This window comes from Acinetobacter sp. GG2 (assembly GCF_000292385.1).
Taxonomy (GTDB): Bacteria; Pseudomonadota; Gammaproteobacteria; order Pseudomonadales; family Moraxellaceae; genus Acinetobacter; species Acinetobacter seifertii.
Map to the genome: position 1 here is coordinate 403,701 of NZ_ALOW01000040.1, position 57,671 is coordinate 461,371.

Annotated in this window: 47 protein-coding genes (2 of these 47 cut by a window edge); 31 read left to right on the plus strand and 16 right to left on the minus strand. The window is 38.6% G+C overall.

Translation table 11 applies throughout. The features are described 5' to 3' along the window. Positions 1-50: the end of an S-(hydroxymethyl)glutathione dehydrogenase/class III alcohol dehydrogenase gene (locus B554_RS0117970; protein ID WP_019459156.1), read on the plus strand. The gene continues 1,060 nt to the left of window position 1, outside the view; 50 of the gene's 1,110 nt are visible here — the last part of the coding sequence; its start codon lies off the left edge, out of view; the stop codon is at positions 48-50. Positions 51-104: 54 nt separating this feature from the next. Here B554_RS0117970 and B554_RS0117975 read toward each other — a convergent pair whose 3' ends face one another. The 6 genes from B554_RS0117975 to B554_RS0118000 form a co-directional block, all read right to left on the minus strand. After that, on the minus strand, positions 105-1,058 hold the full coding sequence (locus B554_RS0117975; RefSeq protein WP_019459157.1) for a DUF4882 family protein: 954 nt from the start codon (positions 1,056-1,058) through the stop codon (positions 105-107). Between the two features lie 110 nt (positions 1,059-1,168). Next, positions 1,169-2,179, minus strand: a complete 1,011-nt coding sequence (locus B554_RS0117980; protein ID WP_019459158.1) for a fimbrial protein — start codon at positions 2,177-2,179, stop codon at positions 1,169-1,171. Further along, the gene (locus B554_RS0117985) at positions 2,176-4,737 is read right to left on the minus strand and encodes a fimbria/pilus outer membrane usher protein (protein WP_019459159.1); all 2,562 of its coding nucleotides are present in this window, start codon (positions 4,735-4,737) and stop codon (positions 2,176-2,178) included. Before B554_RS0117985 ends, B554_RS0117980 begins: the two co-directional genes overlap by 4 nt. Before the next feature lie 59 nt (positions 4,738-4,796). Beyond that, complete coding sequence (locus B554_RS0117990) at positions 4,797-5,531, minus strand: molecular chaperone (RefSeq protein WP_019459160.1); 735 nt, start codon at positions 5,529-5,531, stop codon at positions 4,797-4,799. An 85-nt stretch (positions 5,532-5,616) separates the two neighbouring features. Then, the gene (locus B554_RS0117995) at positions 5,617-6,150 is read right to left on the minus strand and encodes a fimbrial protein (RefSeq protein WP_000731817.1); all 534 of its coding nucleotides are present in this window, start codon (positions 6,148-6,150) and stop codon (positions 5,617-5,619) included. Between the two features lie 449 nt (positions 6,151-6,599). Then, complete coding sequence (locus B554_RS0118000) at positions 6,600-6,890, minus strand: hypothetical protein (RefSeq protein WP_019459161.1); 291 nt, start codon at positions 6,888-6,890, stop codon at positions 6,600-6,602. Between the two features lie 1,141 nt (positions 6,891-8,031). On the opposite strand from B554_RS0118000, the gene B554_RS0118005 reads away from it, so the two are divergent. Genes B554_RS0118005 through B554_RS0118040 form a run of 8 tightly spaced genes read left to right on the plus strand, consistent with a single transcriptional unit; the run spans position 8,032 to position 17,743 of the window. Next, on the plus strand, positions 8,032-9,090 hold the full coding sequence (locus tag B554_RS0118005; RefSeq protein ID WP_019459162.1) for an ABC transporter substrate-binding protein: 1,059 nt from the start codon (positions 8,032-8,034) through the stop codon (positions 9,088-9,090). A 13-nt stretch (positions 9,091-9,103) separates the two neighbouring features. Further along, positions 9,104-9,814, plus strand: a complete 711-nt coding sequence (locus B554_RS0118010) for a class II aldolase/adducin family protein (RefSeq protein ID WP_019459163.1) — start codon at positions 9,104-9,106, stop codon at positions 9,812-9,814. Positions 9,815-9,846: 32 nt separating this feature from the next. Further along, complete coding sequence (locus tag B554_RS0118015) at positions 9,847-11,040, plus strand: LLM class flavin-dependent oxidoreductase (RefSeq protein WP_019459164.1); 1,194 nt, start codon at positions 9,847-9,849, stop codon at positions 11,038-11,040. Between the two features lie 10 nt (positions 11,041-11,050). Further along, complete coding sequence (locus B554_RS0118020) at positions 11,051-12,625, plus strand: ABC transporter substrate-binding protein (RefSeq protein ID WP_019459165.1); 1,575 nt, start codon at positions 11,051-11,053, stop codon at positions 12,623-12,625. A 5-nt stretch (positions 12,626-12,630) separates the two neighbouring features. Further along, positions 12,631-13,782 (plus strand): ABC transporter permease, encoded by a 1,152-nt coding sequence (locus B554_RS0118025; RefSeq protein ID WP_019459166.1) that lies wholly within the window; start codon positions 12,631-12,633, stop codon positions 13,780-13,782. Continuing rightward, a complete protein-coding gene (locus B554_RS0118030) occupies positions 13,779-14,627 on the plus strand; it encodes an ABC transporter permease (protein ID WP_019459167.1) in 849 nt (282 codons plus the stop codon). Before B554_RS0118025 ends, B554_RS0118030 begins: the two co-directional genes overlap by 4 nt. Positions 14,628-14,629: 2 nt before the next feature. Then, positions 14,630-16,447: a dipeptide ABC transporter ATP-binding protein gene (locus tag B554_RS0118035; RefSeq protein ID WP_019459168.1), complete on the plus strand. Its 1,818-nt coding sequence runs from the start codon at positions 14,630-14,632 to the stop codon at positions 16,445-16,447. A gap of 27 nt (positions 16,448-16,474) precedes the next feature. After that, a complete protein-coding gene (locus B554_RS0118040) occupies positions 16,475-17,743 on the plus strand; it encodes an acyl-CoA dehydrogenase family protein (RefSeq protein WP_019459169.1) in 1,269 nt (422 codons plus the stop codon). Between the two features lie 337 nt (positions 17,744-18,080). Here the strand turns inward: B554_RS0118040 and B554_RS0118045 are convergent, their stop codons facing one another. After that, the gene (locus B554_RS0118045; protein ID WP_019459170.1) at positions 18,081-19,133 is read right to left on the minus strand and encodes an ABC transporter substrate-binding protein; all 1,053 of its coding nucleotides are present in this window, start codon (positions 19,131-19,133) and stop codon (positions 18,081-18,083) included. Positions 19,134-19,416: 283 nt separating this feature from the next. On the opposite strand from B554_RS0118045, the gene B554_RS0118050 reads away from it, so the two are divergent. The 4 genes from B554_RS0118050 (at position 19,417) to B554_RS0118065 (ending at position 27,016) form a co-directional block, all read left to right on the plus strand. Continuing rightward, positions 19,417-21,228, plus strand: a complete 1,812-nt coding sequence (locus B554_RS0118050) for an ABC transporter ATP-binding protein (RefSeq protein ID WP_019459171.1) — start codon at positions 19,417-19,419, stop codon at positions 21,226-21,228. After that, positions 21,225-23,057, plus strand: a complete 1,833-nt coding sequence (locus B554_RS0118055; protein ID WP_019459172.1) for an ABC transporter ATP-binding protein — start codon at positions 21,225-21,227, stop codon at positions 23,055-23,057. The genes B554_RS0118050 and B554_RS0118055 overlap by 4 nt, the downstream gene beginning before the upstream one ends. A gap of 166 nt (positions 23,058-23,223) precedes the next feature. Continuing rightward, positions 23,224-25,716, plus strand: coding sequence for a TonB-dependent receptor plug domain-containing protein (locus B554_RS0118060; protein WP_019459173.1), 2,493 nt, complete (start codon positions 23,224-23,226; stop codon positions 25,714-25,716). A gap of 37 nt (positions 25,717-25,753) precedes the next feature. Then, entirely contained in the window at positions 25,754-27,016 is a 1,263-nt protein-coding gene (locus B554_RS0118065) for an alpha/beta hydrolase (RefSeq protein WP_019459174.1), read from the plus strand. Positions 27,017-27,110: 94 nt separating this feature from the next. Here B554_RS0118065 and B554_RS0118070 read toward each other — a convergent pair whose 3' ends face one another. Beyond that, entirely contained in the window at positions 27,111-28,199 is a 1,089-nt protein-coding gene (locus tag B554_RS0118070; protein ID WP_019459175.1) for an LLM class flavin-dependent oxidoreductase, read from the minus strand. 316 nt (positions 28,200-28,515) lie between these two features. Here B554_RS0118070 and B554_RS0118075 point away from each other — a divergent pair, with 316 nt between their 5' ends. Then, positions 28,516-29,592 (plus strand): sigma-54 interaction domain-containing protein, encoded by a 1,077-nt coding sequence (locus B554_RS0118075; RefSeq protein ID WP_000846949.1) that lies wholly within the window; start codon positions 28,516-28,518, stop codon positions 29,590-29,592. Positions 29,593-29,621: 29 nt separating this feature from the next. Here the strand turns inward: B554_RS0118075 and tatC are convergent, their stop codons facing one another. The 7 genes from tatC to B554_RS0118110 form a co-directional block, all read right to left on the minus strand. Then, positions 29,622-30,368 (minus strand): twin-arginine translocase subunit TatC, encoded by a 747-nt coding sequence (gene tatC, locus B554_RS0118080; protein WP_019459176.1) that lies wholly within the window; start codon positions 30,366-30,368, stop codon positions 29,622-29,624. Continuing rightward, entirely contained in the window at positions 30,365-30,781 is a 417-nt protein-coding gene (gene tatB / locus B554_RS0118085; protein WP_019459177.1) for a Sec-independent protein translocase protein TatB, read from the minus strand. Before tatB ends, tatC begins: the two co-directional genes overlap by 4 nt. Before the next feature lie 13 nt (positions 30,782-30,794). Beyond that, complete coding sequence (locus B554_RS0118090; protein ID WP_005040670.1) at positions 30,795-31,010, minus strand: Sec-independent protein translocase subunit TatA; 216 nt, start codon at positions 31,008-31,010, stop codon at positions 30,795-30,797. A gap of 96 nt (positions 31,011-31,106) precedes the next feature. Beyond that, positions 31,107-31,877, minus strand: a complete 771-nt coding sequence (locus B554_RS0118095) for an ABC transporter ATP-binding protein (RefSeq protein ID WP_081400444.1) — start codon at positions 31,875-31,877, stop codon at positions 31,107-31,109. A 19-nt stretch (positions 31,878-31,896) separates the two neighbouring features. Beyond that, positions 31,897-32,685 (minus strand): ABC transporter permease, encoded by a 789-nt coding sequence (locus B554_RS0118100; protein WP_000083104.1) that lies wholly within the window; start codon positions 32,683-32,685, stop codon positions 31,897-31,899. Continuing rightward, complete coding sequence (locus tag B554_RS0118105) at positions 32,685-33,524, minus strand: ABC transporter permease (protein WP_019459179.1); 840 nt, start codon at positions 33,522-33,524, stop codon at positions 32,685-32,687. The genes B554_RS0118100 and B554_RS0118105 overlap by 1 nt, the downstream gene beginning before the upstream one ends. A 3-nt stretch (positions 33,525-33,527) precedes the next feature. Beyond that, positions 33,528-34,601 carry an ABC transporter substrate-binding protein gene (locus B554_RS0118110; RefSeq protein ID WP_019459180.1) on the minus strand — a complete coding sequence of 358 codons (1,074 nt, stop codon included), beginning with the start codon at positions 34,599-34,601 and terminating at the stop codon, positions 33,528-33,530. A 314-nt stretch (positions 34,602-34,915) separates the two neighbouring features. Between B554_RS0118110 and B554_RS0118115 the strand changes: the two genes are divergently transcribed. From B554_RS0118115 to B554_RS0118130, 4 genes are all read left to right on the plus strand, one after another. Then, on the plus strand, positions 34,916-36,049 hold the full coding sequence (locus tag B554_RS0118115; RefSeq protein ID WP_019459181.1) for an LLM class flavin-dependent oxidoreductase: 1,134 nt from the start codon (positions 34,916-34,918) through the stop codon (positions 36,047-36,049). Positions 36,050-36,239: 190 nt separating this feature from the next. Continuing rightward, positions 36,240-37,067 carry an energy transducer TonB gene (locus B554_RS0118120; protein WP_019459182.1) on the plus strand — a complete coding sequence of 276 codons (828 nt, stop codon included), beginning with the start codon at positions 36,240-36,242 and terminating at the stop codon, positions 37,065-37,067. A 24-nt stretch (positions 37,068-37,091) separates the two neighbouring features. Beyond that, positions 37,092-37,826, plus strand: a complete 735-nt coding sequence (locus tag B554_RS0118125) for a MotA/TolQ/ExbB proton channel family protein (RefSeq protein ID WP_004701581.1) — start codon at positions 37,092-37,094, stop codon at positions 37,824-37,826. After that, a complete protein-coding gene (locus tag B554_RS0118130; protein ID WP_001018517.1) occupies positions 37,826-38,230 on the plus strand; it encodes an ExbD/TolR family protein in 405 nt (134 codons plus the stop codon). Before B554_RS0118125 ends, B554_RS0118130 begins: the two co-directional genes overlap by 1 nt. Positions 38,231-38,279: 49 nt before the next feature. On the opposite strand, the gene B554_RS0118135 is transcribed toward B554_RS0118130, so the two are convergent. Further along, the gene (locus B554_RS0118135) at positions 38,280-39,863 is read right to left on the minus strand and encodes an ABC transporter substrate-binding protein (protein ID WP_019459183.1); all 1,584 of its coding nucleotides are present in this window, start codon (positions 39,861-39,863) and stop codon (positions 38,280-38,282) included. Positions 39,864-40,149: 286 nt separating this feature from the next. Here B554_RS0118135 and B554_RS0118140 point away from each other — a divergent pair, with 286 nt between their 5' ends. The 13 genes from B554_RS0118140 to B554_RS0118200 all read left to right on the plus strand — a co-directional run. Further along, entirely contained in the window at positions 40,150-42,762 is a 2,613-nt protein-coding gene (locus B554_RS0118140) for a TonB-dependent receptor (protein ID WP_019459184.1), read from the plus strand. Positions 42,763-43,014: 252 nt separating this feature from the next. Continuing rightward, positions 43,015-45,345 carry a TonB-dependent receptor gene (locus B554_RS0118145; protein ID WP_019459185.1) on the plus strand — a complete coding sequence of 777 codons (2,331 nt, stop codon included), beginning with the start codon at positions 43,015-43,017 and terminating at the stop codon, positions 45,343-45,345. 22 nt (positions 45,346-45,367) lie between these two features. Continuing rightward, positions 45,368-46,564 (plus strand): LLM class flavin-dependent oxidoreductase, encoded by a 1,197-nt coding sequence (locus tag B554_RS0118150; RefSeq protein WP_019459186.1) that lies wholly within the window; start codon positions 45,368-45,370, stop codon positions 46,562-46,564. A gap of 319 nt (positions 46,565-46,883) precedes the next feature. After that, complete coding sequence (locus tag B554_RS0118155; protein WP_029768032.1) at positions 46,884-48,509, plus strand: ABC transporter permease; 1,626 nt, start codon at positions 46,884-46,886, stop codon at positions 48,507-48,509. Positions 48,510-48,518: 9 nt separating this feature from the next. Continuing rightward, positions 48,519-49,334 (plus strand): ABC transporter ATP-binding protein, encoded by an 816-nt coding sequence (locus B554_RS0118160; RefSeq protein ID WP_019459188.1) that lies wholly within the window; start codon positions 48,519-48,521, stop codon positions 49,332-49,334. Between the two features lie 12 nt (positions 49,335-49,346). Next, positions 49,347-50,189 carry an energy transducer TonB gene (locus B554_RS0118165; protein ID WP_019459189.1) on the plus strand — a complete coding sequence of 281 codons (843 nt, stop codon included), beginning with the start codon at positions 49,347-49,349 and terminating at the stop codon, positions 50,187-50,189. A gap of 36 nt (positions 50,190-50,225) precedes the next feature. Beyond that, positions 50,226-50,960: a MotA/TolQ/ExbB proton channel family protein gene (locus B554_RS0118170; protein ID WP_019459190.1), complete on the plus strand. Its 735-nt coding sequence runs from the start codon at positions 50,226-50,228 to the stop codon at positions 50,958-50,960. After that, entirely contained in the window at positions 50,960-51,367 is a 408-nt protein-coding gene (locus B554_RS0118175; RefSeq protein ID WP_019459191.1) for an ExbD/TolR family protein, read from the plus strand. Before B554_RS0118170 ends, B554_RS0118175 begins: the two co-directional genes overlap by 1 nt. Positions 51,368-51,523: 156 nt before the next feature. Continuing rightward, on the plus strand, positions 51,524-52,321 hold the full coding sequence (locus tag B554_RS0118180) for a Crp/Fnr family transcriptional regulator (protein WP_019459192.1): 798 nt from the start codon (positions 51,524-51,526) through the stop codon (positions 52,319-52,321). Positions 52,322-52,440: 119 nt separating this feature from the next. Further along, on the plus strand, positions 52,441-53,349 hold the full coding sequence (locus tag B554_RS0118185) for a TauD/TfdA dioxygenase family protein (RefSeq protein WP_019459193.1): 909 nt from the start codon (positions 52,441-52,443) through the stop codon (positions 53,347-53,349). A 50-nt stretch (positions 53,350-53,399) separates the two neighbouring features. Then, positions 53,400-54,467, plus strand: coding sequence for an ABC transporter substrate-binding protein (locus tag B554_RS0118190; RefSeq protein WP_019459194.1), 1,068 nt, complete (start codon positions 53,400-53,402; stop codon positions 54,465-54,467). A 128-nt stretch (positions 54,468-54,595) separates the two neighbouring features. Next, positions 54,596-56,791: a TonB-dependent receptor gene (locus B554_RS0118195; RefSeq protein ID WP_081400460.1), complete on the plus strand. Its 2,196-nt coding sequence runs from the start codon at positions 54,596-54,598 to the stop codon at positions 56,789-56,791. Positions 56,792-56,852: 61 nt separating this feature from the next. Next, positions 56,853-57,671: the 5' portion of an LLM class flavin-dependent oxidoreductase gene (locus B554_RS0118200; protein ID WP_019459196.1), read on the plus strand. The gene runs 510 nt beyond the window's last position; 819 of the gene's 1,329 nt are visible here — the first part of the coding sequence; the start codon lies at positions 56,853-56,855; its stop codon lies off the right edge, out of view.

The following is a 57,671-nucleotide window of genomic DNA, read 5'->3' on the forward strand; positions in this document are numbered from 1 at the left end:
TTGATTTAATGCATGAAGGTAAATCAATTCGTACTGTCATTCATTTTTAAAAAAAGAAAAAGGGCTGTAATTCAGCCCTTTTTTATGACTTATAGTTTTATATCTTAGAGGGCATTACCACACATGTCAGTTGTGCCTTGAGGATAGCTAAACTGTAGTGCATTACGGTCAGTAATGAGTTCGTTGGAAAATTCGTATCCAAATAAATTTGTAGAAAGAATATTTATATTTCCATTCATTGAGAAAGCTATTTTCTGTAATGTACCAGGTAATTTAAATTGATATCCTTCATCAACACCATTAGAAATAAATCCGACTTGCTTAGTATCCTGATTAATGTAAACACCTAAGCGTTGATATTCATTTGTGTTATCTGCCATTTTTTTGCTTTTAAAGTAATTATCTATAAGTTTATAATTTCCAACTTCCGATGATACACTATGATACAAACGTGGTGGGTTCTCACCAAACTCAAAATCATGAACACCAATATCAAAATGATAAAATGATCTAATTGTATAGTTATTATCTGTAATACCATTAAAACTAATATCGGTTGAATAAGATGAGCTACTGGAAGAAAGTAGGGGTACTTTAAGCTCCATCTCAAAAGCAACAATACCTTTATTAGGTAATGAAAAATCACCTTCATAACTTGTTGAATTCGTTTTTGTCTTACTTTTTGCATTATAATCAAGATAACCGTAATTATCCTCAGTGACTGGCTCTACTTTAAAACCAAATTTTTGACCATTTATTAATGGATATATTTTCATAGGATAATATTCTGGATATTCTGTATTCCAAAGATCATAATCTTCTTGAGTCGCATCAAAATTATATTTGCAGACTGGGGCTGAAGAATTAAGGGAGGTAGTTTGAGCTAAGAGGGTTTGAGACGCTAATTTTTCATTCTTTGTAGTTGATGAAATGCTTTTAGATGATACTTTTTGGCTAGCCTGATTAGGCGTTACTGTATTGGTATTAACAGAAGATACCTCATACATTGCCCAACATAATGTAATTGCACTAATGGCAACTATGCCGATTTTTTTCATAGATATTCCTATTGAGTTGAGTATTAAGTTCTTAGAAAGTATTGAGAAAAAAGTTATTATTAATATTTAAATACTTGATATTTTTTTAATTTATAAACTATTGAATATGATTAATCATATTCAATAGTTACAGTTGCCATAGCACGAACTTTACCAGCAGTCACATTGGTTGCTGTTTGGTAGTAGCGGGCAGTCATCGGTACGTTATATTGAAGTGTCTGGTTAGAAGACAAAGTACCTAAGGCTAATTTATCGCCTTTTTTGATGACCTGATTTTTATTTTGATAGTTCCAGAGTAACTGCACACCCACACCATTCGCTTTTTCAGAAGCAGCAGCTGTATTTGCCAATACCTGATTGTTTGTACCGTCTTGTGTAAAGTCGTAACTTAAACTAATGACGTTTTTCTCTTCATAACCAGTAGGGTTGATGCCACCATTACATAGAATGTTCATATCAAAGGTTTGCTCGCCTTGAGTTGAACCAACACCTTTGAAACCAGCCTTCATAACAGTAGGAAGCTGCACAACCTTGTTAATATTACCTTGGATTTCACATGAAGATGAAGCAATTGTAATTGCATTGGCATTTACAGTACTTGTTAAAAAAGGTTTATCTGGATAACCACGGATATAGTAACTACTATATCTGCCTGGTACTAAGGTTCCTGAACCTGTTTGTGAAGCAATTTTAATAATTTCCACCACAAAATACCCAGATGCTAAATAACGATTACCTGAGATTCCACCACGTTGATAAGGATAATAGCCTGAGAAATTCGTATTATTTTCAGCTTCACGGTACAAACGAATACCAATGCCAGGAATATTAGTGGTATAGATGCTATTGCCTAAAGAGCTTAAAGGATAAGCTTGGGTTAATTCCGCAACTGCTACATCTCGACTATCACAGTTATTCGCTTGTGTATCAGTACGACTAATAGGAAAAGTCGCTTTTCTTAATATTGCACCAATTGGATCACTAGGGCGAACTACAACACGTCCTACAGCCATAAGTACATCATTTGGTTGATAACCAGTTATGTAGCATGAAGCATTAGCCTCACCATAAATCCCAAGACCAGCAGTAAATAAAGCACCAGTTAATAATATTTTTTTCATTTGCAGACAGCCTCAGTCATTACTACACTTTGTTGCTTGTTTTGCAACTGATTACTAATGTTGTACTCAACAGAACAACGCTCATTACTTTCATCACCCCATTTTACATAGAGGTGATCTTGAGCTTGTGGGGTACGCAAGTAAATCATACTACCTTGTGCAACAATACCTACAGCTTCGTCTTTTTGGTTAAAGACTTGTGCAGCAAACGGTAGACTGTTGCCATCTACAGTTTTACTAGTAATATAAACTGCATAGCCTGTTTTGGTTGCAAAGTCGACTTTAGCAATTGCACCAGCAAAAGGAGCAATACGTTGACTTGTTTCTTCAAGTTCTACTTCACTCGACATTTCTTGTGGGTCAAGGGTAATGTCATTAAGGCGATAAGGCGTAACATAAGGAACTACAGCATAACCCTGTTTATTTACGCTTAAACCAACAGCATTGTTGACTTTTGCTCCAGCAGCTTCTGGTGCATGCACAAGTACCATCGTTTGACCTTGTTCAGGTCCAAATAAAATACCTTCTGAGTGTGCAACCACACTACCAGTTAAGCTAACCATTGCTTGTTGGTAAGAATCAGCCACACTATAAGATCCACCAACAGTTGTATAGTTAGTACGATAACGTCCATTTACGTTAAATGATGGATTTGAATAGTCCTGATGTGACATTGAAGCGCCGTAACTAAAGCGATCTCCAACCATGCCACTTGCACCAACAGTACGACTGTCTTCAGAAGCAGTAACGTTGACGTTAACCGAGTTCTTCTTGAAATCAATCGGGAATGACAACGTCATTAAGTATTCAGTATCGTGTGTCTGGCTAGTTGAGCCATATTCAATCTTACGGTTAATTGCAGATAAGCCATAAGTTAAGCCATGGAAGTTATTACTGTAACCAACCTGATATTGTTTAGTACTTTCACTGCGATTCCAATAGTCAACCCACGAACCCACTACATAAAAATTACCCCAACCTTCAGGTAAGCCTTGGTTTAAGGTAATTTGGAACTCACTACGTTGACGACCAGCAGAATAGGTATTAATACCTTTTTCTTCAAAATCACGAATCAGCAAGGCATCACGTAATTTATAGAAGTTTTCTGTTGAGTAACGATAAGCTGCTAGTGTTAAGTTTGTGTTAGTTGGAGTGATTAATTTACTATAGCTTAAACGGAAACTTTGACCAGATTGAGATGACTGTTTCTCAAAGTCAGCTTCAGAGTGGGTAACGTCAAATGCAATCGCACCAATTGGTGTAGCAAAAGCAGCACCTAATAAAACAGCCGCATAATTTTCTGTTGCTTGTATACCCGTATAGCCAGTTAGGTAATTATTAATACCTTGTTGATATTTACCCTGAACCACCCAAGGATCCAAATCAATATCAGAGTCGCGGAACTGACCTATAGTCAAAGAATAACGATTCATACCAGGACGTAACATCTGTACAACAGATGCATAAGGCACGGCAAATTTTTGTATTTCACCATTTGCTTCAATAACAGTGACTTCGATTTCACCACCAAAACCAGTAGGGTAAAGGTCATTAATTTCAAAGTTACCCGGTGCTACCGTTGTTTGATAAATCAGTTGACCTTGCTGACGAACTTCAACTTTCGCATTGGTTTTCGCATTACCACGAATACGTGGAGCATAACCCAACATACTATTTGGCAACATTCGATCATCACTTGAAAAATCGATACCACGGTAGCCATAAGAGTCAAAAATTTCGCCGTTGGTAAAGCTATCACCGAGTGTCAAAACGCCGCGATATTTTGGGAACGCACGTTGTAAATAAGTACTAGTTTCGTCGTAACTCGATTTAGACTGATTTTCGGCAGGAGTATCTTGCCATTGCCATTGTCCATTATGACGTAATTGCCAGCCACCTAAATTTAGTCCAGCTGTAATCCCCATAAAGGCGTTCGACGTTTCACTTGTATCATTAGAATTAGTAAACGTTTTATAAGCACTACCGTTATAAGATAAAAAGCCAGCATTAATACCACGATCCCATACACTTGGGTCAACATAACCTTGAGCATTTTTTTGTAATGCAACTTGAGGAATTGAGATATCTACACGTAATCGTGAGTTATCAAACTCATAAAATGCATTTTCTACCCAATCTTCTATTTTATAACAAGCATTATTTTCTTTTTGAAGTGGGGCATGTTTAGACAAAATTTCTTGTTTTACACCATATTCAAGAAGATTCATTCCTGTAAAGCAGGTCACAGCATTTTTTTGCGTCGAATCTATTGCTTTAAATACCATGCGACGTTTACCAAACCATTGACCATTTACATATACGTCAACGTTATATTCGCCTGGTAAAACAGGATTACCGTATTTAAAACGAGAAATATCAACTTTTTTTGCATCGCCAATTAAAAAAGCAGAATCAAACTCAGCTTCGACAGGAGCATTCGCAGCTGTTTCTTCAGCATGTACGAATACAGGCATTGTCATTGTAACAACACCAGAAGCCAAGTAATAACAAATATGGCGTTTTAATAATTTATAAGATTCTTGCCGTTTTTTTGGCATAGCTAAGTCCGCCTACTCACATAATAGGTGCTTAAAATTTATTAAAAATATAAATCTGATTATTGAAGCTTTATTGTGTGTTCGACTCGACCACCGTAGTCATTCACATTAATAAAACTCATATCCTGAACATTGCCATTCTTAAGCTGAACGGATGCATCAGAAAAAGGCTTTACCATTAGCCCTTCAGGTAATAAATCAACTTTTTTATCACCGACTTTCTGAAAAACTGAAGTCATTGTGATATGAAAAGGAGTTGGATTTTTTACCGTTAAGTTTTGACCAGATTTAACCCATTGAAGTTTATCTGCTGCTAAGTTCGCGTCATCTTTAATCGAAGCTGGACGATAAAAGAATTTAATGCGTGAGCGAATGGCTAATTGCAGAAAATTATCAGGTGTCGTATCTGCACCTTTTGAAGTTGGTCTTGGAGGAATATCCAAAACGTTTAACCATAAAACAGTTTCTTGCTTTTGATTCAATTGAGAAGCTGTAGGGAGGGCAGTAATACGAAAAGTCTGACTTTTAGTTGCTTCAACACGAGAAATTGGAGGAGCAATCATAAAAGGAACTTTTGATTGGTCTGGAGTACTTTTTGCATCACCTTCATCAATCCAAGCTTGAACAAGAGCTGGTTTTGAACCGTTATTGCTAACTTGTAGCGTCACTTCACGAGCATCTGATGGATAAATTACACGAGTACCATGAATTACAATTTCTGCATGAGTGGCAGGTACAACTACCGCCGAAGCAAATGCCAAACCTAACAAAAAATTATAACTGTTCAATTTCATTTCAGATTCTCAGCCAACGAAGTTTGGGAAAGTGCTACACAAAATAGGGTTTCTATACGAATATAGAAACCCTATGATCCATCAATTATTGATAGATAATTGTGTATTGAACAGAAGTGTTCACTTTACCAGCAGTAGAAGCGCCAGTTGCATAGTATTCAGCATAGTAGTTAAGGTCTGCGCTACCAGCTGCAGCTACGTCAACCCATTGTGAGTTAGCTTGAGCACCGTTTGCACCAGCAGCAAGAACTGGGATGAAGTTGTTGTTGCTACCTAAAAGTTGAACGTTAACGTTTTTAGCACCAGTAGCGTCTTTGTTAAGTAAACGACCAGTATTAAAGTCAACATTTGCACCTGGTTCAAAGTAAGTAGCTACTTTACCTTCAGAACAGTTAGCTAATTTAATTTGGAAAGGAGTACGACCAGCAACATCCCCAGCAACAGCTAAAGTTTGTTTAGAAACAGTTGGAAGAGTAACTGTGAAATCTTTACCAGCAGGTGTAACGATGTCACAAGTTTTGTCTGTTACTAAACCATTAATTGTAATTGTACCATCAGCAGCTTGAGCGTTCGCAATTCCTACAACTGAAAGAGCAGCGATTAGAGCAAGTTTTTTCATAGTGTTTTCTCAAAAAGTCTGGATAAAAGTTTAATCTCTTACTTTTCCAGAGTTTGGCATCTTGAAAAGTAATGCGGCGATACTAACACTTTTAAAACAAAATGCAAACTAGATCACAATATTTTTAAATAAAAAGAAATAAAACACTGATTTTGACTAAAACCCAAGGATATAAAAAACTAAGTCTATGTTTTAAAAAGAATTTCTATTTGTTGTAAGTATGAGAAAAGTACTAAAAAAGTATTTCAAGAAAAAAATAAATACTTATAAAAAATTTGGTAAAACAATTATATACGATAGTTTATCTTTTTGCTCAACAAAGTGTGATCAATTAATCTTTTTTTAAGATAAAAGGTGAATTGCTTATTTTTTTGATTAAATAATAAGCAATTCACCTTAATCTTTACATAGAGTACTTCATCCAGAGCAACAAATCTGGACTAATATTTTTAGTGATAATTTAGAACTACTACTTTTTTATTAGCAGTTATTGTTTCAATACTTGTATCCATTTTTTCAGTATGTCGTGCCAAGTTGAATACATTGTCTTTATTTAAATATTGAGTGTCGATAGTCGTATTCAGCATATTGATTTGAGCACAGTCTTTTTCAACATTTACTGTAGAACAAGTATCTTCAACAATATTTCCTTTAATCATTATTGTGTTATTTGCATAACAAAATAGTGGTGAAGTGGAAATTACCGCTAAAACCATAAGTTTAAATATATTATTTTTCATTTTATATATACCTATTTATTAAATAGTTAATATAAGAGATACAGTAATTTTTATTTAAAAACAATATAAAAATCCATTTTAATAAAAAATAAATAAATAACATGTGATCTATATCTCACTAATTATTTTATTTATATAAATAGTTAATACTTTATAATTAAGTTAATAAAAATGATAATAAAATCACACTTTTACAATAATAATGAATCGCAGTCCATATAAATTTAAATTACTGATAATAAATACTTTTAATAAAAACATGACCTTTCAGCGATAGATTAAACTTATTCTTGTATATTTCTTATTAATAATGAAATTTATATAATATGTTATTTTCAATAATCACAAAAATAATTGATAATATAAAATACAAACCTTTAAAGCTCTTTCAAATTTTCAATTAATAAAAATAGCCAAATTTTAAAATATAGTTAAATAATTGCAAAAATTTATTTAGAATAAATTAATAGTTTTAAAATTGAACTGTGAAGCCACTTAAGGCTAAAAAGGCTAATTCTTGTACTATGACAACTGCTAGCTACTTGTATGAGTTTATTTTAATCCTTAACTTTGAACAAAAAGAATTAGCTAATGATTCATAAGAGTAAACACAAAAAAGTGCCTAGAGAATGTTGTAGTGACTCTTAGGGCTTTATAAGTCTCTTAAATTTAAATTTGTATTAGTGGATAACTCAATACATAGTCAGCAAATAAGAAGCCAGAGTGGGGAACGTATGTTTAACTCAACTTGTTACCTTAATGAGCAGTAATATAAGGATATTTTTAATGAAGCCTATGTAGAATTGCTTTCAGTCCATAATATTAGTGAGATGAGATAACTGATGTGTTTATATATATACACATTGAATCCTTAGCTTTCTGATACTTATATCTAGAAGATAGTGTTCTGGCATCCTTAAAAAATCATTGAATTAAAAAGTGGTTATAACAAATATATAGAAAGTTATATTTGTCTAAATTAATTGTTGATAAAACAACACTAGCCTTGAAAAATGATGAAATATAAACATTTCCAATCCTACTATATTTTTTTAAATAATTGAAAATTAATGATAAATTAAATTGGCATAAAAGCTGCTCAATGTAAGTGATGAAAGTGGAATTGTCCTAAGGAATCCGTATGTCACTTGTAGTAGATAAAAAAGAAAATTCTAAAGAATTTGTAAAAAACATCCTGTCTGAAATTTGGGTCACTCGATGTCCAGTACCCACAGCAACAGGTATTTCATTAAAACGCGGCACTTTAGTTAAAAAGTTTGAAAAACACGGCATTGATGTTGCCGTCTTGCAAGATGCGCGTAAAGGTTTATCGGTCCATCATTTTGATCATCAATTGCCAGCTCTGTTCCGAGAGGGTGGAAATGTACCTGCGTTAGCTGCACGCTCTGAAGGCGCGCCAAGCCGACTCATTGGATTGACTTGGATTGATGAGTGGCAAGTCATTATTGTGCGACCTGATTCAGATATTACCCAGCCAGAGCATTTAAAAAATGCGAAAGTAGCTTTACCAGAATATGCTGACAAACGTGCTGGCAGTATTTTTAGAGCCATGTCATTGCAAGGTATTCGTGGCGCTTTACAACTTGCCAATCTCACTTTTCGTGATGTGAATTTTATTGAAGTACCTGAACGTGCTGGATCTAAAGAGAATCGTGATTCGAGTACGTATTGGTCAGGTCTTGATGCGTTAATTACAGGTGAAGTTGATGCCGTGTATGTAAAAGGAGCTTCTGCTGTTGAAGCTGCAACTAAACGTGGCCTAAAAGTTGGGATTGATTTAGATAAATTTGAAGATGTGACTTCTCGTGTTAATAACGGTACACCTCGTCCAATTACAGTCCATGAAGACCTATTAGAAGATCATTTTGATGTGGTCGTCGATTTTCTTGAAGAGTTGTTTGATACCGCAGATTGGGCACAAGATCATTTAGATGAAGTCTTGGTCATTTTAGAAGATGAAACGATTGCAGGAGCAGAAAGTGTTGCAACAGCCTATCGAAATAATTTTCATAAGTCTTTACATCCGTCATTAAGTGAAGACCGTTTAGAGCTATTAAAACAACAAAAAGATTTTCTTTGGTTGCATGGCTTCTTAGAGCGCGATGTCGATATTGAAACATGGGTTGATCATCGTCCTTTACTCGAAGTTTTAAAACGTCGTCAAAATAAGAATTTTTAAAGAGGATTTGACCATGACAACACTTATTCAAACGCCATTGTCTCGTGAACTTAATGACTTTATCGAATTGAACCGTGAAAAAGCTGAATTTGCTTTTGAAGTCTTCCGTGAAACAAGAACAATTACTGCAAACGGAACAGTTAATTTTGTTGAACGTGGACCTGAAAATACCTTAGTCACTTTTAACTATGCAGGGCCGTGGTCTAAAGATAAAAAAAGCAAAGTATTGGTGGAGACAATTGATGGTGAAGTTTTATTGGGAAGAAAAAGTGCAGGTGGCCGCTATAACAAGCTTTTTAAAGAGCATGCAGATGTCACCACAATATCTCATGTACACGCGCCGAATTTAGGCGCTTGGGCTCAAACCCATCGCACTTTACCCATTCGTTATGTGCCTGTTCAACGCTTTCATTTGTTTAAAGAGTTGCCGATTTACATTGATCGCCGTCAAGCTGAAGTGGATTTTATTTTAGATCAACTCAAAGTTGATATTGAACATCGGGCCATCTTGGAAGCCAATGGCGGAGCGACTGTATGGGGACGCCAAGGACTACAGGAAACTGCTGAATTTATTTTATTGCTTGAAGAAGGTGCTCAAATTCAGCTGCTCGCTGAATTAGTCGGTGGCAGCAGAGAATACGGGCAAGGGGTTTTACATCAGCAATGGAAAATGAGTGGATTGACTGAAAAAGCAAAATATCTGGGCTTACTTCCCCTGAATTAGATAAAGATTTAAAAATAAAGATCGAGAATACTATGGCTGTAAAACTTTTATGGTATCTCACTTCTCCAGATGGACCATATCCTTGGTTGGAATCTGGGCGGTGGGATACTGATTATGAACACTTGCAACAGATTGCGATTACCGCAGATCGACTTGGTTTTTACGGTTCACTCATGGGTACTAGTGAGTATGAAACACTTGCTGTTGCTGCGAGTTTAATTCCATTTACTGAACGTTTAAAGTTTCTGGTTGCTCAACATCCTGGAGAAGTCCAGCCAGCAGTTTTGGCAAAATATGCGCAAACTTTTGATGCATTTTCTAAAGGGCGTTTGTTATTTAATGTCGTTAATGGAAATGATAAGGGTTTGGCAGCTTTAGGCATTCACTATACTCATGATGAACGTTATGACTTTAGTAAAGAATACTGGAATGCATTTCAACAAAACTACTTAGGTGATACCTCGGGATTTGAGGGCGAATTTATTCAAATTTCTCCGCGCTTAGAGGGCGGATCTCCAATGTCCAGATGGCGTGGTCCAACTCAAAAACAAGGTGTTCCTTTGTGGGGAGCAGGAACTTCTGCCAAAGGCGTTCAGCATTCTGTTGAATTGTTAGATGTGTATTTAAGTTTTGCGAATACACCGCCATTACTTGGAGAAAAGTTTAGCAAGGTTGCGGCTGAGGCAGCAAAAATTGGCCGAACTTTAGAATTTGGGACTCGATTACAAATTATTGTTCGGGAAACAGAAGAAGAGGCTTGGCAATATGCTCAGTCGTTACTTGACAAGATTGATGTAAATTATGCAATCGAAGCTGTTAAACGACAGCTTCCTCCAACTGAAAGTTTTGAGAGTTATCAAAGTAACAACCCATCTATTCAAAAGAACTTAGAACAATTACGTCAAGGGGTTTTGCCCCAAGCTAAAGATTTTGAAATTTATCCTAATGTTTGGACTGGCCCATCTTTATTTGGTTTCGATATTTTAAACCCAGCCGCAGGAACTGCCTTAGTGGGTAGTGCTGAAAATATTGCCAAACGGATTAAAGAATACGAAAGCTATGGTGTATCAGCCTTTATCTTATCGGGTTTTCCTTTAATTGGAGAAGCCTATCGGGTAGCAGACTTATTGTTTCCATTATTAGAGCTAGATCATGGTTTTGAGTTACCTAAGCTAAATAAAAATTCATCCATTGATTCCCTCTTGAATCAAGAAGTCGTGGTTTAAGGGAGAAGGCATGAATAAAATTACACGTAGAGAACTCATTAAACAGACTGGATTGGGTGTTGGTGCTTTTGCTGCAATAAGCCTTATAGGATGTTCTAAGCCCGATTCTTCATCTTCTCAAAGCGCCACTGCCGCTTCACCCCAAAATGATACGCCGAAAAAAGGTGGTGTTATCAAAATTGGAGTGATTAATGGTAACCAAGCAGGCAACTTAGATGCACATAAACCTATTGGTATGTCCAGTGCGTTTAGAGGCTGGCCTTTATATGCAAAGTTATGGGAATGGGGCCGAGATATTCAGCCAAAACTTGCCCTTGCTGAATTTGCTGAGCCCAATAATGACGGAACCAAATGGACTATTCGCTTAAAAAAAGGACTCGAATTTCACCATGGTAAAACCATTACAGCCGATGATGTTATTTTCTCTTTACGGCGCTTAACTGACCCCAAACTTGCCTCACCATTTGCAGCTTATCTTTATTCTTTGCAAAGAGATGCAATTAAAAAGCGCGATGAATACACCGTTGAAATTCCTTTTTCTCAAGGAAAGGGATTGGTTGCTTTACCAGAAGCATGGATGAGCTGGGGTGGTATTGTTCCTACAGATTACGACCCAGTTAAAAATGTAGTCGGGGCTGGCCCCTTTAAGCTTGAAAGTTTTACACCCGGCCAGCGTTCACGTTTTGTACGTTTTGAAAATTACTGGAAAGAAAATCAACCTTATGCCGATGCAATAGAAATTATTGATTTTAAGGATCAAACAGGGCGTCTTGCTGCTTTGCAATCAGACCAAATTGATATTGCATCTGGAGTAAGTGCTGAGCATATTGCTTTAATTCAATCTAATAAACGGCTAAATCTAGTTTCATCGGAAACCGATGCTTGGCAATCATTTGATATGAATACGTCTAAAGCGCCGTTCAATGATCCTCGGGTAAGACAAGCTTTTAGATTGATTGCCGATAGAGACGATTTGGTTAAACGTGCTTTAGCGGGGCAAGGACGAGTTGCAAATGACCTTTATTCGTTTAGTGATCCTGTATATGACCACAGTATTGCTCAGCGCAAGCAAGATTTAAATAAAGCAAAAGCGTTACTCAAAGAAGCTGGTTTTAATAATAGTTTAACGGTCGATTTATATACAGGCCCAGATAGCAATGCCGCATTAGTTTTTGCTCAACATGCTGCTCAGGCTGGTGTCATTGTTAATGTAAAACAGGTTGAAGCTGCTACTTTTGCGGATGCAGTAAAACAAGATTGGGCCTTTAGTACAGGCTCGAATGTTTCACGTCCTTTCTTATTAACAGTTTTGCAAATTGATGGGCCGGGTGCGGCAAATAATAAAACTCGTTTTAAGAATGAGCGTTTTACGGAATTAGTGCATGCGGCATTGCAACAACCCGATTTGGAAAAACGAAAAGTTCTTGTTCATGAAGCACAGCATATTCAACATGAGCAAGGTGGTTTACTCATTTGGGGCTTTAATAATGTCCTTGATGCACATTCGAACCAAATTGGTGGTGTAACTCCTGATCGCACAGGCTTTGCTGCGTGGCGTACAGATGAATTCTGGCGTAGAGGGTAACCGATATGGCAATTCAATCCAGCAAAATAGAAGCATCCATTCAACAACCAACAATTGCCAAGTCATTTGAATTTCCTGCATGGTTACCTTGGTTTTTGACACGTTTGGTGTCAGGGGTATTGGTTGTATTTGTTATTAGTCTCATTGTTTTTATTGCGACACAAGCACTTCCATCTGACCCAGCTCGCGTCATCTTAGGACCAGAAGCGCCTGAAGCGACGGTACAAATACTTCGTGAACAATTGGGATTAAATGATCCAATATTGCTTCAATACTGGCATTGGTTGAGTCAATTATTACAAGGTAATTTTGGACGCTCGATTGATTCCAATGTGCCTGTTTTACAAATTATTCAGAATTATTTTGGTAACACAGTTGCACTCACAAGCCTCGTGATTGTTGTTACTGTACCACTTTCAGTCGTGTTAGGTGTGTGGCTCTCGCTTCATCGCGATAGCAAACTCGACCGTATTATTGTCTCTAGCTCTATTGTGTTTAAAGCGGTGCCAGGGTTCGTTATTGCGATTTGGTTAATGATGTTTTTTTCAACATCGGTTTTGCACATATTGCCAGCCGCATCGTTGCTGATTCCTAACGAGTCGCCTTATAGCCAACTAGAATTTTTAATTTTACCAATTTTAACTTTAGCTTTATCACTCATTCCATATCTGATGCGTTTAGTGCGTGGTTCCATGATTGATGCGTTAGAGTCGGAATATGTGACCTCTGCACGACTGCGAGGTATTCCTGAGCGCCGGATTATTTGGAAACATGTTTTACCTAATGCATTGGTTCCTGTGGTGCAGGGTACAGCATTGACCATACGAGTTTTGCTGAGTGGTGCTCTCATTATTGAGGTGGTTTTCAGTTACCCCGGTATTGGTAATGCGCTCAATGCAGCAATCGAAATGAGGGATATCCCGACCATTCAAGCAATCGTTTTATTGCTCACCATTTGTGTGGTGGTTGTTAATTTAATTGCAGATTTAATCACGACTTTACTCACACCAAAAATACGAACTGCAAAAAGACATAAAGCACGTTCGCCAGGGCGACGTCAGGCATTACGTTTATGGAAGTCTGGCCGACCAATTACGGTAAAACCTGTCGATCGTCGCAATGCTTTAAAGAATATTCAGCAAGGAGGTGGAAAATGAGCTCACTTCATTGGTACCAAAGAAACTTTTTTCAAACATTAATTCGTGAAAGACAAGTACGTTTTGGATTTGTAGTCACAGCTCTAGTTTTGATTTTCGCACTGGTTGGCCCGATATTTGTTGCATTTGAGCCCACTGCATTGGTTGGCATGACTTATGGACCACCCGAGGGAAAATCATTTTTAGGTTATGACTATATTGGTCATGATGTTTGGTCACGTGTACTTGCTGGCGGTGCTTCAATTATCTGGATGACGCTGGCTGCTAGTTTGGTCGCATTAGTTATTGGTTCTAGTTTAGGCATATTAGCTGCTTTTGCCAGAAATAAGATTGATCAGTTCGTGACTTGGCTGACTGATGTTTTTATGGCATTTCCTGATCTTATTTTGGTCTTACTTATTGTTTCGATGTTAGGTCGACAGCGTTGGCTCATTGTTTTAACGGTTTCAATTGCTTTTATTCCTGGAGTCGTACGTCTTGCACGAAGCGTTGCACTTAATTTAGTTGAACAGGAATATATCGAAGCTGCCCGAATCCTTGGTTATTCAAAAACCTATATTTTATTTCGTGAAATTTTACCCAACATGTTGACGCCTTTACTCATCCATCTTGGGGTGATGCTGACATGGGCAGTGGGTATGTTATCTGGTTTGGCCTTTCTTGGTTATGGTGTGGCGCCTCCAGCAGCAGATTGGGGGCTCATGATTAATGAAAATCGCGCTGGTTTATTAGTTCAACCATGGGCCGTGTTTGCTCCTGTCATTTTAATTGCTTTGTTTGCACTCGGAACGAATCTATTGGCAGAGGGCGTTGGACGTGCAGCAGCTCGGATTGAGGAAAAATAAACATGGCAAATACATTTAAAAATACAGTATTGACCGTAACAGACTTAACCGTGGCATTGGTAAACACCGGCAATCATATCGTTTCTAATATTTCATTTAGCTTGAGAGAAGGTGAGGTTCTAGGGCTGGTCGGAGAAAGTGGTTCTGGTAAAACGACATTATCGAGTGCCTTACTGGGCTATGCACGACATGGTGCCAAGATTATTCAAGGGACTATTGAACTGGATGATGAAGATATTCTCAGTTTAGATGATCATGCTTTACGTCAGGTTCGTGGCTATAAAATTAGTCATGTCGCTCAAGATCCTGGAACGGCACTCAACCCAGCATTAAGTATTGGTCAACATTTATTTGAACTATTAGAAGTCCATCAGGCACAGTTATCGAACGCTGAAAAACACCAAAAAGTAGCCAAAATATTAGATGAAGTGGGGTTACCTCATGATGAGCTATTTCTTAAGCGTTATCCCCATCAACTTTCAGGTGGACAACAACAACGAATTTTATTGGCATTGGCATTCTTGCTACAGCCACGTTTGATTGTTTTAGATGAGCCAACCACCGCCTTAGATGTGACGACGCAGACCTTGGTATTGAACATCATTCGTAAATTATGCCGTGAATATAATGTTGCTGCTATTTATGTATCGCATGACTTAACGGTTGTAAAAGACATTGCAGATCGGGTGATTGTTTTATATTCAGGACGAATTGCTGAAGATGCGGTATTAACCCAACTATTTGAAACTCCTAAACACCCTTATACGCAAGGTTTACTTAACGCCATTCCCGATGTGGCCATTCGTAAATATTTATCTCCAATTGAAGGGCACGCACCGTCACCAAATGAGCGTCCAGCGGGATGTGCTTTTGCAGTACGTTGTACTTTCGCCACCGACATATGCCGTCAAAAACAACCTGAATTAACTCAATTAAAAGATGAGTTTGATCCGCATTTTGTTGCTTGTCACCATTTGGATCATGTTGGTGTGATTAATTTTAAAGAGATTGAACATCAGGTTATTGAACGAGAAACTGATCGAGAAGCACTGCTAAAAGTTGAACATATTAATGCATGGTATGGGCAGCAACAGGCTCTTTTTGATATCTCATTTCAACTCAAAAAAGGCGAATGTTTAGCATTAGTTGGTGAATCGGGTTCAGGTAAGACGACTTTATCACGTGTGATTGCTGGCCTGAATGAAAATGCAGATGGACAAATTACCTTAGCAGATGAAGTCTTGTCATTGCGTGGGCAACAGCGTCATTTGCAGCAGCGACATAAACTGCAATATATCTTTCAAAACCCTTATAAAGCCTTAAATCCAGCACATACGATTGGTCAGACCTTAATTAAAGTCGTGCAGCATTTCTTTGGAGCATCTCGACAAGAAGCCATAGAAAAAGTCACACAGGTACTTAAACAAGTCTCTCTGCCTATACAAGTTCAAGAACTCTATCCTAGAGATTTATCGGGTGGGGAGAGACAACGCGTGGCGATCGCGCGAGCTTTGCTGTGCCAACCTGATGTTTTGATTTGTGATGAGATTACCTCTGCTTTGGATGTTTCAGTTCAGGCATCTATTTTAAAACTGTTACAAGACCTTCAGCAGCAAGGTGTGACCTTACTATTTGTGACCCATAACCTAGGGGTTGTTCGTGCAATCGCAGATCGAGTCGCCGTATTAAAAAATGGACATATTGTTGAATACGGTGAAACAGATCAAGTGCTGAGTCATCCTCAACATATATATACCAAAACTTTGCTTACCCATGCGCCAAGCTTGTTTAAAAACAACGTACTTGAAGTTAGCGCATAAAAAAGAAAAGATTTTTCGGAGTTAAAAATGAACGATATTAACCAACACAGTTTTTTAGAATTAGGTAGCGTAAGACATATTCAAAGCGAGCAAGAAGCACTTGATATTGCAAAAGAGGTGGCAGATCAACTGAATCAATTTGCTCGAGATCCAAGTTATAACAAGACAGTACCGTATGATCAGGCGCGTTTAATTTCAGAAGCTGGTTTAACCGCGATTATTGTGCCCAAGCAATTTGGAGGCTTAGGTGCCAGTATTTCAACATTGGTCAATGTGGTGAAAATTATTTCATCTGCCGATGGTGGTGTAGGGCAGTTATTACAAATTCACTTCACTATGTTCCGAGGAATTTTAACTGGCTATGACGATGAAATTCGTGATCAATTACTTGCCGATGTATTAAGTGGAAAACGTTTGGGCAATGCACTTGCAGAAGTGGGAGGCAAAGATAAATTTCAGCATAAAACACGCGTAGAACGAAATGCGGAAGGACTATTAATTCTAAACGGCAGTAAGTTTTATTCTACGGGCTCTTTACTCGCAGAATGGATTTCTTTATTTGCTGGTAGTGATGATGGACCAGTCTCAATTTTAATTCATCGAGATACACAGGGAGTAGAGTTGCTCGATGACTGGGATGCGATGGGACAAAATAATAGTGTCAGTGGCACTGTTAATTTTAAAGATGTAATTGTTGATGAACGTTATGTTGCTAAGCGAAATACGGGTGGTTTAGGCACTGTTTTACGTACGGGACTGACTTGGCCTCAGATTTTACACGCTGCAATGGACACAGGAATTGCGAAGGGCGCATTACAAGGCGGGATTGATTATTTACAACATCATGCTCGTCCTTGGGTGGAAAGTGGCGTCGATTCACCTACACATGAACCTCATATCATTAAACAAATTGGTGAGTTTGCTGTTTTGGTCCGTTCGGCTGAGGCATTGTTAGATCGTTCAGCACAGATTTTTGAACAGCATTTGGCCAATGTAGAAGATGAAGACTTACAAACTGAACTGATTTTATCGGTTGCTGCTACACGAAGTCAGTCTGATCATGCATCTTTAAAAATTTCGAGTGAAATTTTTGGATTACTCGGGGCAAGTTCAACCTTATCGAAATGGAATCTAGATCGCTTCTGGCGTAATGCTCGAACTCACACCACGCATGATCCAATTCGCTGGAGGCTATATCATGTTGGAAATTATTATTTAAATAATATTCCACCAGGAGAATACAACTCAGTGCTTCTGAAGAAACAGGCGGAAAATGTGACTAAATTTAGTAAATAACCCGAGTTCGAAAGTAAATATGATACTCGGAAACGTCATCTGCAACCTGCATGGTTTAAACAAGAGACTGTTTCTACGAGAGGTTTTAATAAATCCAAGAAAAGAACAGGTTTTGCAGATGACAATGCCTTTGGTTACTTTGGGCGAAACCAAAGTAACTCCAGCTGAAAGCTAATCCTAAAATTGGATGAAACTCGATAAGACTCCGTTAAAATAATTTTTATTAAAGAGATTAACATTACCGATGCCAACTACTACGATAGTTTGCGGTTACTTGAATTTGGATGTTAAAATAAAAAAGGTTGTCATCAAGACAACCTTTTTGCTTTTTGTATTGTTACGCTACTTGAGCTTGAATAGAAATATCCTGCGCCAGCCATTCACGAACATTAATTTGTGCAGGAATAAAGTTCCAGCGATAGAGAAACTCACTCAAGTCTTGTAAAGCAACAATAGAAGTCTCATCAAAGTTAGTGTTCAGTTTTAGATGTGCATCTGCACCATATGCTGCATGAACCCATTGCTCACTACTATTACATTCTTTTGCCAAATAACGATGGGTTTCATCGGCATGTGCATGGGCCCATTGTTCTGCTTGTAAAACAGCATCGACAATTGATTGGGCTTGCTCTGGATATTGTGTTAGAAAATCTTCATCGACAGTCAGCGTTCTTGGTGTTCCATTATTGGAGCGTAGAATAGGGTCAGGATGTGAGCCAATATCAATAATGGTATGCAGGGCGAAATCATGGGCAATTTGCGCAGCATGTGCACCTTTTAGGAAAATAGCATCAACATCACCTTTAATTAATGCCACGATCTCTGCACTTGCATTAATTTTGTTGCGGTTACCATAAAAGCTAGAATCATTTTCTTCAGGCTGTTGTTGTTGGGCGGCTAAAATGTCTGCTCGTAAACAATCAACCAACTCAAGATCACTTACCTTCAAATTTACGGTTTTTAATGAATTTTCTAAACCACGAATCGCCTGTGCACGTGAGAAATCAATAATTGCATCTTGATTCAGTGGAATACCAAAACGTTTGCCTTTTAAGTCTGCAACAGTTTTGATGTTTGAATCGTAGCGCGTTAATAACAATTGAACTTCATCCGCCCAAGATAAGCCAATTACTTTCGTTTTTTGACCAGATGCATATGCCCAGATTGCAGGGATACTGCCGCCATGTCGAACTGAGTTGGCAAGGGTATGATTAAAATGAGAGTTACGAATATCTTTGGAGTTTGATTCTCGAATTGATTTTATTTCAATCTGTTGCTCATTAAACTTTTCTTTGAGCCAACCTTTTTGAATTGAAATGCCTAGACCAGTTGGTACAGGGCAGCGTGTATACCAAAGTGTATTTAATGGTTGAGTTTGAAGTGTTGTCATCGTGACATCCTTTTGTGGTTTTCATGCTTTAAAGCAAAATTGATGCCATTCATTAATTTATTGATATTTATAAATTATTTTTAATATCTTTTTTTGTGATGTTGATATATCAAATTTTGTTGCGATTACAACACAAGAATTGCGTCGGTGTTTTAAAAACAACACCCCCATAAATAGCGCTGGATAAAAACAATATAAAACAATAATTTAAAATGTTTATTAAGGTCATTAATTTGGCATGAATCTCGCAATAAAACGGAATCTTAAATTTTTACTATCTTTTATGTTTAAAAATTATCCATTATTACGAAGTTTGGCTTTATATCGTTTTATGCCATTTCGTTTCTTATTGACGGCGACCTTATTTGTTATTGCAAATATCGGGTTAGCACTTCAACAATATTCAATCGGACATGCGATTGATACCTTAAAACATAGTGAACGAGCAACCTTATTCCAGCATACTATCACTGATCCTTTAAATCCTTGGTTTTGGTTCATTCTACTTACGAGTATTGCCAGTATTAGGGCTGTTATTCAGTATCTGGCAGGGTTAAGTGCTTTAACCATTGGCCAGCAACTGCTAAGTATTTTAAGAGAAAGAATCTTTAGCCAAGTACAGCATTTAGATGTTTCATGGCACTGGAAACATGGCTTAGGAGAAGTATTATCTCGTACAACACGTGATTCAGATAAATTAAAAGAAGCACTCATCAATTTTTGGCGACAAGTGTTTGAGTCAAGCTTAGTTGTTACCGTAACTGTTGGGCTCTTGTGTTGGTATCATCCTTGGCTCGGCCTAGTTCCTTTATTATTTATTTTTTTAGGGCTTTGGGTCTTATTTAAACTGACCAATCAATTGGTGGTTTTGGACCATCAAGTTGCATCTGCATATGAAAAAGTCAGCGATACATTGGCAGAAAGCGTGAATGGAATTCGGGTAGTCAAAGCGTTTCAACTCGAAGAGAAACTTTTACAACGTTTTAACCATGCTGTAGATCTATTTATTCATCATTCTATTCAGACCATCAAGACAAGTTCAAAACGCTTACCTATTCCGCAAGTGATTATTGCGAGTTCTTACTTATGGGTCATTGCTTTTGGTGCTTATTTAATTGGTCAAAATCAGTTGCAAGTAGGGCAATTTGTAGCTGCCATTCTCATGGCAAATTTATTGGTGTTTCGTATTGAAAGCATTGGTCAGGTCTTACATATTTTTGCTGATGCGCGTTCATCTGCAACAAGAATCTGGCAAATGCTAGATGAGAAGTCCGTAATTGAAGATCAACAATATCCTCTAACATTGCAATGGCGTGATGAGTTAAGCATTAAATTAGAAAATGTCAGCTTTCAGGATAAAACAACAAAAAATTTTATTTTAAAGCAATGCAGTGTTGAATTTCGAGCAGGTGAAATCGTTACTGTTGTCGGTAAGACAGGCTCCGGTAAAACGACTTTGATGAATTTACTGAATCGGTTTATTGACCCAACAGAAGGGCAAGTTTTGATTGGCTCTGAGCAAATGGGATGGACGAATATTAAAGATTTGAGCCTATTTGAATTACGACATTTGATTCAGATCATTCCTCAAGAAAATTTCTTTTTTAGTGGCACACTGGCAGATAACTTGAGAGTTGCCAAGCAAGATGCAACGGAGCAAGAGATGAAAGAGGCTTTACATTTAGCCTCTGCATCTGAACTATTACAACGACTTGATCATGGCTTAGACACATTGATTGGGGACAAGGGCGTTACCTTGTCTGGAGGACAAAAACAACGACTTGCTTTGGCCCGTTCTATTTTAAAAAATTCGCCAATTTTAGCGCTAGATGATTCCACCAGTGCCTTAGATGCGACTACAGAAAAACAAGTTTTACAACGCCTATCAGGACTTTCTGATGATGGAAATCATTTTAAGAAAACAATCATTATTAACTCTAATAAACAAACCACGATTGCTTTATCTGATCGCGTTATTGTGCTTGATCAGGGTCATATTATTGCCCAAGGTTCACATGCTGAATTGGTTCAAGACTGTTTGTTTTATCGAGAGTTGATGGGTTTTCAGTTAGAGCAGCAGGAGATTGATGCATGAATACTAATGTTAAAAATTTCCGCCCATTTGCAAAATCAGCTGATCTACAAATTGAAGAAAATTTGGCAAACGCCTCAATTCATAGAGGAATGCTAAAAAAACTTATTCCTTTAATTTATCCCATCCGTTACTTACTGCTTGCGTTAATTGCAGTAGAAATTTTACAAGTGATGAGCGTTTTTGTTCGGCCTTGGGTAGTGAAATATATTTTAGATTCGGGCTTTCAACAAATTGCTGGAAAAATGGCATTGAATCAGCCTGTTTTATTCATTGCGATTAGCATTTTAACTTTGAGTTGGATTTGTCGTTTTGCTTTAGCGGGCGTATCAAAATATCTTTCAGGCCGAGCAGCTTTAAAAGTGATTAATGGTTTAAGACGTTCTCTATTTCAGCATATCCAAAGTTTAAATATTGGTTATTTTGATCGTACCAAGGCTGGCAGGATTATTTCACGGGCTGATCGTGATGTTGAAACGCTAGAGCCTGTTTTAATACAAGGGCCACCAGAGTTACTTTCGGCAATTTTGCGTTGTGGATTAGCTTCAGTACTTCTTTGGCATATCTATCCACCATTTTTCTGGTGCTTATTTGCGATGCTACCCATTTTATTTGGTATGACCGCTATTTTTAAAAAGTCATCACAAAAACATTGGGGACGAGTTGCGGAGGAACGCAGTCGATTTACTGCTCATTTGGTTGAAACAGTAAATGGAGCAAAAATCATTCAGCAGTTAAATTACACTGAAACCAATCAATCTCGTTATCAAGAATTATTAAAAGACTTTAATAATTCTATTATTTATGGCAGCAAGCGGACCAGTTGGTTTGCTCCCTTTACAGGTTTGCTTTCGACTCTAGCTACTGCCGGATTCATTGTGATTGGCAGTTATGCTTATAGTGACGGCATGATTAGTATAGGGCAGTTTGCAGAGAGTATTTTCTATGTATTTTTATTCTTAGCGCCCTTACAGGAACTGACCGATTTATTTGAACGTTATGCCAATGGAGCGGCATGTGCGCAGCGAATATTTCTACTTTTAGACACTCAGTCTACGATTCAAGAACAACCGAATGCTGTGAAGCTTGAACACTTGAACGGTCATATTCGATTTCAGTCGGTAGATTTTGCCTATACTCACAAACCTGTTTTACAAAACTTTAATTTGTACATTGAGGCTGGAAAAATAATTGCGATTGTAGGCCCAACCGGACATGGCAAAAGCACCATGGTTCAGTTGCTAACTCGATTTTATGAACCCCAGCAGGGTGGAATTTTTCTAGACCGTTATCCAATACAGAGTATTCATGTCGCAAGTTTAAGACAGCATGTGAGTATTGTTTTACAAGATAATGTTTTATTTAGTGGAACAATTCTAGATAACTTACGTCTAGTTCAACCTGATGCTTCAGATCAGAAACTTATCCAAGTTATTGAAGAGTTAGGGGCAGACGAGATATTGCAACAACTGCCGCAAGGCTATTTCACCGAAGTGGGTGCGCTTGGTAAAAATCTTAGTCATGGACAAAGGCAACTTGTTTGTTTAGTTCGTGCTTATTTGGCAAACCCAAAAATATTAATTCTAGATGAAGCCACCTCTGCAATCGATATTTATACCGAGCAAAAAATACAATATGCGCTCAGACGGCTATGCCAAAATAGAACATGTATTGTCATTGCACATCGGCTGAGTACCATTCGTGAGGCCGACAAAATTGTCGTGATTGAAAATGGCCGTGTCGTAGAAGAAGGTTCTCATGAGCATTTAATACAGCAGCAGTCAGCTTACTTTCAGTTATATCAGTCATATTTACAAAACCAACTTGTTTAAACGATCTGCAAATTTAACAACTGTAGTTTTATAAACATTTTTTTGAATCATTGTTTAAATTTAAACAATGATTCTTTTATTTAACTAGTTTAATATATTGATAATAAACAACAAAATATTTGGCATCGGCTTTGCTATATCGATCTAGATCGTTAAGGAAGCCAATATGCATACATATTTTTCTCAATTCATTCTTCACTCCTCAATTTTTGCACTGAGTACACTCAGTGCCTCAATTACTTTGGCAAATGATCAAAAGAATTTGCCAGAGAAAGAGGATGCCATCACATTACAATCTGTGGTTGTTACAGGCTCTAGACGAGCAATTAGTAATTCTCTCGATGCACCTGCACCTGTTGATATTTTAACTGCCAAAGAGTTACAAGAGACTGGTGCGACTGATCTTGCAGCAGCGTTAACACGGTTGTCTCCTTCAGTGACTTTACCGAGTTCTCCTGCGGGTGGGTTTGGGGCATCGGTTCCGCCAAGTATTGCACTTAGAGGATTATCTGCTGATCAAACTCTAATTTTAATCAATGGAAAACGTCGTCATACATCGGCTTATTTCACCCGCCAAGCCTATGCAGGTGGAAGAGGTGCAGCGGTAACTGACCTAAGTTTAATTCCAGTGAGCGCGATCGAGCGTATAGAAATCTTGCGGGATGGTGCTGCTGCACAATATGGGTCAGATGCAATCGCCGGTGTCGTTAATATTATTTTGAAATCACGAGATCATGGAGGAGGGGTAAGCTATCAAACGGGTGGCTACACTCAAGGAGATGGTGAACAACATAAAGTTAATCTTTGGAAAGGTTTTGCACTCCCTAATGATGGTGCGTTGACGGTTGCATTAGATTTAGGCAAACGTGAAGCTGCAAGTAACACGGCAGCTGATACGCGAACTTTTTATGATGGTTCAACCAAGGCTCAATATACAGAACAAAATACACCCTATAGAACTTGGAAATTTGGCTCCCCCGAACAAAAAGATCAAATCAATGTGACTGCCAATCTAGATTTACCTTTGACAGATGACCTTGCACTTTATGGTTTTAGTAGCTATGGCCATCGTAAAACAATAGGGGAAAATTTTTATGAGCCACCAACAACCAAAACAGTACTAAATCAATCCAGCTATTTTAAAGAACGTTATCCAGATGGACGCTCGCCATTGAGCTTGGTCACTGTAGATGATTTTGCAACCACAGTTGGAGTTAAAAAAGGAGAGCAGAAGACAGGTAAATATGATCTTTATGCGACCTATGGACAAAATAAAGTCAGCACAGAACAAGGCAACGGCATTAACCCAAGCTACGGGCCCAATTCTCCTTCAAACTATGACTTGGGCGAAAATATTTTTTCGCAATTAAATACAGGGCTAGATTATAGCCGTGATATTGCAATTGACTGGTTCGCAAGCCCACTCACGTTGTCTACAGGAGTTTTATATCGTTGGGAGCAATATAAGCAAAATGCAGGTGATCCAATTGCCTATACCCGCGGCCCATATTTCAATCCAAGCACAACTTTAGGCGTTGGTGTTCCGGGAATATATGCCGGAATTACAGACCAAGATGAACGAAAAATTAGCCGTGATGTTTACGGTGTCTATCTAGATTTAGAAGCAGATATTATTAAAGACTTGAATGTTGGGGCAGCAGTCCGAAGTGAAAAATATTCAGACTTTGGTTCGACCACAAACGGAAAATTATTTGCTAAATATGATGTATCACCTAAATTTACGGTACGTGGTTCAGTCAATACAGGCTATAGAGCGCCGTCATTGGCACAGCAGGGCTATTCGGCTTATAGCGTACAAACAGTGCAGACCCCTTCAGGTTGGCAAGATGTTCAACAAAGAACTTTAGTTGCAGGAAGTGAGGCGGCTTTACTGCTTGGCGGAACTTCTCTTAAACCTGAGAAATCGACGAATTATTCTTTAGGTTTTGTTTGGAAGCCACTTGTTAATACATCGGCAACTTTAGACCTTTATCAAATCGATATTAAAAATCGTATTTTGCTTTCAGACAATATTACTGGAAGTGTAATTACCAATGCTTTTGCCAATACACCGTATTCGAATATTGCCAATGTGGCGTTCTTTAATAATTTATTAGATACACGTACTCAAGGCTTAGAGCTCGCGCTTAAGCATGATTTAAACCTTGAACAATATGGCAAGTTAAATCTGAACCTAGGTCTGGCATATAACAAAAATGAAATTACCGAAACTCGAGATTCTATTACAGCAAAAGGTGAGCGAATTCCTGTTTCAAGTATTGCAGGACGAAATACACAAAGCCTGATTGAGTCTGCTGCACCGAAAACAAAGTTAACGCTTGGCGCACTTTGGTCATATCAAGCATGGAGCGTGAATACGGCTGTCCGTCGCTACGATAAATGGACCACTTTAAATAATACCAATACTGCACTAGACCAAACTTTTGACCCTCAATGGATTGCAGATTTGGATATTGGCTACAAAGCGGATGCATTCGTGAAAGGCCTGAAATTCAATTTAGGGGCGATCAATTTATTTAATAGCCATCCTGATCAAGCCAAAGATTCTTCGGTCGGTAACATTGTCAAATATAGTTTTAATGCACCTGAAGGAGCATTTGGAACGTATTTATATGGCCGCGTAAGTTACGAATTTTAAAACAAAAATGATGAGACAGTTTTTAAGGTAAATAACAATGCAACATACTTTTTTATCAACTCTATGCAAGTTTTCTTTAATCACAACGATGTTAACTTCAAGTTGTTTGGCAACCGCTCAACAAGCTCCAACACCTGAAGATAGATATGGAGATGGCCGAGTTTCCGAGTTTTACACATGGAAATCGGCTATTCCAGAACAGGCTGGAAAACTATTAAAAACAGAAGCGATTCATAATCCGTATATTCGTTTGGCAAATGACAGTCAGGCTATTCGGATTCTCTACAGTTCTACGAGTGGTAAAGATAGCAAAACACCTATTGTGGTTTCAGGAAGTATTCATTTACCAAAAGGAACACCACCGAAAGAAGGTTGGCCAGTGGTGCTATGGGCGCATGGTACGGTTGGTTTGGCCGATGCTTGTGCGCCGTCTTGGAGTGGCCGATCATACCGAGATGTACAATATTTAAATCGTTGGCTTAAAGAAGGATTTGCGGTCGTTGCCACAGATTACGAAGGGTTAGGTGTTGCGGGACCACACTTGTTAATCAATAATCCTATGTTGGCCTATAGTATTTTAGATAGTGGTCGAGCTGCTCTAAAAGCAAAGTTACCACTCGCTAATAAGTTTGTGATTGTTGGTCAATCTCAAGGAGGCGCGGGGGCTGTTGCAGCTTCTTCCTACTCGGCAACGTACGCACCTGACTTAAATATTAAAGGTTCAATTGGTACAGGCGTGATTTATCAAGATCCTGAAGCGACGCCTGAAAAAAATCAGTTAAAGTTAAATCCTTACGAAGTCAGCCCATCACTGGCTTATGGCATATATAGTTTTTTAGTGACACAAAGTTTATATCCAGAAATAAAAACAGAAGATATTTTCACACCTGAAGCAGCGCCTTTAGTTGAACAAGCAAGAAATGCCTGCTTAACAAGTTTTATGGGAGATATTCAAACCGCAGGGCTTTCACCAGCACAAGCATATAAACCTAATCCGCCTGCAAGCTATAAAAAGCTGCAAGAGAAACAGTCAAATGATTATGGTTATTACCCTACATTAAAAATCAGTCATCCATTATTTATTGGGACAGGGGCAAATGACCGAACTCCAGATGCTCGTTCTCAAATGAAGCTAGTGGCAGATGCTTGTAAAGCAGGTACAGTGGTCGAAGGTCATTTGTATCATGGCTTAGGACATAGCGAAACTGTGAATGCCTCATTAAAAGATTCAATTCCGTTTGCTAAAAAGGTGATTGCGGGAGAGAAAATTCAGGCTATTTGTAAACCTGATTTGCAATAAAAGTTGGAATAAAGATTTTCTCACTGAAGAAAATCTTTATTAAAAAAAGCCGCTCTTCAAAGATATTGAATGAGCGGCTTTTTGCTTTAAATGTTTAAGCGATTTGTTTTAATCTTTTCGCTGCCTCTTCACGTACAGCGGGGATAATATAACGACCATAATCGACCGTATCATAGATCGGATCGTAGCCCCGATTTAAGAAAGTCGTCACCCCTAAATCTACATAATCGAGTAATGAGGCAATAATGGTGTCTGGTGTACCAACAAGGGCAGTCGTATCACCATAAGCCCCTACAGCAGTTGCAGTTGGCATCCATAATGCGCGGTCATGTCGATCACCTTGCTGGGCCGCTGTCAATAAGCGCTGTGAACCGATGCCTTTGATTTTATGTCCCGACAATGTGCCGTTATTTTGAAAAGTCGGATTATTTTGAATATCTGCAAGAATCCGTTCTGCTCGTTGCCAAGCAAGTTCTTCGGTTGCACCAATAATAAGACGTACAGATAAGCTAACAGGAGGCTGCGGTTTATTGGCTTTTTCTGCTGCGAGCTTCAATTTAGTAATTTGCTCTTTTACTCCAGCCAGTGGCTCACCCCATAGCGAATAAAGATCTGCATGGCGGACTGCAATATCGTAAGCAATGTCTGATGAGCCACCGAATGAAATCGGGATTGTACCGTTGACTGGCTTTAACGGGCAAAAAGCATTATCTAACTTAAAGTATTTACCTTCATAGCTAATCGGCTGATCGCTTTTCCAAAGTTTCTGGATGATATCTAGATATTCACCCGTCCGTTCATAGCGCTGAACTTTATCAACAATATAATCACCTTCTTGAGGCTCAGCTGTAATTCCGGTAATTGCATGTAAACGTATTCTTCCACCACCTGTAGTATGGTCAAGCGTAGCAAAAGAACGCGCAGCTAGATTTGGAGTGAGGAGTGCAGGACGATGGGCAATCATAAATCCAAGACGTTCTGTATGTTGGGCAAGGTATGCTGCGATTTGTGCACTGTCTGGACTGGTTGGCCCGCTAGCAATTAAGACTTTATCAAAACCAGCATATTCATGTGCCCGTGCGTGGTAACGTAGATATTCGAGGTCAATTTTATGGCCAATTCGCGTTCCTTTGGTTTCAGACCATTGGTTAGGGAAAACCATACCTACAAATTCGATGCTCATTATTAAACCTATTTTATGGATTTTAAATGAATGAGCAAAATAAATGCCAAGCTTTATACCTATATAAATCAAATATAGAAATGGATTATAATTTTTTAGAGTGTTTGGATTTAATCAAAAAATAAACATTGTGTTTGAGAAGCAACATATCATAAAAAAAGAATTGTGTTTATTTTTAATTTATAAGAGAAAATATTTTTAGAATAAAATAGGTGAATTTTGGATTAAATATATTTATTTGTTATTTATTAAAAAACGCACTGAAATGTAATATAGCCTTTTAGAATGCTTATATCATAAGTTTTATGGGGTAATTATGAAGACCTTTTTAGATAATGATTATAAAGTAATTACTTTGCCTGATAATGGTGTACCTGTAAAACCAATAAGAGCAAAAGCAATTATTTTTTCAGATCAGAACTCCCGTAAATTATTAAATCAAGTTGAAACGATTGCTCCAAGCTCTGCTAGTGTCATCATTCAAGGAGAGTCTGGGACAGGTAAAGAGTTAATTGCACGCGAAATTCATTTGAAAAGTGATCGTAAAAATAAGCCTTTTCTTGCTGTCAATTGTGGTGCTTTGGTCGAGACTCTTGCCGAATCTGAACTGTTTGGCTATGAAGCTGGAGCTTTTACAGGTGCAAACAAAACTCGAGCTGGTATTTTTGAAACAGCCGATGGTGGAACTTTATTTTTAGATGAAGTAGGTGAGTTGCCTCTATCCTTACAAGTTAAGCTATTAAGGGTGTTGCAAGAAAAAGAAGTCGTACGTGTGGGTGGTCGAAAACCAATCCCAATTAATGTCCGTATTTTGTCGGGGACACACGTCGATCTACGTAAAGCTGTAGCAGAAAATAAGTTTCGTCTAGATTTATATTATCGCTTGAACGTGGTTGTGCTTAATATTTTGCCACTGCGTGAACGCAAAGGAGATATTTTACCTCTGGTTGATTTCTTCTTAAGTTCATACTCTCAGAAGCTCATTACGACTAAGCCAAATATCAGTGATAGAGCAAGAAATGCACTGCTGAACTATAGCTGGCCCGGCAACATTCGTGAGCTAGAAAACAATATTCATTATGCTTTGCTCGTAAGTGGCGGTAAAACGATTGATCTTGAGCATTTAAGATTTTCTGAGGAAACTGGGTCCGCCGTGTTACCAGACAATGATCTTATTCAAGAGTTTGAAAGTATTTTGAAGCGTTTGTTTCAAGAATATGATGGGGAAGCATGGCATATTATTGAAGATAAAATAGTAAATACTGCATTTTCAAGTTGCTGGAATAATCAGGTCAAGACAGCAAAAATGTTAGGCTTATCGCGTAATGTTTTACGTAATCTTCTATCAAGATATAACTTACTACCTAATAAGAATGAAAATGAAATTGCTTAAAGGTTTTCTATAGAAAAAACATCCATTTTTTAATGGATGTTTTTTTGCGTTGTGAATTTTGTGACCCATAAACCCAATTCAAATAACAACCACATTGGGACTGCAAGAGCAAGCATGCTAAAAACATCAGGAGGGGTAATAAACATTGCAATAAAAAAGAAGAATACAATGATGTGCTTACGATGTGCTTCTAGCTGTTGAATAGAAATAAGACCAATAAAAATAAGAATATAGGTTAAAACTGGAATTTGAAATGCAAGACCAAAAGCAAGAAAAAGCTTTAAACAAAAATCTAGATAGCTATTGATATCCGTCATGGGTAACACATTATCAGGCGATGCCAAGACGAAAAACTTTAAAGCGAGAGGCAAAATTAAAGTATAGGCAAATACAATTCCTAAATAAAATAGAAGGTTACTCGAAAGCACTAGTGCTATACCAAACCTTTTTTCTTTTTGATAAAGAGCTGGAGCAACAAATTGCCAAAATTGATAAAGAATAAAGGGAATGCTTAATAAAATCGCAAAATAAATATTGAGTTTAAATGGTGCTAAAAATGTACTCATCACATCTGTTGCAATCATGGTGGAATTGCTAGGAAGTAATGAAATTAAAGGATGAGCAAGAAAATGGTAGTTCTTCTGAGCAAGCGGAAGTAATAATAAAAAAATCGCTAAAACAATACTAATGCTATAGATCAGCCGTTTTCTTAATTCTTTTAAATGTTCGCTATATTTCATTTCAGTGAGGCTTTCACTGACAATATGTTCCGTCATGCGGCTTGATCCTCACTGAATTTATTGGCTGTTTTAAAATGAGCTAAAAATGGTGTCTTTAACTCATCTTGTGAACGGGTATAGATATAGTCATTGATGCGCCGTGCTTTGGTTTTTTGTTCAATAGAAACAGATGTTTGTACATTTTCAATTTCTTGTTGCATGAGAGCGAGTTGTTGTTTGAGCTGCTCTTCATTTTGTTTTATTTTTTGCAGCTCTTCTTGCATGACTCTCTTAAGTTCGATCAGGTCAAGTTCGTTTTCAATATCATTTTGAATTTTACTAATTTGGTTTTTAATTGCTCTGTATTTGAGGAGGACTGATCTTAATGTGTGAGGAAGTTTTTCAGGTCCTAAAATAATAAGCGCAATAATTGCAAAAGCTAATAACTCTCCAAAGCTGATATTAAACATAATAATAAATCACTCATATTTTATTTTGTTTTTCATTATGTGATTCAACTGGACTAATATCTTTGTATTGCTGGTTTTGCAATAATTTTTGATCATCAGAATTAACTGAATCTTTAAAATCTTTAATTGCACCACCTAAGTCCTTACCTAGATTTTTTAACTTTGAAGTTCCAAATAATAAAATAACAATCACTGCAAACAGTAAAATATGCCAAATAGATAAACCCATTTTCTCTATCCTATATTAATTAAATGTAAAGAATATTAATATCACGATATTATCTACTTTCTAAATCATATTAATATCGATCAATATTCAAATTAATTATGCTGTGTGATCTAGCATATTAAGTGCCTGATTACGAAAACCAAATAAAAGTTCACTTTCTTTATGTCGGGGATGTGTCAGCGGAACATGAATAATTTCTTTAATTTTTCCTGGTCGGGCTGACATCACAATGACACGGTCTCCAAGATAGACAGCTTCTTCAATATCATGGGTAACTAAAATCATGGTGATTTTTTCGTGTTGCCAGATACGCTGAAGCTCAGCTTGTAAGTGACTCCGTGTGATGGCATCTAAAGCACCAAAAGGCTCATCCAAAAGTAAAATATCGGGTTTATTGACGAGTCCACGGGCAATTGCAACACGTTGCGCCATACCACCAGACAGCTCATGTGGATACGCTTTTTCAAATCCCTTCAGCCCGACAATTTCTATATGCTCATTTACCCGTAAATTTCTCTCTTCACGGTTGAGTGGAGTCTCTTCAAGTGCTAAATGGATATTTTCAAAAACAGTAAGCCATGGAAGTAATCGGTGTTCTTGAAAGATAAGTCCCCGTTTTAAATCTGTACCTTTTATCTGAGTTTGATTCAGTAAAATTTCACCGTCATAGTCCTGATCTAATCCAGCAATAAGACGTAATAATGTTGATTTTCCACAGCCACTACTGCCAACAATCGAGATAAATTCGCCTTGCTCAATGTTGAGGTTAATTCCATCTAAAACGGTCAAAGTATTTTGATCACGTTGAAAAGATTTATTGAGTTTTTTAATAGAAAGTAGTGAGAAAGACATATAAATTCCTAACAATATTTTTTAAAAAGACAAATTAGGTACGCCATTGCAGCAGGCGTTTTGAAATAAGATGAATACCTGCCGTCATAAAGGCCCCACAAAGAGTAACCGTTATGGCGCAAACCAACAGAATATCCATTTCGGCATTAATCTCGGCTTTCATCATTAAGTTACCGAGTCCTGCACCTGCATTGAATAGCAATTCACTTGCTGTAGTGGTGATCCAAGTAAAGGGCACGGCTAAATTTAGACCAGTTAAAATATGAGGTAGGGCTTGGGGAAGGCGTATTTTTTTAAATTTTCGCCAGAATGAAAATTGATAAATACGTGCGATTTCATCATATTTTGCATCATTGTGGCTAAGACCTTGAAATGTATTAATCACTAATGGAAAAAATGAGGCAAGCGCGATAATAAAGATTTTTGCTTCTTCTCCATTACCAAACCATAAGGCAATTAAAGGTGTTAAACCCAGTAATGGAACTTGTCGAATACTGTTAAATAGTGGAGAAACTAAAGCATTTAAAACTTTTGAATAGGCAAGCAAAGTACCTAAAATTAATCCGCTTATCGAACCTAAGATAAATCCAATTCCAGCTTTTTTAAGACTTCCCCACGTGTTTAGCCACAATTCACCTGTTTCAAGCAATTTAATAAATGCGAAATAAATGTTTTGCAAAGGAACAAATGCATAGGCATGACTGGCACCTAAGCTTGAGTTGTATTGCCATAAGCCTAATAACAATAATGGTAGTACCAAGCCTTGTACTAAAATAATTGGCCGTTGCCATGTCTGTTTTAAAGTAAATGAACGCTGAGACATTATTTTTCCCCCGAACTAAGCGCAGGTGAGATAAAGCGTTGTTCCACTAAACGTAAAACTTTATCTAAACCAAACCCGACCACGCCTGTGATAAACACACCAACCATCACAACATCTAAGCGCAACATTTGACGTCCTAGTTCCATCATTTGTCCAATACCCGTTCCAGCTGCCAGTAGTTCAACGGCAACTAAAATCAACCATGCGCGACCAAGTGCAATGCGGAGTCCACCAATTAACGGCGGGAGTATGGATGGAAGAATAATAAGCCTGAGCCAAGCTCGTGTTTTAAGCTGATAGATTTGTCCTAGTTCAATATATTTTTTGGGAATATTTTTGACTGCATCGGCTGTTGCTAACGCTATTGGAAAAAAACAGGCCTTTATAATCAGTAAAATTTTAAATAATTCACCAATCCCAAAAACTAAAATAAAAATAGGAATAAGGACAAAGATTGGAATTTGGTAAAAAACGTTAAATAAAATATAGGTGTAATTGCGAAATAGAGTATTTGCCCCATAGGCAATACCAAAAGCAATTGCACTGATTGCTGCGATAGAAAATCCCAAAAACAGACGAGAAAGACTATCTTTGAGATGCATTTGAAGCTCACCGCTTTGTAACAACGCAATGAAAGTATTCCAGACAGTTTTAGGCGGCACCAAAATTTGGGTTGGGAAAATCTGTAAAGAACTAATCAAATGCCAAATGAGTAATACTAATAAGGGTGAAATCACAGAGAGCAGCCCATACACCTTTTTAGAAGAAAATTTCTTACGAAGTGGGGTTTTAAATAAAACATTATTTTGCTCAATAAGTGGCTTTACTAGTATTTTCATTGTCTAGTTTCCCTGCTTATTTGAAGCATGATTGGCTTGTAAATTTTGAATCGCTTGACGGGTAAACTTTGGATTCAACAGGTCATCTGCTTTGATTGGTGTTTGAATAAGCTGATTTTTTACAGCATGATCAATGACTTTTGAATAATGCTGTTTCAGAAAATCGACTTGATAGTCTGGAGACCAGTCTTGTTGCCATGTGCTTGCCGTGTTCTGGCTTTCACGCTGAATCACACTAAGAGGTTGACCAAACTTAGTTTGACTTTGCTGAAACTCATCTTGATGGTGCGCAATCCAGTCCATTGCACGTACTGTCGCATCAGCAAGTAATTGTGTGGTATCTGGATGTTGCTCAATATAACTTTTGCTCCCCCAGAGTTCGGCACGCATTTTCCAGTCTGCTGGCAAAGATTGTGATGACCAAATAATTTTACCCAAATGGCGATCTTGTAAAGTAAGCGCATCACTTAAGGTAAAAAAGGCATCTACACTTTTGGCAGATAAAGCAGCGGCTCCAGCTTGCGGGTTTAAATTCACAATTTGAAAGTCTTTTAAGCTTAATCCTTTACTTTGTATGAGTTGCCCAAAGTTAATTTCCCATGGACGGCCACGGTGTAATGCAATTTTTTTACCTTTTAATTCTTCAATAGATTTAATAGGTGAGTTTTCTGGAACAATAAGGTAGACGTTATTACCAATACCTCCGGGTACAACAATTTGTGTTTTAACGCCTGTGGCATTAAGGACTACAGCAGGGAGGTTTCCATAAAAAGCAAAATCGATTTTATTATTTAGAAAACTTTCATTAACCAGAGTTGCTACAGCAGCAGTGGTCACAGGTTCCCATTTTAATTCAATGTGATTTTGCTTTAATGCTTTTAGAAAAATTTGATCTTGTGAAATGAGTTGTGGCACACCAATAAAGTCCAAACTACCTGAAGTGCCATTGGCAACGACAGCAATTCGGAGTTGTTGCTGTTCAGACTGTTTTGGGGTGGTCTCTTCTGTTTTTTGTGCGCCACAAGCAACAAGACCCAAAAAACTAAAACCTAAAACTAGACGTGGAAAAATACGCATATCATCATAAGAATTAAAAAATATATAGGTATTGAGCAAGAACCAAGCCAATAAAATTATTTTAAATAAATCAATTAATTATAATTTTCTAGGATTATTATTGAGGTTAAATGCCGCCGTTGTGTTGTGATTGGGACACTCTTTAGCGGTTAAGTGTTGAAATATCAACACAGCCTTTAAACTCTATTTTTTAATATTTATATAAAACAGTAGTATAGCTAAAAGTTAATTTAAAAAAATAACGGCATGATTCCTGCTCATAAGACTTTTAACGAATTAAATATCGTCAAATCTTTAAATTATCGAGATTCATTATGTCAGTTGAGTTTTTATGGAGAATCCCTGTTCATGGGGATGGTCGTCGAGCACATCAATTACACACACGCGGTGAATGGAATCAATTAACTCCAGCAGTTCAATCTCCACAACGTGTGGCGCCGCAACATGAGGATCAGTTATTTGCTTACTATGACTATGTCGAGCAAGTGGCGAAAGCAGCCGATATTGTTGGTTTTCACGGTGCACTCATTCCTGCTTTCCCACATACTGAAGAGCCATGGGTGTTAGCGTCTGCATTGGCCAGAGAAACTAAAAGACTTCGTTTGCTCATCGCAATTCAGCCTTGGTTTATTCATCCTGCTTATGCAAGCCAAATGGCTGCAAGTTTGCAGCGCTTAAGTCAGGGACGAGTCGAGTGGAATGTGATTTCAGGTGGAGGCGGTGCACAGCAACGCGCATATGGGGACTTTATTGAACATGATCAACGTTATGCACGAACCAATGAATTTTTAGAATTTGTGAAAGGTTATTCGCACCATGCACCATTCAATTACGATGGAAAATTTTTCCATGTTGAACAAGGTGGCCTAAAATACCCAATGAACCAATATGAGGTTCCACGTTTATGGTTAGCAGGTGCAAGCGATGCGGCTTTACAAGTCGCTGGACGTCATGCAGATATCCATTTAACTTGGGGCGAACCTGTAGACCAACAGAAGAAAGTGATCGAACAGGCTCAAAATTTCTTTGAGCAGAATTCGCCGGAACGAAAAGTTAAATTTGGCATGCGTATTGATATTTTAGCGCGACCAACCCAAGAACAAGCCTTCCAAGAGCTTAAACAAATGTATGAAACCATTGCTGTCGATAGTAATGCTTTTGAACGCAAAGACACTGAATCTGTAGGAGCAAAGCGCCAGCAAGCTTTGGCACAGGGCAACCGTTTTGAAGACTTATTTGTGAGTCCAAATGTGTGGGCGGGAATGTCAAATGTACGAGGTGGCCCAAACTGTATTTTAGTCGGGAGCTATGAGCAAGTCGCAGAACGTTTGCAAGAATATATTGATATTGGGGTGGGACATTTTATTTTAGCCAGTAACCCGCATTTAGAAGAAGCATATCGCGTGGCTGAAGAAGTCTTACCCTTAGTAGGATATAAATTAAAATAATAAACTTAGATCCCTTTGCGATATCAAAGGGATCTTGTTGTTTGAACAGCATCACACTGTTTGAAAACCAACATCTTTTGTATCAATCATTTGAAAAATACAAATTAAATTAATAAAAAATAATAACTTACAATTTTGGCATGGCTTGTGCAATTTACGACTTAATCTTTTATTTTTAGTTTAAATTTTTATGCGTGATCAAATCTTTAATCCCCATAAGCGGGCTTTGCTCTTTGAGCAATTTGCGACAGTTGCAGCCACAACTGAAATTGCAGATCCGTTTGCACAGCATGATCAAGATGTTATTCAACCTGCTCCAGTGAAGTTGAATAAAGTCTTAATCGCAATTATTGCGGTTGCTTCAGCACATCTTGGAATTTGGTATGTTGCAAAACAATTGCCGACACCAGCTTTAGATATTCATAAACCAGAACCTGTGGTGATTGAAATCGTAAAACCGGTTGAACCACCTAAAGTGATTGAACCCAAAATTCCACCCATTACTGAGAAGCCAAAAGTTCCACCTGTGGTGGAAAAACCCAAGCCAATTCCTAAACAAGTGGAACAGCCCAAACCTGTCCAAAAGAGTGTGGAACAACCTAAGCCAGTTGTAAAAGCGGTGGCTGAATCCACTCCACAAAAAGTTGCAGAACCTGTGGTCACAAAAGAAGTAGTCGCAGAACCGGTTAAAAAAGTGACTGAGCCTGTAAAAGCATCAGATGACAATTTACCTGTGACTGAAGCCAAAGGTTATGCCGGCTATCTCAGTAACCCTGCACCTGAATATCCTGAACAAGCTTTAGAACGTGGTTGGGAAGGCTCAGTCATTTTACGGGTCAAAGTATTAGCAAATGGCAGCCCGGATACAGTCAGTGTCAAGCAAAGTAGTGGCAAAAAACTTCTAGACAGTGCTGCCGTAAGAACAGTAAAGCAATGGAAATTTTCACCTGCGCTAAAAGGGAAAACCCCTGTAGAAGGCTGGGTCGATGTTCCAATTCATTATCAATTACCGAAATAAAATTTAAATTAAGAGGATATTTTCATGTCAGATATTAATTCATTGATCCATGACGGCACGATCTGGTTATTAGTTGCTTTCTCAATTGTGACTTGGGTGTTGATTGTGGTTAAAGTGGTCCAGACGCAACGAGCAACAAAACAAAGTAAGCTTTTTGTAGAAGAGTTTTGGAAAGCAAAAAACTTATCAGATGCAGTAACTAAGTCTGAACTTGGTGAAGGCCCAGCAGCACGAGTGGCTAACACAGGTTTTCAGACTTTAATAGAAGCAGATGAAAAGACGCATCAAGACTTACAAAACAGTTGGAGCCGTCAGGACTTATTAGAGCGCCATTTAAGTAAACAAGTTCTAACTGAGCGCCGCCAATTAGAAAAAGGTTCGGCTTTACTGGCTTCTATTGGAAATAACGCACCATTTATTGGTCTGTTCGGTACAGTATTTGGGATTATTCATGCATTACAAGCAATTGCTCATTCAGGTAATGCAAGTATGGATGTCGTGGCTGGACCAATTGGAGAGGCGCTGGTGGCAACTGGTATTGGTATTGCAGTTGCTGTACCTGCGGTGCTTGCTTATAACTACTTTGTGCGTAAAGTAAAAACAATTGGCGCAGATCTTGATGATTTTGCAACGGACTTCGTGAGCCTGAATCAAAAAGCAGGATTCCAACTACCAACTGCAAAAAAAGGTACGACTGGTAATACGGCGCTTAAAGATAATTCTGCTAAAGAAGTGAAAGAGAAAGGAGTATTTGCATAATGGCAATTTCTACCTCTCAAGAAGACGATGTCGTCAGTGAAATTAATATTACGCCGCTAGTCGATGTCATGTTGGTCTTACTCATTGTATTCATTGTGACAGCTCCTTTGTTAACAAATACGGTGAAAGTGAACTTACCCAAAGCTGCTCCAACTCAATCGACAGACCAAAACAAAGCTGTAGTGATTAGTGTAAATCCACAAGGTGAAATATTCCTTGATAAAGATAAGGTGACACTTGCGAACTTTGAACAAGAAATAAAGTCACGCAAAAGCAGTAACCCTAAATTAGCATTAAATTTAAATGCTGATGAGACCGTACCGTATGGAACAGTTGCAAAATTATTGGCAAGTATTGAACGTGTAGGTGTAGATAAGCTCTCTGTGATTACAGTGCCTAAATAATTCCCCCCGTAAAAAAAGCTGCTTCGGCAGCTTTTTTATATGGTGAGTATTAAGCTTTCCAGAGTTTTTCAAAGCGCCATGTCGGAAAAATTGTATGTTCAGGAGCTAAACCACCAATATTTTTAGCTGCTGCGTCAATCGTATGGCTAAATCCCCAAATGAGCATTCCACCACGTTCATGTTGAATTTTTTGTGCTTGCGCCAAATGGATTTTGCGTTTGGCTAAATCAGGCTCTGCCAGTGCTTTAAAAAATAACTCACTATATTCAGGGTCTTTAAAGTTCACACGGTTGGTGGTGGAAATTGGAGCATCGTTAACAACGGCCGTCGATAAATATGGCGTGCCGACATTGGTCGCATTACTCGATAACTGCCACTTACTGCGGTCAGGGCCATTAAACGTTGCAAAATCCACTTGTTTAACTCGAATATTCACATTGGCTTGTTTCGCTTGCTCGGCAAAAATTAATGCAGGTTGAGCGCTACTCACTGGGGTAACAAGTTCTACATTCAAACCATCTTTAAAACCTGCTTGGGCTAATAGATTTTTTGCCTCGGCAATATTTTGTTGGCGTTGCGGCAGATTGAGAAAGGCTGGGTCTTGCGGCGAATAAAGATCGTTAGCGATTCGACCTTGCCCATTTAAGCCTCGTTGTACCAACTCTTCTCGGTTTGCAATCAAACGGAATGCCTGGCGCACTCTAGGGTCATTAAACGGCGCTTGTTGGGTATTAAAGTCAAAACTATTATGCGTATTGGTCGCAGAGCGTATAGTTTGAATGTGTTTTGCTTGCTCCAAAATTTTAATATATTCAGGTGAAATCGCATTTGCTACATCAATTTGTCCAGCCAATAAAGCATTTAATCGAGAGACCTGATCTTTAAAATCAATCACTTCAAAACTATCTGCATAAGGTTTGTCTGCTTTAAAGTAATTATTAAAACGGGTAAAAACAGAACGTTGCCCCGGAATAAACTCTTTGACTTTATATGGACCAGCTCCGACTGGATTATGAATAGGGTCGAAGTCAGTCGGTACAATTCCTCCAAAGTTTACCCAAGTTTCAGGCAATGCAACAAAGCCGGGAATCGTACTAATAAAAGGAATACGAACCGTATATTCATCTAGTTTTTGAATACGATCTCGGTCAATCCACTGCACCAAATTACGAAATGGTGAGGCGAGTTTAGGGTCTGTTAGGCGTTTCACTGAAAAAATCACATCATCTGCCGTAATGGTTTTACCGTGATGAAATTCTAAGCCTTTGCGTAACCGAATGGTCCATTCACTTGCATTGTGATTAGGTTCTGCAAACTCCGCCAAAGCAAGTCGGGGCAGCATATTTTCATCCCATTCCCATAACTTATTATAAATAGCGAAACCTCGTGTAATACCACTTCCAGATGCTGAAAGATGAGGATCTAGACTGCCTGATTGTTGTCCTCCAATGAGACCCAAGCGTATAACACCTCCATGCTTTGGCGTTGCTGAAGAGGTAGTTTTTGATTCGGTACTATTATCTGGAGAGGGGCCACAGCCTGATAAACTGCCCATCAAAGAGACACCACCTAGCGCCGTGAGACTTTGTGTTAAAAATTTTCGACGTGATAACTGAAATGTTTGATTTGTCATTATAAATACCTGATTAGATCTTCATCTTCTAAGGTATTGCAGAATAAATGCCAATATTTTTTATATAATTTTAATATATTTATCAAATAGTTATATAATTATTGTTTTTGGTGAGTGTCTCTATTTCAACAGCTTTGTTGAAAAAATAAACATGAATAGAACTGATAAGTAAACAATGAGAAATTAAAAACAACTGAATCAAACGTTTAGGGCAAATTATTTGGTGATTCAATGGTTGGCATAGGCTTTGCGTAACGCATTGTAAATTTACTTTACTGAGTGTGATATGAGACAGCCTTTTCAATTAAAACCTTTAGTCATTGCGCTTAGCGTATTAGGGGCGACTTTACCGTTATATGTTTTTGCCGAAGAAACGCCACAGCAAGCAGGTGATTCTGAAAGCGATGTAGTTACTTTGTCCGATGTAGTCGTTACTGGAGCAACCAAGAAAACTACCGTAGTTCCTAAACGCAAAGTTACCTCAATTTATGGAACGGATAGCTCTGTATTGGATACCCCACGTGTAGTATCCCAAGTATCAGAACAACAATTTAGAGAAGATGTTATTCGCAGTGCGGATGATCTCGTCAAATATGCACCGAGTATTACGCGAGGCGGGGGACAAAATGCTAACTTTGCTCCACAAATTCGTGGACAGAACTCGGAAGTTTTTCAGGATAGCCAACGCATTTACAGTACCCGCCATCCAACCAATCTCAATGCTTATGAAGCAGCCGATATTGTGGCAGGACCTACAGGTGTAATTTTTTCGCCGACTTCAGGTTCTGGCGGATATATTAACTACCTGACCAAAAAGCCTAATTTTAATAAAGCCGAAACCAATATCTCTGGGACTGTAGGTTCCATTTACTCAGGTAAAGGCGCAGAGCCTAATTTCTCTGTCAGTATCGATCATACAGCGCCCATTTCAAAAGAATTAGCATTTCGCGTGAGTGCAACAGCACAAAAGACAGATGACTATTATGACAATGTAAAAAATAACTTTAATGCATTTTATGGAGCACTTGCTTGGCGCCCAAATGAGCGTTTAAGGGTAGATTGGAATATCAGTTACGATGACTATTACGATTTTAATGTGACACATGGTTGGAATAGAGCATCACAACAATCGGTTGATAATGGTCTTTATTACAAAGGTAGAGCTACGCCTATTATTCAAAACGGTTCGACTTTTTGGTCTCCTGTATTTGAATCTGGTGCGGCAAATTCTAAAGTCATTGGTTGGCAAACTCGTCAGAAGAACGATAAAAACCAATATGTTGCTGTTGGTGGAGTTCAGACCACGCCGTTACCGAACTCAACTGCTGATCAAGCAGGAACCATTAAAGGTTGGGTATATGATCCATCAATCCCAGGCAATGAATTGGTCAAGCTAGATGATAATGTTTCAGGACGTAGTGAAGATAAAAATAGTGCTAAGCGATTTAGCACTCAATTAAAAGTCATTAAAGATTTAAATGAACATTGGTCTATTGCAAACAGTACGCTCTATCAAAATAACAAAGATTTAGGGGACTCTGTTGGGAGCTTCTTTACAGATTTAGATCATGAGTTAATTGATAACCGACTAGAATTTTTAGGTGACTATGATTTTGAAATAGGTGGCGTAAAAATTAATAATAAAAGTAGTACAGGGGGAACATATCGTCATGAGAAGTTTACGTCTTTAGCTGCAAATAATAGCTTTAATATTAATCCTTATGATTTAACCAATGATCCATCGCAGAAGAATCCTGGTGATTTACTGGGGTTAATTAACAATAGTGGTTCAACAGGAGGTTGGATTGGACAAGCCGGAGTACCACAATATTCTCAATATTTTGGTTATTTAAATTTACCGCGCATGTACCCAATTGGAAATGGTTTATATGCAGAAAAAGGTGGCTTTCCACCGAATGGAGGAGGCGCTGTCTATACGGGTTCAGGTTTCTGGGATACGTTGAGTGTGTTCACTCAACAAAACTTTACCTTTAACGATGTATTCGGTATTAATTTAGGGATTAACCATAGTTCTGTAAGAGCAAAACTTGAAAACCCACTTGTTTTAACCCTAACAGATGTCCGCTCATCGAGTGACAAATATAGTCTATTGAGCTATCAACTGAGTACGTTTATTAAGCCTACTGCGAAAAGCACACTTTATTTTACCTATGATAAAAGCACCGCATTAAATACAGGAGTATTTGGGCCTTTCTTGATTTGGGGCGCAGGAAATCAACTCAATCCTTTAGCTTTTGACAGTCAAAGTGAGCTAAAAGAAGTAGGATTTAAATATGAACCTATTACTGACCAGTTATTTTTAACCCTAAGTGGATTTGAACAAAAACGAGATTTATCACCTGATACCAACGGTAATATGGCTCGCTTTGAAATAAAAGGAGTTGAGTCATCATTAAGATGGCAACTCCAAAAAAATATAGCGATTGGGGGCAATTTCACTTATTTAGATGCTGAATACAGCTCTATTGTACCTGCTGGTTTTTCACCATTTGGCTTTCATGCGGACAATGCTACGGTTTGGGGAGACAATAACGCTTTAAACCAACGTAAAGCCGGACGTTATGATGCAGCAGGAATTCCCAAATACTCTGCAAGTGCTTATGTAGATTATCAACATCAGTCTGGTTTTGGCGTCAACCTTTCGGGATGGTGGACAAGCTACTGGTACACAAACTTAAGTCAAACCGTGAAAGTACCGAATAACTATAATCTGGACTTAGGTCTTTATTATCGCCAGCCACAATGGACGGTGGGTCTTAACATTCTTAACTTAACCAATGAACGAAATTTTGTGAATGGTTTGGCAGGGTCGAATAGTGAGTTTTTACAACCAATGCGACCTCTGACTGTACAAGGCCAATTTAGTTATAAATTTTAAAACCAATCAATCATTTCCAAGAATCTTAAAAAGCCATACGTCTGTATGGCTTTATTATTAATACGGGATATAAAACACGTTAAATCGTAAATGTTGAAATAACAACAATAATACCTTTCAGACTGTCTATCTATCAGCAGCATTGAATCATTTTTATTTTTAATATTTTATTAAGTATTTGAAATTATTTAAATAAATTAAGTGGCATAGAAGTTGCCAATATAAAAATAGATTTATTTAAATGGAGTCACCATGTTTAAGGTTACAAAAATTAGGCAGAGTATTTTAACTGCTATGTGGGGAGTAACGGCGAGTGTTTCGACATTAGCTTTAGCGAACGATGATGCTGATGCAATTCCTGCTGAGCAACAAGCTCAAGTGGTAAATGCTAAAGATGTAAAAAAATTAGGCGATGTCATCGTTACTGCACAATATCGTGCACAAAACATTCAAAAAGTTCCGACTGCAATTACAGCGGTTTCAGGCAAAGATTTGGCTGCGAAAGGCTCAACATTTATTGGCGATGTTTTAACTTATACGCCCAATGCAGCAGCTGAAAACCCAGATGGCGATAGCCGTCCACGTTGGTATATTCGTGGTCTAGGAACTGGCGATGTAGCAGCCTCTACAGTTTTTCCAGTCGGTATTTATGCAGATGGGGTTTATTTAAATGCGCCTGTTGCTGGTGCTGGAGATTTATTCGATTTAGAACGTATTGAGGTTCTACGTGGTCCACAAGGCACGCTTTACGGTAAAAACACCACAGCTGGTGCGGTGAATTACATTTCACGAAAACCTGTTTTTTCAGATAAACCGACTGGTTATGGAACAATAGGAATAGGCGACCATAATCTTCGTACTTTTGAAGGCGCCGTGAATGGGACTATATCTGATAACGTTGCCGTACGAGGAGCATTCTATTCAGAAGACCGCGATGGCTATGCAAAAAATTTAGCCAATGGTGAAAACTACGGGGATGTAGATAAAAAATCATTCCGCTTCCAGATATTAGGAAAAATTAATGATGATTGGAATGCTTTAGTCAATCTGCATAGTCAAACTTATAATGGTCTTGGGAATAATGGCTCTTTAAGTATTGGAAAATACTGGGGTATTTATGAAAGACCACAAGGCCGAGATACAAATTTAGATTTACCTGAAAGTAATAAAATTCAACACGATGGCGCTTCACTCACATTAACAGGAGATTTAGGCGGCGGTCATACTTTTACATCCATTACAGCATTTGATAAAACCACTCAAAAATCTATTTCTGATGGTGACTATACGCCTTACGATGTAGCAAGGAGCTATAGCGATAATGAGTGGCGCCAATATAGCCAAGAGTTTCGTGTTTCTTCTGATGCTGAAAAAAGACTCAGTTGGATCGCAGGTTTTCACTTCTTTAATGAAGATTTAGACTCAACAGGTGTAAGTGCGCGAGTAAATAAAACATTACCGAATGGCGCTCCAGCTCAAACGGCGGGAACACCAGCTTTTAGGGACATTACCTACAATCAGACCACACAAAGTTTTGCCTTGTTTGGTAACAGTACCTATAAATTTACCGATAAATTTAAAGTGACAGGTGGTTTACGTTGGACAAGTGAAGAAAAAGACATTGATCTAGATCTTGTTCAAATTACCTCAGGTGATTACACCAAAGGCAGTTGGTGGCAAAAGGATGGGTATAGCAATGCGGTCTATAACCCAGCGCCGAATGCAAATGGTTCAACAAGTCGTAAAAAAAGATGGAATGAGCTGACCTACGATATTACGCCAGAATATGAAATCACTCCTGATATCAACACATACTTCCGTTTTGCTCGAGGTTTCCGTTCAGGCGGCTTTAACACCGGACTTTCGAGTAGCCTTACGCAACTTGCAGATGTTAACCCTGAATATTTAAATAGCTATGAGCTAGGTTTGAAGTCTAGCTTGTTACAAGGCAATTTAACCGCCAATGCCAATATTTTCTATTATGACTACAAAGATATTCAAACAAATTTATTGGTTGCGACAGAAGGACAAGGTGGAGGAGTAACCTCAGTTCTAGCAAATGGACCTAAGGCAGAAGTAAAAGGTGCCGAATTAGAATTAGATTATTTAGCTACCGATAACTTACGCTTACGTTTTGCAGGCGCTTATTTAGACAGTGAATACACCGACTTTATTGATAAAAACCCAGTAACCAATGTCGTAAATGCTGACAATACAGGTAACAGCTTGGTTCGTTCTCCAAAGTACACCATCGGTTTAGGGGGAGAATATACCTTTAATCTTGATAGTGGAGCACGAGTCATTGTAGGCACAGATGCAAAATATCGTGACCGTGAATTTTTCTTAGTCAATCGTCAAGATTATTCTGTTGACCCAATCTTGAGCCAAAAAGGGTACACCTTATGGAACGCTAACGTTGGGTATATCAGCGCAAATAATAAATACCAAGTTAATGCTTACGTTAAAAACTTGCTAGACGAAGAATATCAAGTTCATGGGCGACCAAATGGTCCTGCTGGACAATATGTCTTAACCTATGGAAACCCACGTCAAGTTGGTGTTTCTCTCACTGCAAAATTCTAAGCTTTGCTTTACGGAGAAAATAATGGGAATTGAATTTTTTACACGTTTACCACTTCATGGCGAAACAGAATTTTTACCCGGTGACCCACGTAATCGTGGTGATTGGGCCAATATTGAAAATGTTGAAAATACCGGAGCGGTTTCGAACTATGAAGTAGGTGACGACTTTACCTATATTGATTACTTAAGTCAGGTAGCACGAGCAGCAGAAATTAATGGTTTTGCTGGTGCACTCATGGTAAACGCACCAACGGGTGAAGAGCCTTGGACAGTATGTTCATTGCTTGCAAGAGAAACCAAAAAACTTAACTTTGTGACTGCATTTCAAGCTTATCATTTTAGTCCCTATAATGCTGTACAAACTGCAGCAACGTATCAGCGTGCAACGGGTAATCGACTGGTTTGGAATATTATTAATGGCGGCTCGGAAGTAATCCAACGTCAAGTAGGCGATGACTTACCTCACGATGAACGTTATGCACGTGCTACTGAGTTCCTAGATGTTGTAAAAGGATATTGGAATAATCCTTCATTTCACTATAAAGGGAAGTACTATTCGGCAGAAGGCGGTGGTCTAAAATATCCACTGAATAAAGCAAGTCTTCCAATTATTTGCACAGCAGGTTCTTCGGAAGCTGCTCGTGAGTTTGGAGCAAAACATGCCGACTATTATTTAATGCGAGCTGAAAAACCAGAAGAAATTGCAGCATTGATTGCAGACGTACGTGCTCGTGCAAAAAAGTATGGTCGTGAAAATATAAAATTTGGTCTATCAATCGATACGATTGCTCGCCGTACTGAACAAGAAGCGTTGACAGAGGCACAGCGCTTTCTCGATGAAGCTGCTGAAAAGCAACGTTTACACGCGGCGGCAGCCCATGCGGGTTTACGTTCAGCGCGCGTATTAAGCTTCGAAAAAGAGTACGCCGAAAAAGATGGCAGTAAAAATGTCAGCGACTTTTTTATCCATCCAAATGTTTGGTCAGGGTTTGGATACATTGGTGTGCCACCAGGTGTTGCTTTGGTAGGGAGCTACCAACAGATTATTGAGCGTATTGAAGAATACAATAGCATTGGCATAGAGTTATTCTTCCTCGCAGGCTATCCACATCTTGAAGAGTCATATCGTCTTGGTGAACACGTTCTTCCGCACTTTAAAAAGCAACGTGCTCGATTACAGCCTACAGTAGCTAGCCCAGAATTTGATATTGCGCTTTAAAGTTTAAATGTTCTTTACATAAGCCTGATTAGTAAGCTAGTTGGGCTTTTTTAATTTTTTGTTCTTTATATACGTTTGATCTTTTATGAAAGGTCTATACAAGAATTCTTATCTTTATCTCTTATTTATAAATATAAATATTTTCTGATCTTTGTACCTGTGTAGACAGTTAAACAAAACATCTCTCTTTACACTCATACAGAGCATAACACCAAAGATGATCACAACACGTCTCATATTAGATCTGCATGACACGGATAAATGATCATCAGGTATACGTTTAGTTAAACATTCTGAGAGATCTATAACAGCAGAATGTATGGATATATATCGAGATATGAAAGAAATAATTTCGCAAAAAAACTCATCCGGCATTGTCTGGAAAAGTACCAAGAAACCATGGTTCATTTCTGTTGGGTATTTTAACTCGCTTGCGATCTATTGGATTGTACCTCTTTGTTTATTCTTACTGTGGTGGGTAGCGTCAAACGAGCAATGGATGCCTGCCCAAATTTTACCTACCCCAAAAGACACATGGCATTCTTTCGTTGAAATCGCATCTCAAGATCTATGGTCACAGCTTGCGATCAGTCTTGAGCGCTTTGGTCTTGGCCTATTGTCAGGTGTGTTAGGCGGCGTATTTCTAGGTGTTTTACTGGGTTATAGCCGCATTGCCGAACAATACCTATCTGCAACGTTTTATGCGTTGGTCATTATCCCAACATTGGCTTGGTTACCTTTGCTCATGATCTGGCTCGGCATCGAGAATAGTTTAAAAATTTTCATAATTTTTAAAGCCACGATGGTACCGATTGCCTTACATACTCAGGCAGGGGTACGTGACATTCAACCCAAACTCAAAGAAATGGCAGCAATCTTACAGTTTAATCGCCTAACCTTACTCACAAAACTTGTACTGCCAGCCACACTTCCATATTTCTTTACGGGTTTAAGACTAGCTGTTGCAGCAGGCTGGACGAGCTTAATTGCTGTTGAGTTGTTGGCTTCATCGGAAGGCATTGGATATTTGATGGTGACAGGCCGTCAGCTATTTCAGCTTGATATTGTTTTTGTCACGATTTTTGTTATTGCGTCTGTAGGAATTATTTTCGATTTTATCCTGCATCGAATTGAACGTAAGTTTGTGTTTTGGCCACATGCTGCTTTGAGTGCTCATACTTTTCATAAAAAAAACCGAACCGATGTTTTCAAATCATGGGTTTTACCTTTGAGTTTAGTCGTGCTTTGGGCAGTGAGCAGTTGGTTTAACTTGATTTCGAGTCAAATTTTGCCCGCGCCGTGGAAAATATTAGAGGCACTTTGGTCAGGTATTCAAGATTTCTCACTCACTACTGCCATGTATTACAGCCTTTATCGTGCAATTTTAGGTTTGATTATTGGCGGGTTAATTGGGGCATCAGTAGGAATTGTGGTAGGGCTATTTAAACCTATTGAAAATCTGTTGGCACCTACACTCAACACATTACGTCTCATTGCCATTTTTGCTTGGATTCCGCTACTGACAGCTTGGTTTGGGCTCGAAGATTTATCAAAAATTGTTTTCATTTCAATAGCGACATTTTTTCCAATGTTTATTGCGACATGGAAAGGCATGTCGAGCATTCCAATGCAGCTTGTTGAAGTCTCAAGCACCTTAAGAATGACATTGCTTCAACGCTTAACGCTTTTGATTTTACCGAGCATTGCACCCTCAATGTTTGCTGGATTTCGATTGGCCTTGCTCTATTCGTGGATGGCATCTTTTGGAGCTGAATACTTGATGGGCTCTGGAATTGGCATAGGTAGCTACATGATGGCTGCACAGCAAAACTTTGAAATGGACCGTGTAATAGCAGCAACCGTTTTGGTCGCTGGTTTAGGGGCGATTCTGGCATGGCTGGGCAAAATAACTGAAAACTACGCAACATCTTGGCGAAAAAATTGAGGTCAGACCATGACAATTACCCTTAATACAAATACTGAAAAACATCACCAATCTTTTCAATCTAATGCTCAAACACGTGTGGCATTTCACCATGTTCATAAGTCTTTTGTCGTCAATCAACAACCTGTCAAAGTCATTCACGACTTTAATCTAGAAATTAAAGAAGGCGAGTTTATTGCGATTGTAGGTAGCAGTGGTTGCGGTAAATCTACGCTCTTACGTCTTTTGGCTGGACTTGATCAAGATTTTGATGGTCGAATTTTAATTGATGGTGCCGATGTAAGCGGGATTGGTGGCGATCGAGCAGTAGTTTTTCAAGAACATCGCTTATTTCCTTGGCTTACCGTTGAGCAAAACATTGAGCTGGGTTTATTAAATGAGGCGTTAACTGCGCGCGATAAAGATATTCTGGTTCAGAAAGCAATTGAATTGATTGGTTTAAATGGCTTTGAAAAGGCCTACCCACACCAACTATCTGGTGGGATGTCTCAACGTGTAGCTATTGCTCGTAGTCTTGTGGTGCAACCACGTATTTTTCTGTTAGACGAACCGTTTGGTGCCTTGGACGCATTAACACGGCATCAAATGCAAAATGAATTACTTCGCATTCAATCTCAACAAAAAATGACCACTGTTTTTATTACGCATGATGTGGAAGAGGCCGTAACCCTGGCAGATCGTGTAGTGATTTTAAAACCTAAACCTGGTCGTGTTGAACAGATTATTCCCGTCAACTTGCCACGTCCTCGAAATCGTTCAAGTTTTGAATTGCATCAATTAAAAGAACAGATTTTTCGGATTTTGACCGAAGACAAAATTGGTTAATAGGAGTTATTGATGAGTGAATTTAGTCAAGGCTCGATTAGAAAAGCATTTTTATTTGAGCAATTATCCAATCAGGTCACCCATACAACGACGGTTAATGATCCTTTTAGCCATAACGTAGATGTTGAAATTGATACTGCTGAACCAAAAAAGAATGCTTTGGCAATTGCGATTGTCGCCGTTGCTGCGGCACATTTGGGAATCTGGTATATCGCCAAACAACTTCCTACACCTCAGCTTGATGTCAAAACACCTGATCCTGTGGTGATAGAGATTGTCAAACCGCCTGAACCACCTAAGGTGATTGAACCTAAAATCCCTCCAGTGGTGCAAAAGCCAAAGATACCGCCTGTTAGCCCAAAGCCTGAGCCTGTACAAAAGCAAATAGAGACACCAAAACCAGTACAGAAACACATTGAGCAGCCTAAACCTGTTGAACAGCATAAGGCACTAGAGCAACCACGACCTGTAGCGGAACCCTTAAGTAAAAACGTAGTGGCGGCTCCTGTTCAGCAACCCGTTTCAAAACCCGCTGAAGCACCTGTGAAAGCTGCTGATGACAACTTGCCTGTTACAGAGGCGAAAGGCTATGCGGGTTATTTGAGTAATCCAGCGCCTGAATATCCTGAACAGGCTCTTGATCGAGGTTGGGAAGGTTCAGTCATCTTAAGGGTAAAAGTCTTGCCAAATGGCAGCCCTGATAGCGTGACAGTCAAACAAAGCAGTGGCAAAAAAATACTCGATAGTGCAGCGGTGAGAACCGTAAAACAATGGAAATTTTCACCCGCCTTAAAAGGGAAAACACCAGTCGAAGGTTGGGTCGATGTTCCTATTCACTATCAACTCCCAAAATAATTTTTAACTTAATATTGATCTATAAGGAATTTTAACATGAGTGATATAAACTCCCTGATCCACGATGGGACTATCTGGTTATTGGTTGCTTTTTCGATTGTGACGTGGGGTTTGATTATAATTAAACTGGTTCAAACCCAAAAAGCTGACCGTCAAAGCAAAGCCTTTGCAGAAGAATTCTGGAGTGCCAAGAATCTGCAAGATGCGATTCAAAAATCGGAAGCAGGGCAAGGACCAGTGGCACGCATTGCAAATACTGGTTTTAAAACACTTGCCGATGCAGATGACGATACTCATCAAGATTTACAACATAGTTGGAGTCGTCAAGATTTACTTGAGCGTCATTTACGCAAACAAATTTTGTCTGAACGTCGCCAGTTAGAAAAAGGCTCTGCCTTGCTCGCATCTATTGGTAATAATGCACCTTTCATTGGGCTATTTGGTACAGTCTTTGGGATTATCCATGCTTTACAGGCCATTGCACATTCGGGTAATGCCAGTATGGATGTCGTTGCAGGGCCGATTGGTGAAGCGCTAGTTGCAACAGGCATCGGGATTGCGGTGGCTGTTCCAGCAGTACTGGCATATAACTATTTTGTGCGTAAAGTAAAAACTATTGGTGCAGAACTAGATGACTTTGCGACCGATTTTGTCAGCCTAAACCAAAAATCAGGTTTTCAGCTTAAGACCGTCAAGGCAAAAACAACAAATACGAGCACTCCAGCCAGCGAGTTAAGCCATACCCACAATAAAGAAAAGGTATATGCATAATGGCAATTTCAACATCAGAACAAGATGATGTCGTCAGCGAGATCAACATTACCCCTCTAGTGGACGTGATGTTGGTTCTGTTGATTGTGTTTATCGTCACGGCGCCCTTACTGACCAATACTGTTAAGGTAAACTTACCCAAAGCGGCACCAACACAGGTTACAGATCAGATCAAGGCTGTGGTTATTAGTGTTAATCCAAAAGGGGAAATTTATCTGGATAAAGATAAAGTCACTCTTGAACACTTCGAACAGGCCATTCAAACGCGTAAGGCAGCCAATCCTAAACTGGCTCTGAACCTGAATGCAGATGAGACGGTTCCTTATGGTACGGTTGCCAAGTTACTGGCCAGCATAGAACGAGTAGGCGTTGATAAACTATCAGTTATTACATCGCCTAAGTCTTAAGTTCTATCAAAATAAACAAGACGAAAGAAAATCAAGATCCAAATTTGAGATCTTGATTTTTATATAATTGTTTAATCTAAATTTATATTAAACTTGAATTTCACGATTAGGTTGTATGGTCTATTTTAGAGCTTCAATTTGATGGTGAGATGGCGAATGACAACACTTGTTTATAACGATAAAAGAAGAAATAACTATGATCATTTCTTAGATTTATTAGATCAAACTCATATCAATCGTTATCAAGATTTCAACATTACCTTTGAATATAAAAAACTGGCTGAACAAATGCTGTCAGAATGTGAATTCATGGACGCATGTTCGCTTGAAGAAAAGCAGAAGTTATTTAATGAAATTAAGATAAAGCATCTTTATCAAGGGCAAGTGCTATATTCGAGAAATCAAGACTGTCGTGAACTCATCATTGTGTTAAGTGGTGTACTCAAGTTAGGCTGGAATTCATACGATGGGAAATATCTTATTCATCGTTTTATTCCTACAGGCGCACTATTAAATATTGTCTATCTTATTTCTGAATCTGCGCTAGAGCATGAATATGTTGCACACGAAGCAACTGTGATTGCGACCATTCCAGAGCATATCTTTAAGCAAACCATACAGAACAATTCACGCATGCTATATCAGGTTTTAAAATTGGTATGCCAGAGAACACGGCTTTTAGACAATGATATCTATCACACCTCTACACAACCTTTAAAGGTACAAATTGCACGACAGCTCATCTATTTAATCGAATTTTTTTCGACCCAAACTCAAAAAGGTATTGAGGTTTTGTTAAAACTCTCACAAGAAAATTTAGCTGAACTTTTAAAAATATCGAGACAAAGTATCAGAAAGGAAATTCAGTGGTTTGTTGAAGAAGGCATTATAGAAACAAAATACAATCATATCTCTGTTAAAGACATCGACAAATTAAAAGCCTTACTGCACTAAAGAGATTATGACGAATTATGAATAATTTTTCATAAATGCAGAAATGCTATGTAATTTTTGTTGCAGAATTTAAAGGGGGTAATTTCTAAACTCATATCATCAATGATGAGAACGATGATATGGCAGATTTATTAATAAGAAAACCAGTGAGTGAGTTAATCGATGTGATCCCTTTAGCAGGTCGTATCGGTGCGCAAATTAATGGTGTTGAATTATCTTCACACCTTAACTCTGAGGTCTTGAATCAAATCAGGCAATCATTGCTTGAACATAAAGTTATTTTTTTCCGTAATCAGGAACATTTAACCGATCAAGAGCAGGAAAAGTTTGCCGAATTACTTGGGCAGCCTATTTCACATCCTACTGTTCCCGTGGCAGAGGGTTCGACTTATATATTTGAGCTTGATTCCCGTCATGACGGTCGTGCAGACGTTTGGCATACCGATGTCACTTTTGTTTCAAATTATCCAAAAATCAGCATTTTAAGAGCGGTAACTACTCCCAATCGAGGAGGCGATACCACATGGGCAAATACAGAAGCAGCCTATGATGAATTGCCTGAGCCATTAAAGCTCCTTGCCAATCAGCTCCGTGCGATTCACACCAATGATTTTGATTATGGTGGTTTTCGCCCTTCCGCAAGTGATGAAGTCGTAAAACGCCATCAAAAAATCTTTGCTTCAACGGTCTACGAGGCAGAACACCCATTGGTCAGAGTACATCCTGAAACAGGTAAACGAACCTTAATTTTAGGTCAATTTTTTAAACGTTTTGTAGGTCTGACTGCTAAAGAGTCCAACAAGCTGTTTGAAATTTTTCAAGATCGTATTACCAAACCAGAAAACACGATTCGCTGGACGTGGAAGGACGGAGATGTCGCTATTTGGGACAACCGTGCCACTCAGCATTTAGCCGTCAATGATTATGGTAATGCCTTGCGTATTATGCGACGCGTTACGTTGGCAGGCGATGTTCCTGTTGATATCGATGGCAAAGCGAGTAAGCAAATTAAGCCATCTACGTCTTAAGCATCTAAGCAATATAACGCTGATTTATCAATAAAAATGTGGAAAATATAATGAAACAATCAATTTTTAAGAAATTGATCTTGCTGAGCTTATTGGCTTTTGGACATGCCAGTTACGCTGAAAGCCTTAAAACAATCCGAATTGGTTCTCCTGATTTGACAGCTGGTCAAAAACACGCGGGTGGTGGAGTTGTTGATGTGCTTTACAACAAAAAATGGCTTGAGCAAGAACTTGCAAAAAACAATGTCAAAGTGGAATGGCATTTCTTTAAAGGTGCTGGGCCAGCCATTAATGAAGCATTGGCCAACAATCAACTGGATTTCGCCTTTTTAGGTGATTTACCTCCGATCATTGGTAAAGCCAATGGATTAGATACCCAATTACTTGTTCCAACAGCGCGCGGCATCACCAATTACCTAGCAGTAAGATCTGATCTTCCGATCAAAAATTTTGCTGAATTAAAAGGAAAACGCGTTGGTTTGTTAAGAGGAACAGCAGATGAATTGTCATTTGTAAGTGCATTGAACAGCCAAGGTTTAAAGCTCAGCGATGTACGAGTGGTCAATTTAGATTTTAATGCCGTCAACGCCGCTTTAGCCGCAAAAAAAATTGATGCGTCATGGGGACCTTCTCGATTTTTTGCGTTACGTGACAAACACATCGTTAACTTGCCTATCAGTAGTCGTCAGTTAAATGGTGCAGGATCTACTCAAGGTGTGTTTTTAGGTCGTCAATCTTTTATTCAACAACATCCAAATGAAACTCAACAAGTGGTAACTCAGGTTGTAAAAGGTCTGAATTGGCTCTCAAATGAGCAAAATCGAGTACCACAAGTCGCACTCTTTTTTACCCAATCTGGCTATCCGGCATCTATCTATGCTCAGGAACTCAATGGTGTAAATCTGAAGTTTTTATATTCACCGTTATTTGATGGCTATTACACCCAACAATTGCAGCAAAAAATCACTTTGGCTACGCAACAAGGGTTGATACGCAAAAATATTGACGTCAAAAGCTGGATTAATCCGTCATTTGTAAATCAAGCACTTGAACAATCAAATTTAAAGACTTACTGGAAGCCAACTCAGCAGTACGAATATTTGAAATCAGTGAAATAAGCATCGTCTTTTAAAACTTAATTATGGGGTAAATAATGTCGATACATTCGAGAAATGTAGCGCGTGATCCGTTCACGTCAGCAACTAAACAAAAAATTTTAAATTTAAGTCTGCTTTCGCTGAGTATCTTGTCAGTTTGGGGACAAGCTCATGCAGAAACAGTCTCAAATACCGCACGTTCTTCAGAGGATGTGGCTCAGTTAGAGACCGTAGTTGTGACAGCAACACGCCGTGAAGAATCACTCCAAAAAGTACCTGTTGCCGTTTCAGTCATTAGTGGCAAGGAACTCGATAAGCAACAGCGAAACTCACTTGAAACATTGGTAACACAAGTACCGAGTGTTAACTTTCGGGCAGGGGCTTCCAATAAGGATACTTCTTTATTTGTTCGCGGTATTGGAACTGTTACCACTTCACCAGGTGTTGAGCCTTCAGTCTCAACAGTGATAGACGGCGTTGTGTACAGCCGACCGGGGCAAGCAACACTTGATTTGTTAGATGTAGATCGCATTGAAGTCCTACGTGGTCCCCAAGGAACACTTTTTGGTAAAAATGCATCGGCAGGTGTAGTCAATATTGTGACCAAAAATCCAACCAGTGAAACCTCTGGTTATATTGATGCCTATGCCACTAACGATGGTGAACAACGAATTAAACTAGGAGCATCTGGTTCATTAATTCCTGAAAAATTAACTGCCAATGTCTCGGCGCTATTAGGTAATTTTGATGGCAATGTAGACAACCTTACAACCAATCAAGATGTTAATGGCTATAAAAATTATGGTTTTAGAACCAAATTTGAATATACGCCTACCGATAGTTTAGTGTTGGGCTTTACTGCCGATTATCTGCATAAAAAAGGAAGTGCTCCAACAGGTATTGTGGTTAAAAATACCGATGCCAACTATGCAGCAGCATTATCGCCTGTTGTGGCATCTCCAACCAATCGAAGTACAGTTGAAAATACTCAAGCGTCGACTGATGATACCAATCAGGGTGTAGCGCTTACCGCAGACTGGACATTAACCAATCATCAATTATCATCCATTACGGCCTTTCGCCAATGGAAAAACACACAAATTGGTGACAGTGATCAGCTTGCTGCTCCGACACCAAATTTTGCTGGAATTGCCGATTTAGGCCATGTTAACAGTAAGCAATTTTCTCAAGAGATTAGAATTAAACCGCTCGATCATGGTTTTTTTGATTATGTCGCGGGTCTATATTTTTCAAAGAACAAAAATGATGAGACTTATCAACGCGAGTCAACTTGGTACAACAATGCCTCTAATGCCTATGTCGTAGATTTTGGTAAGGCAATCTATAACACAGACAGCACCAACTATGCTGCATTTGGTGAAGGTACCTTTCATTTCACAAATCGGTTGAGATGGATTGCAGGCTTACGTGTTACTCGAGATGAGTTGTCTTATGATCACAGCCGAGTTTCAACTGTTCCAAGCAGTGTAGGTGTCCGAAATGCCATTCGTTCTTCATTTAGCAGTGATGGATCGACCAGTGAAACCGGAGTTTCAGGCCGCATTGGACCTCAATATGACTTTACACCAAATATATTGGGCTATTTTACCTATTCGAGAGGTTATAAAGGTCCTGCATATAACGTTTATTTTAATATGCAGCAAAATGATACACCTGTCATTGATCCTGAAACGGCTAACTCTTACGAACTTGGGCTCAAATCTCAATGGCTAAATAATCGTCTGCGCGTCAATGTGGCGTTATTTAACACTGATTATGATAACTATCAGGCAAATTTTAGAACCCTCGATCCAAATGGTTTCCCGATAACCCGCTTGGTTAATGCAGGAAGTGTCTCTACCTATGGGGCTGAAATTGATTCGGTATATAAGATTAATCCAAATTGGGCATTAAACTTTTCAGGTGCCTATACACATGCACGAATTGATGACTTCAAATGTCCGGCTGCCGATACATCGTGCCCAAATGTAAATGGTAAGCCGCTGCCATTTTCTCCAGATTGGAAATTTAATACTCAGCTCGATCGCTATTTTACTCTGGCAAATAACAAACAAATTGAACTTTCAACCCAATATGCATGGCAAAGCAAAGTTCAGTTCAGTCTCGACCAAAACCAAAACACCATTCAGGGTGCATATGGACTTTTGAACGCGAGTATCGCTTTAGCTGATACTGCTTCTGACTGGCGATTGGCATTGAATGTACGAAATATAACGGATAAATCATATGCGACCTTACTGAGCACAAATGGTAGCCGTATTACTCGTCAAGTCCCTAGAGATGATGAACGCTATTTTGGCATTTCATTCCGTAAAAATTTCTAAAAAGTATGTCTAGTACGCCTCGTTTTTAAGAGGTGTACACCCATCCATTGGACTGATTAAAATGAGTAATCCTTCGTCTACAAGAAAGCTTCACCTTAATTTATTTTTAGACGGTTATGGCCATCATTTGGCCAGTTGGAGACATCCAGCAAGTCAATTAAAATTGAGTCCCTATGAGCGCTACTTAAGTGCAGCAAAAATAGCTGAAGAAGGTAAATTTGATGCCATTTTTTTTGCTGATAGCTTAGCTGTTGATCCGGCAACTGCGACATCAGGCAAAATTCGCGGTAACGAGATTGAGCCCCTTACTTTACTTTCAGCAATCGCGACACAAACCCGGCATATTGGACTCATTGGAACAGCCACGACAACCTACAATGAACCATATCATCTCGCAAGAAAGTTTGCTTCTTTAGACCAGATTTCTGCTGGACGTGCAGGATGGAACCTCGTCACCACTGATTTTGCACTTGAAGCGAAAAATTTCAGTACAAAGGAACATGTCAAACATCAAGATCGCTATGCACGTGCTGAAGAATTTCACGATGTGGTAAAAGGACTTTGGAATAGTTGGGATGAGGATGCAGCTATTCATGATAAAGCCAGAGGTATTTTCTTTAATCCAGATAAGGTACACACGCTCAATCATTGCGGTGATATTTTTCAGGTAAAAGGTCCACTCAATATTAGCCCAAGCCCACAAACTCACCCGGTGGTGGTTCAGGCAGGCAGTTCAGAACGAGGCAAAAATCTGGCAGCTCGTACAGCAGATGTCATTTTTACTGCGCAATCTAACTTAGCCGCTGCACAGCAATTTTATAGCGATGTAAAACAACGTCTTGAAGGCTTTGATCGCCAAGAACATGAGTTAGTGGTCATG

Excerpts from the sequence above, each read along its gene's own strand:
- B554_RS0117980 (WP_019459158.1), bottom strand. The coding sequence starts at position 2,179 with ATGAAAAAAATATTATTAACTGGTGCTTTATTTACTGCTGGTCTTGGG.
- B554_RS0118175 (WP_019459191.1), top strand. The coding sequence starts at position 50,960 with ATGGCAATTTCAACATCAGAACAAGATGATGTCGTCAGCGAGATCAAC.
- B554_RS0118055 (WP_019459172.1), top strand. The coding sequence starts at position 21,225 with ATGAATACTAATGTTAAAAATTTCCGCCCATTTGCAAAATCAGCTGAT.
- B554_RS0117985 (WP_019459159.1), bottom strand. The coding sequence starts at position 4,737 with ATGCCAAAAAAACGGCAAGAATCTTATAAATTATTAAAACGCCATATT.
- B554_RS0118020 (WP_019459165.1), top strand. The coding sequence starts at position 11,051 with ATGAATAAAATTACACGTAGAGAACTCATTAAACAGACTGGATTGGGT.
- B554_RS0118035 (WP_019459168.1), top strand. The coding sequence starts at position 14,630 with ATGGCAAATACATTTAAAAATACAGTATTGACCGTAACAGACTTAACC.
- B554_RS0118130 (WP_001018517.1), top strand. The coding sequence starts at position 37,826 with ATGGCAATTTCTACCTCTCAAGAAGACGATGTCGTCAGTGAAATTAAT.
- B554_RS0118075 (WP_000846949.1), top strand. The coding sequence starts at position 28,516 with ATGAAGACCTTTTTAGATAATGATTATAAAGTAATTACTTTGCCTGAT.
- B554_RS0118015 (WP_019459164.1), top strand. The coding sequence starts at position 9,847 with ATGGCTGTAAAACTTTTATGGTATCTCACTTCTCCAGATGGACCATAT.
- B554_RS0118010 (WP_019459163.1), top strand. The coding sequence starts at position 9,104 with ATGACAACACTTATTCAAACGCCATTGTCTCGTGAACTTAATGACTTT.
- B554_RS0118120 (WP_019459182.1), top strand. The coding sequence starts at position 36,240 with ATGCGTGATCAAATCTTTAATCCCCATAAGCGGGCTTTGCTCTTTGAG.
- B554_RS0118070 (WP_019459175.1), bottom strand. The coding sequence starts at position 28,199 with ATGAGCATCGAATTTGTAGGTATGGTTTTCCCTAACCAATGGTCTGAA.
- B554_RS0118045 (WP_019459170.1), bottom strand. The coding sequence starts at position 19,133 with ATGACAACACTTCAAACTCAACCATTAAATACACTTTGGTATACACGC.
- B554_RS0118150 (WP_019459186.1), top strand. The coding sequence starts at position 45,368 with ATGGGAATTGAATTTTTTACACGTTTACCACTTCATGGCGAAACAGAA.
- B554_RS0118185 (WP_019459193.1), top strand. The coding sequence starts at position 52,441 with ATGGCAGATTTATTAATAAGAAAACCAGTGAGTGAGTTAATCGATGTG.
- B554_RS0117990 (WP_019459160.1), bottom strand. The coding sequence starts at position 5,531 with ATGAAATTGAACAGTTATAATTTTTTGTTAGGTTTGGCATTTGCTTCG.
- B554_RS0118000 (WP_019459161.1), bottom strand. The coding sequence starts at position 6,890 with ATGAAAAATAATATATTTAAACTTATGGTTTTAGCGGTAATTTCCACT.
- B554_RS0118100 (WP_000083104.1), bottom strand. The coding sequence starts at position 32,685 with ATGTCTCAGCGTTCATTTACTTTAAAACAGACATGGCAACGGCCAATT.
- B554_RS0118155 (WP_029768032.1), top strand. The coding sequence starts at position 46,884 with ATGGATATATATCGAGATATGAAAGAAATAATTTCGCAAAAAAACTCA.
- B554_RS0117995 (WP_000731817.1), bottom strand. The coding sequence starts at position 6,150 with ATGAAAAAACTTGCTCTAATCGCTGCTCTTTCAGTTGTAGGAATTGCG.
- tatB (WP_019459177.1), bottom strand. The coding sequence starts at position 30,781 with ATGTTTAATATCAGCTTTGGAGAGTTATTAGCTTTTGCAATTATTGCG.
- B554_RS0118005 (WP_019459162.1), top strand. The coding sequence starts at position 8,032 with ATGTCACTTGTAGTAGATAAAAAAGAAAATTCTAAAGAATTTGTAAAA.
- B554_RS0118060 (WP_019459173.1), top strand. The coding sequence starts at position 23,224 with ATGCATACATATTTTTCTCAATTCATTCTTCACTCCTCAATTTTTGCA.
- B554_RS0118115 (WP_019459181.1), top strand. The coding sequence starts at position 34,916 with ATGTCAGTTGAGTTTTTATGGAGAATCCCTGTTCATGGGGATGGTCGT.
- B554_RS0118050 (WP_019459171.1), top strand. The coding sequence starts at position 19,417 with ATGTTTAAAAATTATCCATTATTACGAAGTTTGGCTTTATATCGTTTT.
- B554_RS0118145 (WP_019459185.1), top strand. The coding sequence starts at position 43,015 with ATGTTTAAGGTTACAAAAATTAGGCAGAGTATTTTAACTGCTATGTGG.
- B554_RS0118160 (WP_019459188.1), top strand. The coding sequence starts at position 48,519 with ATGACAATTACCCTTAATACAAATACTGAAAAACATCACCAATCTTTT.
- B554_RS0118125 (WP_004701581.1), top strand. The coding sequence starts at position 37,092 with ATGTCAGATATTAATTCATTGATCCATGACGGCACGATCTGGTTATTA.
- B554_RS0118040 (WP_019459169.1), top strand. The coding sequence starts at position 16,475 with ATGAACGATATTAACCAACACAGTTTTTTAGAATTAGGTAGCGTAAGA.
- B554_RS0118135 (WP_019459183.1), bottom strand. The coding sequence starts at position 39,863 with ATGACAAATCAAACATTTCAGTTATCACGTCGAAAATTTTTAACACAA.
- B554_RS0118105 (WP_019459179.1), bottom strand. The coding sequence starts at position 33,524 with ATGAAAATACTAGTAAAGCCACTTATTGAGCAAAATAATGTTTTATTT.
- B554_RS0118110 (WP_019459180.1), bottom strand. The coding sequence starts at position 34,601 with ATGCGTATTTTTCCACGTCTAGTTTTAGGTTTTAGTTTTTTGGGTCTT.
- B554_RS0118180 (WP_019459192.1), top strand. The coding sequence starts at position 51,524 with ATGACAACACTTGTTTATAACGATAAAAGAAGAAATAACTATGATCAT.
- B554_RS0117975 (WP_019459157.1), bottom strand. The coding sequence starts at position 1,058 with ATGAAAAAAATCGGCATAGTTGCCATTAGTGCAATTACATTATGTTGG.
- B554_RS0118090 (WP_005040670.1), bottom strand. The coding sequence starts at position 31,010 with ATGGGTTTATCTATTTGGCATATTTTACTGTTTGCAGTGATTGTTATT.
- B554_RS0118030 (WP_019459167.1), top strand. The coding sequence starts at position 13,779 with ATGAGCTCACTTCATTGGTACCAAAGAAACTTTTTTCAAACATTAATT.
- tatC (WP_019459176.1), bottom strand. The coding sequence starts at position 30,368 with ATGACGGAACATATTGTCAGTGAAAGCCTCACTGAAATGAAATATAGC.
- B554_RS0118025 (WP_019459166.1), top strand. The coding sequence starts at position 12,631 with ATGGCAATTCAATCCAGCAAAATAGAAGCATCCATTCAACAACCAACA.
- B554_RS0118165 (WP_019459189.1), top strand. The coding sequence starts at position 49,347 with ATGAGTGAATTTAGTCAAGGCTCGATTAGAAAAGCATTTTTATTTGAG.
- B554_RS0118065 (WP_019459174.1), top strand. The coding sequence starts at position 25,754 with ATGCAACATACTTTTTTATCAACTCTATGCAAGTTTTCTTTAATCACA.
- B554_RS0118140 (WP_019459184.1), top strand. The coding sequence starts at position 40,150 with ATGAGACAGCCTTTTCAATTAAAACCTTTAGTCATTGCGCTTAGCGTA.
- B554_RS0118170 (WP_019459190.1), top strand. The coding sequence starts at position 50,226 with ATGAGTGATATAAACTCCCTGATCCACGATGGGACTATCTGGTTATTG.
- B554_RS0118190 (WP_019459194.1), top strand. The coding sequence starts at position 53,400 with ATGAAACAATCAATTTTTAAGAAATTGATCTTGCTGAGCTTATTGGCT.